A 57,671-nucleotide genomic window follows, 5' to 3' on the forward strand; every position below is an offset into this window, starting at 1 on the left:
AGCCTCTGAACCGGGAACACATCACGTGTTCCTGGTGAATAGGCTCGGTTCCTGAACCCGGCTTTTCGATTCCCCCTAGCGGATACCAGCGCTAGCCCTCCGCGCTCCCAGGGAGATACAAAAGAACCCGGCCGCCCGGAGCGTCCCCGGGAAGCCACAAAAGATCCCGGCCATAAGGAGCATCCCCGGATACGGCCGCAGTCCCCAGCCCGAAACGGCGGGCATACGAAGTCCCGGGTAAGAGCCCTAAGCCAGTTCCACCCTCTGTCACAGATCGGCCAGTTTCTGTCTGTACATGTGGCGAAACATCAGCAAAGCCATGAGTATAGAGGCGATCTCAGAGATAGGAAATGCAAACCATACCGCGTCAAGGCCGATCATTTTTGCAAACAGGTAAGCCACCGGCAGGATAATGACCAGCTGGCGGACGATGGAAATAATCAGGCTGTAGATCCCGTTCCCCAGCGCCTGAAACACGGATACAACCGTGATGCTTACGCCCGCAAAGACAAAGCTCAGGCTGATAATGCGGAGGGCCGGCACGCCGATCTGCATCATCTGCTCCGACGCGTTAAACAGCTTCAGCAGCTGTTCCGGAAAAACCTCGAAGATAAAAACGCCCACCAGCATAATCCCCACAGCCAGAATGGTGCTCAATTTCACCGTATCCATGATCCTTTTTTTGTTCCTGGCCCCGTAGTTATAAGCCACAATCGGAACCATTCCATTGTTCAGTCCAAAGATCGGCATAAAAATAAAGCTCTGCAGTTTAAAATAAACTCCAAATACGGAAACCGCCGTGGAGGAAAACATCAGCAGGATTTTATTTACCCCAAACGTCATCACCGAAGATATGGACTGCATAATAATGGACGGAAATCCCACCGCATAAATATTCCGGATCGTCTTCGCATTGGGCCGAAATTCCCGGACTCTCAGCTTGATCTCCACATTTTTCTTTTCATTAAAATAAAAGCTCATCAGCATGGACACGGTCTGTCCAATGACAGTTGCCGCCGCAGCCCCGGCCACTCCCATTTTCGGGAAGCCCAAAAGCCCGAAGATCAGAATCGGGTCCAGCACAATATTAATCACAGCACCGGTACCCTGGGTGATCATATTATAGATCGTTCGTCCGGTGGACTGCATCAGCCTTTCAAACGTTATCTGCATAAAAATGCCCAGTGAAAAAATAGTACAGATCATGAGATATTCTGTTCCATACTGGATAATCTGTGCGTCATTGGTCTGTGTCTCGAAGAATATCCGGGAAAAGAAAATGCCGAACAGGGCGAACGCAAGGTAGCTCAAAATCCCCAGAAAAACCCCGTTATTCGCTGCGCGGTTCGCCTCTTTAAAGTTCTTTTCTCCCAGACTTCTGCTCAACAGCGCATTGATCCCGACGCCGGTACCCGTAGACACCGCGATCATCAGGCTCTGGATCGGAAAGGCCAGCGAAACCGCGGTCAGCGCGTCCTCCCCGATCATAGCCACAAACATACTGTCCACTACATTATATAAAGCCTGCACCAGCATGGATATCACCATCGGCAGGGACATCGTAATCAATAATCTGTTGATCGGCATAACGCCCATCTTATTTTCCTGTTGTACTTCTTCCATAGTCTTCCTCCTGTTTTGTGGTTCTGCTGCTTCATTTTACGAAAGGGCTTAAGGGCCAAAGGGCCGGGGCGGGCTTGGGCAGGAAGGGGCTCCGGGAACGGGGGCAGCCGAAAAGGGGACCGAATCGCATCGGCCCGGCCTAAGAACGGGTAAGCAGACGGGGACCGAACCTCCTATTAGCAGGACCCGGGGCAAACTCGCCAAAAAACGGCTCAAACAGTGCCCCGGGTCCTGCGAGGTTCTGACCCCGTCTGCATAACCCGTTCTAAGGCCCGGCCTCAAGCAATTCGGTCCCCTTTTCGGCTGCCCCCGTCCCCGGAGCCCCTTCCTGCCCAAGCCCGCCCCTACTTTGGTGATGGTTTAAAGTTTCATGTGCTGTTACCTGGTCCTTATCTGGCCGGACAGGGGTGCGCGGTCACGCTTAGAAGCTCCAGTTCTTTGGTTATATAGGTGTCTTTCATTTCTTGCGGTTCGGAGTAGTCTGTTGAGAGATATTTTTTATTGTCGTCTGCGAAGGTGGTGACGAATACGCTGTCCTGTCCCAGCTGTTCCTGCTTCATCACACAGCCGATGAAGTTCGCGCCGGATGACACGCCGACGCCTAAGCCCAGCCGCTCGGAAAGCATTCTGGCCATGATGATGGAATCGCCGTCATCTACGGAGACTACCTCGTCTAATTCCGGAAGCTTCAGCAGATCCGGTATGAATTCGTCTGAGATTCCCTGGATTCTATGTTTTCCCACTTTGTATCCGGTGGAAAGGGTAGGGGAGTTTAAGGGTTCTAACGGATACGCTTTGCAGGCAGGATTACTGTCCTTGAGCGCGCGGCCGACTCCCATAACGGTTCCGCCTGTTCCCACGCCGGCCACAAAGCCGTCCGCCTTCAGCCCCAGTTCCGCAAGCTGAGCTGCGATCTCCGGGCCGGTTGTCTCATAATGCGCCTTCGTGTTATCCTCATTGGAGAATTGGCGGGGCAAAAACACATTCCCTTTCTCCGCCAGCTCCTCGGTCATCCGGATCGAACCCAGGAAGCCGCCCTCTTCCCTGGAGACCAGACGTACATTGGCCCCATAGCTCTTCATCAGATTCACCCGCTCGCTGCTCATCCAGTCCGGCATATAAATTATGACCTCATGCCCCAGATAACTGCCCAAAGCAGAAAAAGCGATACCCGTATTCCCGCTGGTCGCCTCCACGATCTTATCCTGCGGATGGATACTCCCCTCCTGATAGGCTTTCTTCATTATATAAAAGGCCACCCGGTCCTTTATGTTTCCAGTAAGGTTATAAGATTCCATTTTCGCAAAAATGCGTCTTTTCGTCCCCTTAAATTTAAACTGAATCTCCAACAACGGCGTCCCGCCAATCATCGGTTCTATCCGATCAAACAATTTCATTTTTTCCAAATCCATCTGCAATACGCTCCTTATCAAATTTCACTTTTTTCATCATAACCCTTTCGTTTTCCCCTGTCAATGTACAGATTCTCCCCTCTTCAAACGCCCTCCCACCACCATCACGGATTTGCCCCCTCCCCTCCGGCCAGAATTAAGGCAGGGGCTGACGGGGCCGGGGTGCCCGGGGACTGTCCGGCTGACGGCTCAACCTTCCCGCGCCGCCGGGCCGGATACCTTATGGCGGAAAAAAGCATGGCCGAATAGTGGAGGGAGACTCAAGGGAGAATGGCGGCCCCCTGCCGTCATTCTCCCTGCTTTCAGAGGCTCCCGGAACTGCTTATGAGGTTGCTTTTATCCGTCATAAGGTATCCGGTCCGGCGGCGCGGGAAGGTTGAGCCGTCAGCCGGACAGTCCCCGGGCATCCCGGTCCCGTCAGCCCCGGTCCCCAACCTCCCCAGGCCGGCAAATCCCGCCCACGGTTTTCTTGACAAAGGAGCTCGTCTCGCACTATAATGAAATGATCTCTATTATTATATGTTAAAGGATGATTTTATTGAATATTACGGTTCAGAATATTCGCACCAATTATACGGTATCCGGCGAGGGGGAGGACGTCCTGATCCTGCACGGATGGGGCTCGAATCTTACTGTGCACAATCAGATGGCGGCTTATCTGGCCCCGCATTATAGAGTCTACGCTTTGGATATGCCTGGGTTTGGGGAGACGCCGGAACCACCGGCTGCCTGGGATGTAGATCATTATGTGGATTTTGTACTGGAATTTATCCGGGAAATGGGAATCCGTTCTGTCATCCTGATCGGGCATTCCTTCGGGGGCAGAGTGATTATTAAAATGGTAACGCGCCAAAATCTGTCTGTCACGTTTCCCAAGCTGATCCTGATTGACAGCGCCGGGATTCTTCCGAAAAAAACTTTGAAACAAAAATGTAAAATACGAATATATAAATTAGGAAAGAAGATATTGAATATTAGCATCGTGAAAAAACTGTATCCCGATGCTCTGGAGAAGATGCGCGCCAAGAGCGGATCTGCGGATTACAATGCAGCCTCCCCGCTGATGCGGCAGGTGCTGGTTAAGGTGGTAAATGAGGATCTGACTCCGTATCTTGCTTCGATCCCTTCGCCCACCCTGCTGATTTGGGGGGAATTGGATACGGCCACGCCGCTGGCTGACGGCCAGCTTATGGAAAAATTGATCCCGGGCGCCGGACTGGTGACGGTCAAAGGGGCCGGTCATTTCTCTTTCCTGGAATCCAGCTATCTGGTTCACAAAGTTATCGGTTCATTTTTGAATATTAAGGAGTAATCTATGAATAATCTTATATTGGGTCTCTATGCGGTATCCTTTGCGGCTGCTTTTGTGGTGCTGTCCATTTATCACATGCACATGTTTCAGCTGAACTCCTACAAGCCCGGTCCTCATGTACACTGGCTTAAGGAGCATCTGGGCAGTATGACCGGCCGGGTTCTGGCGCTGCCGGTCAGTATGGTTCTGCTGCTGATTCCGCATCCGGTCTGCCAGGTGCTGGCTATCGTCTGTAATCTGCTTACCCTTGCGGGGAACCGTCCGAAAAAAGCGAAGAAGCCGCTGGTTTATACCAAACGGGTTATCCGCATGTTCGTGACGGAAGGGATCTTATTCCTGGTGTTAAGCGCCGGCGGCATTTTACTGTGCCGGTTTCTGCATCCGGCCTTTTTACTGTCGCTACCGGTCATCGGTATCCTGGCTCCATTTCTCATTTTGCTGGCCAACTTCATCAACCGGCCTGTTGAGAAATCCGTGAACCGGCACTTTATCCGGGAGGCGGAGGATATCCTGAAAGATATGCCGAACCTGACCATTGTGGGTGTGACCGGAAGCTATGGGAAAACCAGCGTAAAGTTTTATCTGGGCAAGCTGTTGTCCGCCAAATATAATGTTCTGGTCACTCCTGGTAATTTTAATACGACCCTGGGTGTGGTAAAGACTGTCCGGGAGCATTTAAATGCTACCCATGAGGTCTTTGTCTGTGAGATGGGCGCTAAGACCGTCGGGGAAATCAAGGAGATCTGTGATCTGGTGCATCCGGATTATGGTGTGATTACTTCGATCGGGCCGCAGCATCTGGAGAGTTTTCTCTCGATTGACAATGTGATTAAAACAAAATTTGAGCTGGCGGATGCAGTACCTCCTGCCGGAAAAGTATTTCTGAATTACGACAATGAATATATCCGCCAGAAACAGCTGGATAAAACGGTGGTCACTTACGGGGCCGGGAATCCGGACTGTGATTTCCATCCGTATGATATTACGGTGTCCCGGAAGGGTTCCTCCTTTAAGCTGGACGCTCCGGACGGCCAGACTTATGAATTTTCCACTAAACTGATCGGTATCCACAATGTGGTAAATATCGCAGGGGCCATAGCGGTGGCCTGGGAGCTGGGCGTCCCCATGCGGGATATCGTAACCCAGGTGCGTAAGCTTGAAGGGGTGCCCCATCGGCTGCAGCTGATTCCCGGTCCCACCAGGCTGATTATCGATGACGCTTATAATTCTAACCCCAGCGGAGCCAAGGCGGCCTTAGATACCCTGGACCAGTTCGAAGGCCTGAAGATCCTGGTCACTCCGGGAATGGTGGAGCTGGGCGACCAGCAGTACCAATGCAATAAAACGTTCGGGCTGCAGGCGGCCGCCGTCTGTGACTATGTAGTCCTGGTGGGTCCCAAACAGACAAAACCGATCCAGGACGGCCTGGCGGAAGCGGATTATCCCTCCGGGCAGCTCTTTGTGGTCAACGATCTCCAGGAAGGTTTGCAGAAGGTGGACGGTATCAACGCCCACGGCGCTATGAAGGTGGTTCTGTTGGAAAATGACCTTCCGGATAATTATTAGAATTACAAAACCAATCCCTTTACATGAACTTTGCAGTCCCGCATATTTTCTATCCATATCTGAATCAAAATAAAGGAGTCCGTATTATGAAAATTAAAGTTGGCGTTATGTTTGGCGGTATGAGTGTAGAGCATGAAGTCTCCGTGATCACCGGAATCCAGGCCTGTTATGCCTTCGACCGGAACAAATATGAGGTGGTCCCCATTTACATTACCAAAGATAATCAGATGTATACCGGAGAATATGCCGGGGTGATCGAAGAATACCGCAACATCCCCGAACTGTTAAAGAAGAGCCAGCGGGTGATCCCGGTGAAAGAGGGGAATAAGCTGTGCCTGATGAAATATCCGATGAAAAAGTTCGGAAATAACGTATACGACTATATTGATGTTGCGTTTCCCGCTGTCCACGGCACGAATGTGGAGGACGGCACGCTGGCCGGTTATCTCCATTTTCTGAATGTTCCGTATGTGGGCTGCGATGTTCTCTCCTCCGCGGTGGGAATGGATAAATATGTCATGAAAGCAGTGTTAAAGGACCATCAGATTCCGGTGCTGGACTGCGTCGTTTTGAATATCCGGGAATACAATGCGGATACGGAACAGCATCTGGCCCGGGTGGAAGCCCGCCTCTCCTACCCTGTGATCGTAAAACCCATCAATCTGGGTTCCAGCGTCGGCATACGGATTGCCCACGACCACGATGAGTTACTGGACGCACTGGATTACGCTTTTGAATTTTCCTCCAAGGTTCTGGTGGAAAAAGCCATCACGAATCTGAAGGAAATCAACTGCTCCGTCTTAGGGGATTATGAATCGGCGGAAGCTTCCGAGTGCGAGGAGCCGGTCAATTCCGACGAGATCTTAAGCTATGAAGATAAATACATGTCCGGAGGCGGCTCCAAGTCAGGATCGAAAACCGGTTCTTCCGGCGGCGCCAAAGGCGGTATGTCCAGCCTGAAACGGAAACTGCCCGCCGAGATCAACGGGGAAGTCCGGGAGCTGATCCGCAGTATGGCTGTGGATGCGTTTAAGGCGCTGGGCTGCAGCGGCGTTGCCCGTATTGATTTTATGATCGACCAGGATAACGACCAGGTCTATGTAAATGAGATCAACACGATACCCGGATCTCTCTCCTTCTATCTGTGGGAACCGCTGGGCGTCCCGTATTCCGAACTGTTGGACCGCATGGTCCGGCTGGCTCTGAAACGGGAACGGGAAAGTGAAGAACTGCATTTTTCCTTTGATACGAATCTTCTGGCCGGGGTTACCCTCGGGGGAAGCAAGGGTTCCAAGCGCTGAGGCGCCGGAACCCTTTTATAATTCTATTAGAAAATTCTAAAATGAATCCATTTTCATCGGAGAGTTTCCTCCACTGCCCCGTAGGCGGATTTTAACTGTTCGTAGGACACGGCACAGTTGGCCGGACTTGTGGAGGGAAGCGGAACGGCCGGAATACGCGTTTGAGGATAGCAATAACGCTTATAGAGGGCGGCCGCTTTGGTTCCGGTCGTGAAGATCGTGCGGATAGGGGCGGCGGCCAGGATCGGGAGCAAATCGTTTGGGACCGGGTTTCGGATACTGCTGTCGTCGGCTCTGTGAATCTCGCAGGAAGCCAGGACATCCCATAACGCGATGTGATTCCGATGGAGGAAACAGGTTTTGGCCTCATTTGTCTCCGGAAGGGGCTGGGACAGCACGTCTGCCAGCACCTTCCAGAAACGGTTGCGGGGATGCCCGTAGTAAAAGCCGTTTTCACGGGATTTCGGGGAGGGCATGGTGCCCAGAATTAAGACACGGGATTCCGTATCGTATATGGGCTGAAAGGCATGGGTAATATGTTCGGGCATGGTCAGTACCTCTATTTTTTATGTTTTCTTCTATTCAGGAGCAGCCTTACCGATGAATAGACGGGTTCGGATGATAGGGGATTGGCGTCGGATTTTTTACATAGAAGGCTCCGATCGCATCGTTTACCAGATCGTAAAGCTCATCCTGGGTGCAGGCCAGTTCCCCGTGATATTTGGTTTCCAGTTCCTCGTCTGTAATCTGGCCGTTTTTATACCGCAGGGCAGTCTGCCCCGCCGCTTTCATTTTATGCAGCGCGTCCTGCACCTGGGCCTTTTCCTGCCGGGACAGAGCATCGCTTGAACAGAGCGCCCGGGTCAGGAAATCACAGAAATATTCGAAATCTTCATCCCAGTTTCTGTTGCCATTGTTCTGCGCTTCATAACGAAGCTTTTCGATCTGGCGCAGCATTTCTCCCTGGAGAACATTTGACTGGCCTTTCGCGGGTACATAGTTTTTCCAAATATATTGGCACTCTTTGAAATATTTCACGGAATCTCCCTTTCTTGTGTACGGACTTTGTTTCATGGAATCTTCTGCTATTATAGTTTGTTATGATTCGGTTGTAAAGTTGTTCTGTTCCGCAAAGTTTATTTTCCATGTTCCAGCCGGTACAGGCTGCTGTTTGAATACCGGACGGTTTGATAGAGTATCAGGACATCCGTGATATCATTTTCCCGTATATAGGCCGGTATGTCCGGCCACAGATAGCGCAGATCCATGACGTGGGTCTCGTTGAAATGATTCACCAGAAACGGAATCATGCAGTTGGCATAGGAATCTTTTATAACCAAAAGATTTCCGGCGGTATCATTTGTCTGCATACCGGCGCCTGCTGCCGCTTCCCCCTTAGATCGCGTAATTTTCACCAACGGCTGGTTTCCATTTAGAAACACTTCATATCCATCCCGGGTTCCCAGCTTATCGTACGCATACAGGCTGCCGGTGATCCGCTCGCCGCCGTTATAATTTACCTCATAGGATATCTCTTCCGCGGGAATATAGATCTGTATCCGGTCCGGCGGCACCTTCACATGGACTTTGGAATAGACCGTTCCATAAAAATCATAATCCGGCTCTTCCACATGCCACGCCTCTGCCGGCCAGGCGGGAATTCCTGTTTCTTGCGCCCATGCCTGGTAGCCGTACCAGGCCCCAAGCGTGGTCCAGTGATGGTCGGTTCGGTAATAGATCTCCTCCTCCCTGTGTTTTCGAAGTATGGACGCGGCATCCACATATTGATCCGGCAGCGCCTGACGCACCCGGCTCATTAATTCCGATTGATCCAGCCCCACCGCGAATGCGGGCAGTTTGTCGGTCAGAATGCTGTCCGCGGAAGGAATCAGCATGATTTTTACCTTTCCTTTTCCGGTGATCTCTTCCGCCTGCTTTACGAAACGGGCGGTGCGCTCTATATTTTCCCGGAATACCGTTTCGTCCATATCTTCCCGGGTATGACGCTCGATCAGATATCCGTCGTCAGCCAGATAGACCCCGTTGCTCTCTTTCTTACCCAGAACACGCTCAGCGGCGGTTCTCAGAGAAATCCAGGCATCCCGGAAGGGGAATTGATCGGTAAGATAGACCTCGTAATCCCCGGTAAAGTCCCCGGAGAGTATATCGGATATCTTCCATTGGGGTTTCTGGGCCAGGAAGCGCCGCTCATGTTCCGAATAATAAACCGGAGGCTTCAGCAGGCTCACGAGACTGATGCCGGCAATCACGGCAAATACGGCTACGACCGTCCAAGGGTACCTTTTCATTGCTAGTTCCTTTCTAGAAGCGGAAATACAAAAATGGATTGTAGGAAGCGTTAACCAGATATGCAATGGATAGCAGCAGGATACCTACCGTACCGATACAGACGATACAATAGATTCCAATGCACCGGATACCGTTGTGAACGGCATCGCTTTGGACATCACCGGCGGCTGTGCCGCAGCATCCCGAAGCCAGATTTCTAAGCCGGCGGAAAGGGAGGCTGGTGCAGCCCAAAGCCAGCAGAATCAGAAGAAGGCCGTATTCGGACAGCAGGTACAGGCTTTCCCTGTCTGCGGCCGGAAGCCCGCTGGTTCCGAACAGGGCGGACAGATAACGGATTCCATCTTGAAAATGGTCGAACGCGAAGATTACCCAGCCTATCATAATAAAGAACAGCGCATAGAGATGCCGGACAGCCGCGCGGCATTTTTCCAGCGCTTTTAGCAGCCAGAGTTTTTCATTAATCAGTAGCACGGCAAAATACAGGCCCCAAATCAAAAAATTCAGAGACGCTCCATGCCAGATACCGGTAAGCCCCCATACGATCAGCAGATTTCGTATCTGCACGCCTTTCCCTTTCCGGCTTCCTCCCAGAGGAAAGTAGACGTATTCCTTAAACCAGGTGCCCAAAGTGATGTGCCACCGCCTCCAGAAATCCGTGATGCTGTCAGCCATATAGGGATAACGGAAGTTTTCGGGATAAACGAATCCGAACAGATAGCCAAGGCCGATCGCCATGTCCGAATAGCCGGAAAAATCAAAGTAGATCTGAAACGCGAATGCCGCTATCCCAAGCCACGCTTTTAACAGGGTCATTTCATCCATGGGAATCGCCGCGACGGTCTGCCAAAGGACCCCTATATTATTGGCCAGAAGCACTTTTTTCCCAAGCCCCGTGACCAGGCGCAGGGTGCCCCGGACTATTTTTTCCCGGTTGATTTCCCGTTTTCTCAGCTGCAGGTCCGTAGTCTCGTAGCGGACTATGGGCCCGGCCACCAGCTGGGGAAACAGCGCCACAAAAGCTCCGAAGTCTATGATATTCCTGGCCGGTCTGGCCTCCCTCCGGTAAATATCGATGGTGTAGGACATGGTCTGGAAGGTGTAAAAGGATATGCCCACAGGCAGCGGCAGCTCCGGCAAAGGGATCTGTGTGTGCGCTGCCAGGTTAATCCCCTGGATCAGTAAATCGGAGTATTTAAAGATGCCTAACAAAAGGACGTTGATGATAACAGAAGAGGCGACTGCGCATTTCGCCGCCAGCCGCCGGTTCTGGTTGAGAAAGGAATCCACCAGGTTCCCATGAATATAATCCGTCACCGTGGAAAAAATCATAAGTCCCACATAGAGAGGCTCCCCCCATGCGTAAAATATCAGGCTGGCCAGAAAAAGCGCCAGGTTCTTGTAAATCCGGGGAACCAGAAAATACACCAGCAGGACAGCCGGAAGAAAACGGAACAAAAATACAAAGCTGCTGAATACCATAGCGTCTACTCGTACAGCATCTCTTCCACGACATCCACGGCCTTTTTATTCTCCGCCTTCGCCGCCTCAAGAGCCGCCTGATCTCCCCGGTCCATATCTTCCATGGATAGTTCGCCCAGCATCAGGAAGAACACGTAATTTCCATACCGGACCACCTGGGAGGCCTGGATCTTAATCTGGTTCATGGGATACTGCATCGTATCCTCCAGCAGGCGTTTCCGGTACGCCAGCAGCGCGTCCTCCACCTCCTGCGCGTGATCCTTTTTCGCTTCTATCCCGACGAAGGTATCCACCTGCGCACTGATCATCGGGCCTTTGGCTATGGCGTTCTCATACCAGTCCTGTTTTACTCCGAATTCGGACTCCAGCGCGCCGGCATCATATTCCGTATTGGGGACATAGTTATCCCCAAATACTGCGGCCACCGCTTTTTCAATATCCGCCAGGGCTACATCCGTAACCGGCGTGTCTCCCTTATTTTCTTCCGGCCGGGAGCATCCCCACAGCGCTGCCGCCATCAAAAGAAGCGTTATTCCCAGGATTCCTGCTTTTTTTCGTTCCATTCCACTCTCACCTTTTACGTCCCTTCCTAATCGGTCCTGTTTCTTATCTTATCCTGAATACAGATTTTATTTCTGGTAAGGCGCCAGTTCCAGGCGGATAAAATATCCCTGATCATGGCTGCACACCGGGCATACCGCGGGCGCCTGCGTCCCGGTATAAATATAGCCGCAATTCAGGCACATCCAGCCTGTCTTTACATCGGATACAAACAGCTTATCCTGTTCCATCATTTCCGCAAATTTTCCAAACCGGTCGCCATGGGTCTTCTCAATTTCAGCGATCATATGAAAAGAGCTGGCTACCTTGTGAAATCCTTCTTCTTTCGCGATATCTCCGAACTTCTTGTAGACATCCTGCCATTCCTCATATTCATTATGCTGGGCGAATTTCAGCAGGTCCACTACCCGGCTGCTGATATCCACCGGATAACCTCCGTCCACATGGATGGTCTCTCCTGCCAGTTCCGTCAGGTGGTTATAATAAATCTCCGCGTGCTCCTTCTCCTGATCCGCCGTAAACTGGAAGATACTCTGGATCACATACAGGTTCTGGCTTTTCGCCTGAGACGCCGCAAATGTATAGCGGTTTCTGGCCTGGGATTCCCCGGCAAAGGCTCTCATCAAGTTATCTTTCGTCTGGCTGTTTTTGAATTCTACTGACATTTGGAATTCCTCCTGTTTTCTTCTTATTTTTTAAATTTCTACTACAACAACGGATTCTCCGCTCTCGCTTTCAGTCTTTCCCAGCGGCGGTCTGTCTCATTTTGTATATTTTCCACGACGGAGGCGTATTCCGCCTTACTCAGATGCCTGGTTCTGCCCATCATGGCCAGCCAATCCAGTACCGGTATTTTCTTATTCCCCTTTTCCGGATTATAGTTAATATTTGTCACGCCCTGCTCGATCTCATACAGCGGGAAGTAGCAGCAGTCCACGCCTGCGGCGATTACTTTTCGCTCCGTATCGGGGCGGTCGCTCCAGTTCAGCGGACAGGCGGACAGAGTTTTGACATAGGCCATGCCGTAACGGTTCGCATAATACTGAGCTTTGGCAGCCTTTTTGATAAAGTCCGCCGGATTCGATTCCGCCACCGTCGCCACGTAGGGAATGTGTGACGCCGCCATAATCATAGGGGTATCCTTGTGGAAAAATGTCTTGCCGTATTGCTGCGCACCCACATGGGACGTAGAGCTCTTGGCCCCCATCGGCGTGGAGTATGACAGCTGGTACCCGGTATTCATATAGCCGCCGTTGTCGTATTCAAAGAGAATCAGCTTATTGTTTCTCAGAGCTGCCCCCAGGGCGGAACCCAGGCCAATGTCCATGCCGCCGTCGCCGCTGACCATAATAAACGTAATCTCTTCGTCGGGATATTCTCCTCTCTTCTGGCGCTGGTGGTACATCTCCAGAATTCCGGTCAGGGTGGCAGGTCCGTTTTGAAACAGGTTGTGCACATAGGGTACCTTAAAAGCAGTTTTCGGATAGTTGGTGGTCACCACCATGCCGCAGCCCGTATGGAACAGCAGAACCACATTTCCCTCGATTCCCCGCAGCAGCAGATTTACATTTACCGGAATACCGCAGCCCGGGCAGGCTCCGTGTCCGGGCGCCAGTCTCTTCGGCATCGCGGTGGTATCTCCGACCTTTGCCCCTTTTACGGTCAGCTTATTGGTCTTCTCATCCTTTTCGCAGACCGTCAGGCCGAGGGACGCCTCCTTGGCGGTAATGGGATTAAAATACTGTGCGCCGTCATAGGCCTTTGTTCCCGGATACTTTCCATAGTAATCGAAGCGTACGGGATCATCCGTCACGCACTCTTTAAAGAGCTTAAGCGCGTCCTCCACATAAAAATCCCGGCCGCCCAGGCCATAGATCCTGCTCAGCACGTGAGCCGTCTTCTCATGCTCCTGGAGCATCGCCTTGATTTCCAGCGTCATATTGCCTCCGCGGGCCCCGTAGCTGTCCTGCCGGTCGCAGACCAGTATCACTTTGGCGTTCCTGCAGTGCTCATATAATTCCTCCGCCGGGAACGGACGCAGGACATTGGCGGTAAATACGCCTGCCCGGCAGCCATGTTCCCGCATCTCATCCACCGCCAGTTTCGCAGTATGGTAACTGGAACCCAGCAGGAAGAGCAGAAACTCGGCATCCTCCGTGCGATACCCTTCCGTTTCCGTATATTTTCTTCCGGAAAGCTGCTCATACCCGTCAAAGATCTCGGGGATCACCTCCCTGGCCTCTTCCATGGCCAGATGCAGCTGGTATTTATTATTAATCGTATCCGGCTCATTCATATAGGACCCGATGGAAACAGGATGTTCCAGATCCAGGCAGGAATAATCCGCATCATATTTCCCCAGAAACTCCTGCACGGTACGGTCCTCCTCAAACACCATGCACCGTCTTTTCTGATGGCTGGTAAAGAAACCGTCAAACGCCACAATAACCGGAAGCTTCACCCGCTCCGCGATCTTCAGCGCGCACAGGTTCATGTCGTAGACCGCCTGTGGTGTATTCGCATATAAAATGATCCAGCCGGTATTCAGCGTATACATAATATCGCTGTGATCGCCTTTGATGGAGAGCGGTCCCGATACGGTACGGCAGGCCACATTCATTACCATAGGAAATCTGGTGCCGGACTGTACCGGCAGCTGTTCCAGCGCATACAAAAGCCCGTTGGCGCTGGTCGCGTTAAACACACGACCTCCCGCCGTGGAAGCTCCGTAGCAAATCCCCGCCGCGCTGTGCTCTCCCTCGGCAGCGATCAGGGAAATATCATGTTCCCCTTCCGATTTCATCAAATCCAAAAACTCCGCGATCTGCGTAGACGGCGTGATCGGATAATACCCCATCACATGATAATTAATCTGTTTGGCCGCGTAGGCCGCCAGTTCATTACCGCTTTCAAAGAGCACTTTTTGTTTTTCCATCACACCAGACCTCCGTCCACTCGTTTTTCATCCAGATAGGCTTCGCTGGTCACCCAGGAATTCGCGCCCACATCCTCGAATTCCAGATGATCCACAATCAGATCCTTATTCCTTACAAACCACTTCGGTTCCGGATGTTCTCTCTCCAGTCCCCGCACCAGGGCGTTGGTCGGACACACGTCCACGCAGCGCAGGCACCCCTTACAGTGGTGGTAATCCAACCCCGCGTTGACCATCATTTTTCTACCCTTATACTCGCCGGGCCGGAACTGGAACACCATATCCGGACAGGTGCTGTCGCACAGCCCGCAGTTGATACATTTATCCTGCAAAAAAAGCGGTATATAACCTTCCCGGGAAGCCGACAGATCATTGGACACCGTACTCCCGAATCTGGGATTCACGCCGCCCGCCGGAGCCGTCTCATAACCCCATTCATTCTGTCCCTCCTTATAAGGCACGTAGGAATATTTTTCATCGTCCTCAAACATCATGGACTTCGCCAGTTCATATCCTTTTTGAATCCCGATAATATTATTCTCCAGCAATTTCGGATACTTTTTCCCCACCGTGTCCCTGGCCAGCGCTATCACGGCCTCCACCGGAATAAATCCCGACGCCTTCGCAATTGCTCCCAGCATCACCATGTTGATCCTGCTCTTATTCTCCATAGCGATCTTCAGGGCATCAATACAAAAAATCTCACCGGAGCACAGCTTTAACTTCTCCCGGATCTCCTCCGGCCCCAACGGCGTGTTCATCACTATCTTCGTATTCGCATCCACGCCCGCCGTCACCGGCAGTTTTCCGGCCATAGCCTCATGAAACAACCCCAGAATATGAGGCTTCTCCACCGGGCTGTTCACATAAATATCCCGGTCCGCCTCGCACCACCGGATAAACGCCTTCACCGGTGACCCTCTTTTCTCCGACCCGTAACTTGAAAAGCTGGCCGAGTTAAGCCCCAGATAGTTCGCCCCCAGCTCGCCCAGCATCTTCCCGCAAAGATTCGCTCCCAGACCGCCGATACTCTCCAGGCGTATCTCATAATACCCTCTCTCATTGACCACAGGCAATGCAGCACTCTTAGACATGTCCTTTCCTCCTTATCCATAATCAATGGTAGTATGCTGGGAATATTGGTAAAATATGCATCTATAAAGAATTTATTTATCTAAGTGTTATGGCAGAAAATTTTGGCGTGTTACCGAGCCGTGTAAGTACGAGTATAGATAAGAAACATGGATAATTATATTTATTAGATTAAGACACACGATGTGTCTTTTTGATGGATATACAAAACGTAGGACTATCATATTTCGAACATATGTTCTATAATATTTTTAGAACGTATGTTCGGAATTGATTAATAAGGAGGATACATAAATGTCTGATCAAAGCACTTATACACTATTTCTACCCGAAATCGGGGCAAACGGAAACTGGTATATCAACGGTATTGATACAGGTAAACCATCGAAAGGCGAGAATGGTGTTACACCGCATATCGGTGAAGACGGATTCTGGTATATCGGAGATGAGAAAACAACCATATATGCGAAAGGTAAATCGGCCTATGAAATTGCGGTGGATTATGGTTTCCAGGGGAGTATGATTGACTGGATGAACGGCTTGAAAGGAGAGAAAGGTGATCCCGGGGAACAGGGAGCTGCAGGACCGGCTGGCGAGCCAGGTATTGCCGGTCCGGCGGGACCGAAGGGTGATACTGGAGCACAGGGTCCTCAGGGCGAAACTGGTGCGCAGGGTCCCAGAGGCCTGACTGGACCAGAAGGCCCACAGGGCGTGACAGGGCCGAGAGGATTGACCGGACCTGAAGGACCGCAGGGGCCTACCGGTGCAATAGGCCCGAAGGGAGATGTTGGTCCAAAAGGAGATCCTGGAGTACAGGGACCAAAAGGTGATACAGGCGCGACTGGACCACAGGGCCTAAAAGGCGATAAGGGCGATCCTGGACTCCAAGGTCCCAAAGGCGATAAGGGTGCTGCAGGAGAAGCGGGTCCGATGGGCCCACAGGGGCTAAAAGGAGATAAAGGTGATCAGGGAGTTGCCGGACCTCAGGGACCGAACGAGGCGAACTTGATTTATATGTCAAATAAACAAACTACTATAGAACAGGCAATAAATACTATTAATAATAATATATCGCCTTTACTAAGCAGCAATGTGACAACTATAACGAAAACAGTAAATACAAATGCCGACGGTACCTATGTGGAAGTCTACTCATATACAGCAAGCAAAAGAGTTATGATTACCATAACCGGATATATTGAATTTTCCGGTTCAGTCACAAACGGAGTTCGTTGCTATAGGCTAATTGATACAGGTGTGAATTATCCCTTGACATGTCAGATTATGCCGGTAACCTTAGGTTATTCAACCTATATGCCGATATATTTCTCTAAACAACTCAGCGTTGGAGAGAAAATATTAATTGAAATTAATGCTTATGGGGCACAAACTTCGGTATCAACGGATGTTCGCTTAAACGTTATAACTTAAATAAAAATTATTAGTGATTCATAAATGAAGACCGGTCCTACGGGGCCGGTCTTCATTTATAAACTATAGATAAACTTATAAACCCGAAATCTATCTACACTTATTAATGGTTATTTAAATAACATAGGTGATATTCATATAAGTCCAATATCCAGCTGGTATATCTGATACATATGGAGTAAAAGCAATAACGCCGCTAGCTGTTAATTCAAAATATGCAGTATTTGAATGGAAAAACTTACACCACTCTCTAATATCCGCTTTAGGTCTATATTTAGTCGGAATTGCACCGATAGGGTATCTAGTTAGAACGTTCCACTGTGACGTTGGTTTAATGTTTATGTTTACGTTAACAACATTTCCAGTTTTACGTATTTTAATGGCACCACTACCGCTATTAGTGAATGATGTTAATTGATCAATTTCAACTGTAAACTCGTCTTCAAATTCCGATAAATTATTATTTGTATTATTAATAGCCTGTTCCACAGTAGTTTGACTATTTGACATATAAATCAAGTTCGCCTCATTCGGGCCCTGAGGCCCAGCTACTCCCTGATCACCTTTATCTCCTTTTAAACCCTGCGGTCCCATCGGACCTGCTTCTCCCATATCGCCCTTGTCGCCTTTGGGTCCCTGCGGACCAGGATCTCCTTTCGGACCAACATCTCCCTTCGGCCCCATAACGCCGGTAGGTCCCTGCGGTCCTTCAGGTCCGGTCAATCCTCTCGGCCCCGTCGCGCCTTGTGGCCCTTCCGGCCCTGTCAGTCCCCTGGGACCCTGCGCACCAGTTTCGCCCTGAGGGCCCTGTGCTCCTGTGTCACCTTTAAGCCCCTGCGCACCAATAGCCCCGGTATCGCCTTTATCCCCTTTCAAGCCCTGCGGGCCAGCCGGTCCTGTCTCTCCGAGATCTCCTTTTAATCCCTGAGGACCTCTAGGTCCTATAGGTCCCTGCTCGCCGGGATCACCTTTCTCTCCCTTTAAACCCTGCTCCCCAGTGTCACCTTTCTCTCCTTTCAGGTTGTTCATCCAGTCGACCATACTCCCCTGGAATCCATAATCCACCGCAATTTCATAAGCCGATTTACCTTTCGCGTATACGGTTGTTTTCTCATCTCCAATATACCAGAATCCGTCTTCGCCGATATGCGGTGTAACACCATTCTCGCCTTTCGATGGTTTACCTGTATCAATACCGTTGATATACCAGTTTCCGTTTGCCCCGATTTCGGGAAGAAATAGTGTATAAGTACTTTGATCAGACATCTATGTATCCTCCTTATAAATTATATTAGAACCTTCGTTCTAATATAATTATAGAACATACGTTCGATATTGGATAGTCCCACGTTTTGTATATCCATCAAAAAGTCACGTTTTGTGTCTTATTCTAATAAACAAAATTGTCCATGCAACTTATCTTTATTCATCCAAACATTGATTTTTAAAATAAACTTTTATCCTCAACACAAAAAAAGAAGAACCTCTAATATCTGTCTTCTTCAAAACTCGCCATCAAGCCAAGTCACTCCAACAAGAAAGGTTCCTGATTCTAATTTATAATTAAAGTAGGGCCTGGAGCAGGAAGACGGGCTCGGGATGGGGTATTTGCGGCCCGGAGGCTGTCCCCCAGGGGGCGGGCTGCACACGGGTACGAAAAAGCAGGACGGAGGCGGCAGGATTGGCCGTGGTCCGGGGCATTGGGCGGCCGAGCTGCTGCTTAACAGAATCAGGACGGCGAATTCGGGATGCATGGCGGCGTACACCGCCGACATGCAAGGGCCTCTGAACCGAGAACGCGTCATGCGTTCTTGGTGAATAGGCCCGGTTCCCGAATTCGCCGTCCTGATTCTGTTTAGCAGCTGTCGGCGCAAGCCCACAGCCCCGGATCACGGCCAATCCTGCCGCCTCCGTCCTGCTTTTTCGTACCCGTATGCAGCCCGCCCCCTGGGGGACAGCCTCCGGGCCGCAAACACCCCATCCTGGGCCCGTCTTCCTGCTCCAGGCCCGGCCCCTTCTCACTCATTCAGTCTCAAACAAAATCCCGAGAGTATTAGGACCACAATGGCAGGAAATCGTGCAGCTGGCTCTGGTCACGTAGATATTTTCGAAATCCATAGTCTCCTGAATGGTTCTGCGCACCAGCTCAATATAAGAATCATCGATTCCCGAATGCGTGATAAAAATCCGGTTTCTTCTGATATTATCATAGGCAGCCAGCTTATCCTTCGTATACTTCACCAGAACCTTTTCCAGATTTCCCCGGTATTTCTTACCGACTCCCATAGCGCCGGATCTGTTATCCACCTCAATACAGGGCTTAAGATTCAAAAGATTCGCTCCCAGAGCGGTAACGGAGGAACATCTCCCCCCCGCGTGCATGAATTCCAGGGTATCCAATATAAAGCTGGCATGACAATTTCCTGTTCTGGCTTTCAGCGTATCACTGATCTGTGACGCCTCCATGCCCTGGCTGATCATTTCCGCCGCATCCAACACCAAATGTCCCATACCGGAAGACAGATTACAGGAATCCACCGGATAAATACCGCCCAGCTCTTTTGCCGCCAGACAACAGTTCTGATAGGAACTGGAAAGGGCGCTGCCCAGATTCAGATGTACCACCTCATATCCTTCGCTGATCCAAGGCTTAAAATACTGTTTATACTCTTCCACATTAATCGCAGCAGTCTTCGGCAGGATTTTCTTCGTCCAATAAGCCTCATAGATAACATCCGGAGCGATATCCACATTATCCATATAATCCTTTCCATCCAGAATAATATGATAAGGATAATAATTGACCTGATACCGTTCCTTCAGCTCTTGTCCCAGATCACAGGTACTGTCCGCGCTCAATATTACTTTCTTCATGTTAGACCCCCAAATCTTTTCATCTCTTATATATAAATCAAACCAGAACATATAATATCACAATTTCCCGATTTCGAACAGCCCTTTCCCAAACTCCGGCTTCCAACTCCAGCTTACCGCGGGTGCGTTTCGCCCGGCAAATTTCTCTCACCCGCCGCCCTCATCTCTGGTTCAGCATACGGTCATAAATCCCTTTTGTCTTCTGATCGAAAAGCACAAACAGAACCAAATCCAGCTGGGCCGGCTGTGTCCGTAAAAACTCCGCCACCGTATCCACGGCTATGCGGGCTGCTTCTTCGACCGGGTAGTTGTAGATCCCGGTGGAAATAGCGGGAAACGCGATCGAATGCAGGTCATGCTGAACAGCCAGATGAAGCGAGTTCCGATAACAGGAAGCCAGAAGCTGCGCTTCGTTCCGGTGTCCTCCCCGCCAGATCGGACCGGCTGTGTGGATAATATACCGGCAGGGCAGCAGGTAGCCCTGGGTTATCTTCGCTTCTCCCGTATCACAGCCATGCAGCAGGCGGCATTCTTCCAGGAGTTTCGGTCCGGCGGCCCGGTGAATCGCTCCGTCCACGCCTCCCCCGCCCAGCAGCGACGTGTTCGCGGCATTTACGATCGCATCCGCCCTTATTTTTGTGATATCCCCGATTACAGTCTGTATCATCCCCATATCCCCTCACTGTTCAATATAGATTTGGCTTTTCTCCAATCCGGATAGAACCGTTCCACATATCCCCAGAACACTGCATTATGTCCTTTTTCCAAAAGATGTACCAGCTCATGTACAATGACGTATTCCAGGCATTGCATCGGATACTTTACAAGGTGCAGATTCAGGCTGATCCTCCGGTCTCTTACATTGCAGGAGCCCCAGCGCGTCTTCATTTTCCGTAACGTGCAGCGGGTGACCGACACCCCGATTTCAGCCTGCCATTTCTCCAGAAGCGGTTCTGCTTCGTTTTGAAGCTGTTCCGCATACCATCGGTACAGGATACTCTCCGCCTCCTCGATTGTCTGCCCTTCCCAACAGGGAATCAGCAGCTTCCGTCCGTCAAATGTCACCGCGTCACCCCTGCGGCCTCGGACACTTTGAACCGGATATTTCCTCCCAAAATAAAAAACCTGGTCGCCTGATTTATAATTATGTACCGGCTCTGCCGCCCTTTGGAGCATGCTGCTTCTGTGCGTCATGATCCACGTAAGCCGTTTTTCAATCGCGTCTTTGATTAACCGGTCGGACATACGTCTGGGCGCCGATATCCGCACCACTCCATCCGGCGGAACGATCCTGATATACAGATTTTTAATATTCTTCCGATTCAGCTCTATCGGAAATGAATATTCATCCAGATAGTTCATGCTGCCGCCTCCGCTGTAAGGATTTTCATAACAGATCACAATACTGGAACTTCGTGCGCTTATTTTTGAAAAAAACCGGATAGCGCAGCTCGTAGTTTCCCCATACCGTACACGGAAACCTGGTAAAATAAAAGGTTGAAAAAAGGATCTCTCTAGCCGTAATATCCGACAAAAACCGGATCATGGGACGGGTCAGGGGATAATAAACTTCCTCTTTTCGAACATGGATGTTCATCAGTATAGTCAATTGCTCCTCCGACAGGCTCTGGCGGAACCCTCTCTGCTCTTCTCTCGACAGCCGTCCATAATAAAAATCGCAGTAAGCCTCCGTCCTCCCGTTAATCTGGAGCATCACTTCCAGCATATGGCGGTATTCCGGCTCAGTCCGCTCCAGGACCACATGTTCGTATCTGGAGAAGCCCTCTTCTATTTCCGGAAATAGCAACGCTCCCTTTTCCCTCAATATCCTCTCCGGCACCGGATAGATCCCTCCCATACATATCCTTCCCTTCTCTCACACACACCGTTTCCACTCTCATCTGCTCTGTCTCTATTATAAATAATTTTCATCCTCGAATCAATAATCCTGCTTTGGTTAAATGTACGAAATTATCTGGGGGGGCCGGAGGGGTCAGGAGCCAGGGGAGGCTTTGGGATGGGGGCCGGGCGGCACGGGAGCCGTATCGCTTCGGCCGCGCCTAAGAACGGGTAACTCCGAAGAGGACGAAACCTCTGATTAGCAGGACCCGGGGCAAACTCGCCAAAATGCGGCTCAAACAGTGCCCCGGGTCCTGCAAGGTTTCGACCTCTTCTGCGTAACCCGTTCTAAGGCGCGGCCTCAAGCGATTCGGCTCCCGTGCCGCCCGGCCCCCATCCCAAAGCCTCCCCTGGCTCCTGCCCCCTCCTACTCTGGTGATAGCATAGTAACATTTTCCTTACAGTCTTTGTGTATATCAAAGTAGTATAAAAAATTGCCGCACATACAAATCAACAGCCAATACCAAAGCAGGGAAGAGTCCGAGAGGACGGAGCGGGGGACTCCTGGCCCACCGGCCCCGTGCGAATAAACTCGGAAAAAAATAAATTTCTATTGACATTCGTCCTGTTTCCGCGGTACAATAGGAAAGGTTTCCACATAGTACGTACCCGTAGCTCAGCTGGATAGAGCGTTGGACTCCGACTCCAAAGGCCGTGCGTTCGAATCGCATCGGGTACATAGAGTAAAGATTCCATGTGTTTGCGCATATGGAATCTTTTTTTGTTCTTTTTAGGTCGGATTTATTTTTTAGCTTTTCTGCCTCTTCGTTCCCACTTCCCGGGTCATATTGTCCCTTTGTTTTACATAAAATATTTCAGACAGGACTTGAATTTAAATTACATTGTAGAACTTTGTCTGGTCGGTAAACTGCGTTTTGGGATGTTCGCGCGTTTTGCGGGTCAAATTTGAATGGTATAGGATTGAGGGGACCGTATGAAAAAATATAAGAAAAGAATTCAAAGAAGTATCTATTGTGAATTGATCCTCCTGTTTTTGTTCGTCTGCATCTTTTCCTATCAGAAAGCGACGGGAGATACGGTTTACACTGCCTCCGAAGCCACGAAAGAATCCACAGACAACGCCGCAGATCCGGCCGGCACGACAGATACCAAGGCACAGGAAGCGCAGAAGGATTTTATTAAATGGGTGGATTTCAAAGCCTCCTACGAAGCCCTTGACGCCGCCTACCATTATGACGTGGATACCCAGTCCGCGCCCGTGCACCTGAACTGGATCGAACTGCTTGCCTATACGGCGGCAAAAAACGGAGGGGATTTTCCCAAAAGCGCGCTAAAAGATATGTCCGCTCTGGCCGATAAACTGCAAAACAAAGAGATTACCATGGCGGAAGCCACCAAGGATATGAAATATTATTCTTATTATCTGGAAGCCTATACGGCCATATTGGGCGGTTTTGTAGGTGAGTACGATATTCAGCAGCCTTCCGAATCAGACCCTTCCCAATTGGAATGGGTAAAAAAGTACGGCCTAAAAGCCTTTCACCCGATTGCGAAAGGCTTTGAATACAGCGATTATGATGATTTTGGGGTGTCCCGCTCTTACGGCTATAAACGGCAGCATCTGGGACACGATATGATGGGACAGACCGGAACTCCCATCATCGCCGTGGAGTCCGGCTACGTGGAGGCCATCGGCTGGAACCAGTACGGGGGCTGGCGCCTGGGCATCCGCAGCTTTGATCAGAAGCGGTATTACTATTACGCGCATCTGCGCCAGAACTTTCCCTACGTCAAAACTTTAAAGGAAGGCAGCATCGTACAGGCCGGAGATGTCATCGGCTATATGGGCCATACCGGCTACAGCACCACGGAGAATGTCAATAATATCGACACTACCCACCTGCATTTCGGTCTTCAGCTGATCTTCGACGAATCCCAGAAAGAAGGCGCCTCCGAGATCTGGGTGGACTGTTACAGCCTGGTCCGCTTCCTTTATAAAAACCGTTCGGAGACGGCCAAAGATGAGTCAACCAAAGAATGGTTCCGGATCTACGAGATCAAAGATCCCTCCGTTCAGGAATATGCCTCCACGCACCATCCCAACGCCTCCGATTCCGCGAAAACAACATCCGGTCAATAATTTTTAAAGATAAATACCGGAATCGGCGGATGATTCGGTTTGTTGATAAATTCGTTCTTAATTACGGTGTAATCCTTAGAATCCAACGCTTCCAGAAACGATAGCACAGCGTCCTTCTCGTCGAACCCGCTGTCTTTGCCGCTATAGACACTTACTGACATCACGCCGTCCGGCTTCAGCAGCGTCAGCCCCTTTTTTATGGCGGCGATCGTCGTCTCCGCGCTGGTGCATATGGAATGATCCCCGCCGGGCAGATACCCCAGATTGAACACGATCCCATCCACTGAGTCCGGCTCTGCGTAAGCATCCATGTTGACATGAGAATCCAGGTAAACCTCCGCGATCTCATCCAGGCCGAACATCTCCAGAAGGCTTCTGGTCGTATTCACCGCGTCCTCCTGAATATCAAAAGCGATCACTTTGCCCTCGCTGCCGACCAGCCCGCACAGAAACTCGGTATCATTTCCATTTCCGGCTGTGGCATCGATGCAGATATTCCCTTCCCCGATATACTTCCTCAAAAAATCATGTGTGTACTCTACAATCGTATGACGTTTCATCCTAATTTTCCCTGCATATGTATTCGTTATTTTTCAGTATATCCAATATGTCCATAATTTTCAAGCAGATTTACCATATACATCTGCTCAAATTCAGCCAGCGGCACCGGTTTATTCAGGTAATATCCCTGAATATAGCCGCATCCCAGTTCCCGCAGAATGTCCAGCTGTTCTGCGGACTCCACGCCCTCCGCCACGCTTTGGATGCCCAGCTCTTTGCACAGATTGAGGAAATGTTTTACCACTATCCTGGTATTGTCGCTGGAAAACAGGCCGTGGATCAGGCTTTTATCCAGCTTTAATTCGTGTAACGGCAGCACCGACAGGATAGCGATATTACTGTACTGGGCTCCAAAGTCATCCAGAGACAGCCGGAAACCGTGTTCTATGATCCGCTGCCCGATCTGTACCAGAGTCTCCCGTTCCATCTCGCCGAAGCTTTCCGTTATCTCGATCTCTATGTATTCCTTCGGCACCTGGTATTTTTCCCAGATCTCCTCTACCTGCTCGGTCAGGTTCTCCTCCAAAAGTGTAGAACGGGAGAAATTGACCGAGATCATAAGAAGCGGTCTTCCCTGATCCATCCAGCTTTTCAGGGTTTCGCAGACCCGCCCGAACATGTACAGATCTACCGCATAGATCATGCCTTCCCGCTCCAGCTGCGGGATAAATTTATCCGGCCCGATGATACCCAGCCGTTCGTCCTCAAAGCGCACCAGAGCTTCCGCGCCGCTGACGCGTCCGCTTGAGATCTCCGCTTTTGGCTGCAGATACATTTTGAAGAGTCCCTGTTGGATAACTTTCTTCAATCCTTCCATTCGGTGGGGATTGTATCTGCCGCTTTCCCGCTCTTCCCTTTTATAGAAATTCTGCTTCGCAATCACCATGCGCTCATCCGCGTGGGCAACCAGACGGTCCAGACGGATCTCCGTATCCGCCCAGGCGTAGCCGATGGAAACACCCATGGCATAGCTTTCCGCCACTTTCATGCGCACTAACTCGATGCGCTCCCGAAATACCTCTCTTGTAAGGTTTTCCGACACCACCATGAATTCATCGCCCGCGAACCGAAAGACTTGGCTGTCATAAAATTGGTTTTTTAGAATATCCGCCGTCTGTTTCACCAGACGGTCGCCCGCGTCATGTCCATAGGCAATATTGACTTTCTTGAGCCCGTTGATATCCGCAGACAGCACGCCCAGAGAGATCAGCGTATCTTCTTTCAGGGAAGTGCTGTATTGGATATAACTGTTCCGGTTCAAAAGATTGGTCAGCACATCGTGGTATCCCAGATATTCCTGGTCTTGCTGCATATTCCGCTTGACCATCTCGTTGATCACAAAATGTTTTACGGAATCCAGCAGATCAAAGTCCATCCGATTCTTTCCCGGATTCTCAATTCCAAGGCAGCCCGTAATCTCGTTATCTGCCTGCAGCACCACCGCCTGAATGGAATGGACTCCGTTTTCCTTCAGCCGCCTATATTCGTCGGGAAAATTTTCTTTGAGTTCTTCGATATTCTCGCAGGCCAGTTTATTATTGCTTATAAACCACTTGTGCCAGGTCCCCGCTCTGTCCGGGGGCAGCTGTTTCTTTCTTGTTCTCTTGCGGTCGGAGGGGAACATATAGAACTGTTTCCATTCCTCCGCGCCTGATTCAAATTCCACCAGGAAGGCGCAGTCCGCGCCGTAATAGCCGGCAAGCTGCCTTAATACGCTGTCAATCGCCCGCTCAAAATCCTTGGAGGTCATCAGCGAGAACGCGCACCTTAACAGCACTTCCTGCATATCTTTGTTTTCATAAAAGGTAACCCGGCTGTCCTCCCAGTCCTTTGCCGGTTTTAACTTCCAATTTTTCTCTGACAGCTTTTCCGAATAAATCAGGCATCTGGAATCCTCTTTTTCCGCTGCTTCCAGGGCAATTCTGGCTCTTAGATACAGGTTTTGAAGGTCTGTATAAGCTCCGTATGTATAGGCGATTCCGGTGGTTACAACGGCGTCAATGGGTATTTTGGCAAACAGATAGGGCGTCTTGATCGTCTTTCGGACCTCCCTGACCATATCCATGATTTCCCGCTCCGGCTTGTCACCGGCCAGCAGGATATCCAGCTCATCCATACCGAATCTTCCCATGACCTGGGGTGCGCCAAATACCAGCTTTAATTGACCGCTTAACTCTTTCATCACGTCGTCTGCCATGAGGTAACCGCCTCTTCCGGCAAGTTCTTCATAGGTGTCCAGCCGAAAGACCAGCAGCTGCTGCCGCTCTTGATCTTCCGCTCCTTTGCGGATGGCCTCTTTCATCATACTCATAGCGGTTTCTTTATTATAAACCCCTGTATCCGGATCTTTCTGGGCCTTTTTATTTAGAGACAGCTCCATATTTTTCTGAGCGTCTATATCTCGCACCATGCCGTAAGCATACAGGTCTCTGGTAATCGCATCCGGCACCAGTTTTACATGGTAATTTACCCAGTACATTCTGCCCTTGGAATTTTTAAAACGGTAATCCATCGATACCGTGGTGTGGCCGCTGGCGTAGGAGGTTCTTAACGCCCCTCTGGACATAGAACCTAAGAACCGTTTCCGGTCGTCCGGATTTACAATCTCTTCCGAAACCATCTGCAGCATTTCCTCATAGGTCATATCTCCCTGACATATATAATCAGGATACTGCTCACTTTTCAGATCTTCCACCCGGTTCTCTGTCAGGTTGACCTGGCTGACCCAGACCACTCCGTCCGATAAGATATGCATCGCCCGAAGTTCTTCCTGGTATTTGATCTCCGCTTCCTTGATCTGCGTTATATTTTCGCCGACGCCAATCGCCCGAACAGGCCGTCCCACTTCATCGAATATGGTAAGATACCGGATTCTCACCCACTGCCATTGGGAATCCCCGTCCGCGCGGGCCCTGATCTCCTGCTGTACCGCCCTTTTTCCATCTTTTAGCTCGGCATACAGTTTCCGAACCGTTTCCACACTCTCCGGATGAACCAGCCCCATATCGATCAAAGATTCCGGTATCCGCTCCAGACAGCGCTGGCTGTCATTCTTTCCTCTGGTGCTTTTGGCCAGGACCAGCACATCTTTTTGCAGATCATATTCCCACACGCTCAGCTTTATCTGCTGCGGGACGGCCATATAACGCATGTCACTGTTGCGTTCAGATTCTTTTTTCTCCTTGTATCTGGTAATGTCGTAGCTGTTGACCAGGCATACCTTCCTGCCGTCCGCCCACTGTATATAAGACGCCGTGGTTTCCGTCCACTTTTTCACGTTCGGATGGTACAGCTCTTTTGTCACGAACTGCTGGTCCTGGCGAAGCTCCGCCATGGGACAATCCTGACACGGCCGTTCCATCCCCCTTATGGACCGGTAACACAGCTCCCCTACCTTAAGCCCTTTCATAGCGCAGCGCATATTGCTGTTGACAAATACCAGTTGATATTTCACTTATTTTAGGAAATTTAATAACTGTTATATTTGATTATCAAATTCCTCACAAACCCTTGAAAATACTAAGTTTGTAGCAAGTGAACTTTCCCTTACTCTTTCCCTTGTATTATATTCTCTCATTGGTTTTCATGAACCTTAATATGGGAAAAATTAAGGGAAAGAAAAATTCGTACATAGTATAACATATAACAATAACGACATGGTGAACTGAATGAAATGTTTTCGATATTTAACCCTGTAAATGATTATTAAAAAATGGAGATAAGATACAATGAGAACAATTTATGCAGAATACAACATAAACCACGATAGTATTGATGTTTACACAAGTGCCGGATATATGCTTCGCATTAATTGTTGGGAAGCTGAAAAAAATTTAAAAACCACATATGGATCAGAATGTGCGCTTACTTCATTGGCTGTGGATGAGCCTTTGGAATATGCAAGATTATATCTTGATGGCAATTTACAGATGTGGGTGGATGCAGAAGATTCACTTGAATTATAGGCAATTTAAACAAAAGTTTATATCTGATTTTCGATTATCCATATGAACACTTTACTTTCAAGCATTTTGAGAAATATAGAAAAACGCTAATTTTACCACTAATAAATGAGCCTTGATATGACACTAAAAACAATATGGGAGATAGCACAATATCTGTGTATCTCCCGTTTTTCATTTTTGTAATATAATTACTTCACTCTAATTTTTATATTTTCTTATTTTTCAATAATCATAGGACTTATTTCTAAATCTGCCATAGACTGCTTTGTTTGGTATGGCTTTCGGGATATGATTACACACATCATAGTGTGGATAGTAATAGTGAATATTCCGGTCTTGGTGTCCATGCTGTCCGGTGGTTAGGAAACCGATTGGCAATTATCCAGAATACAAGAAATCTCACCAATATAAAGCCGGCTAACGCCCCGCAAAGCGGCTTTGGGCTTGACATAGGCTCAATTTCTTATGAATGGTAGTTAAGCCAATCAAAGGTGGTTTCCGTATCCGGAATATAGGTTTCCACTGCACCGGAATCACGGTTTCTTGACGCAAGAATATTCAATAGAGCATAAAACATGTAGAGTAAGGTTGCTACAACTCATATTGCCATATATAATATCTAATGACATCGAAAATTAAAGAAATTGATTAGAAATAGATTTTTGTTTGATAATCTTAAATCAGATATTCACAATGGAGGCATATTTATGGCGCAGAGTATTTTAATTGTAGACGATGAAAAAGAAATTGTATCAATGCTGTATTGCTATTTCAGCAAACTTGGATATACGGTATATACTGCAACAGCAGGAAATGCTGCATTAAAAGAAGTAGAAAAAAAACCTGACATTATTTTGTTAGATGTCAATATGCCAGATATAGATGGATTTACTGTTTGCGAAAGGATACGGGATTATGTTTCATGCCCTATAATTTTTTTAACAGCACGCATTGAAGATAGTGATAAAATAAAAGGATTTTCTATTGGCGCAGACGACTATGTAATAAAACCATTTTCTGTTGATGAATTAGAAGCTCGCATTGCAGCACATCTTCGCAGAGAAAAAAGACACAATATATCTTCAAAGGTGCAATTTGATGAAGATATGGTTATAGATTATTCCTCACGTATTGTGTTTTATCATAATAAGGATATGGCTTTTACCAAAAAGGAATTTGATATAATATCTTTCCTTTCGCAAAACAAAGGAATTGTTTTTGACCGGGAAACTATTTATGAAAAAGTTTGGGGATTAGACGGCATTGGTGATAATACAGTTGTTACAGAACATATCAGACGTATTAGGGCAAAATTTTTATCTTTAGGCGATAGACCTTACATTGAAACTGTTTGGGGGTGCGGATATAGATGGAAAAATTAAAGAGAAGCAGATTGTTCAATCGGTTAAATAGCATGAGTATTAGAATGTCCTTTGTTCTTTATGCTTTGTTTTCGTTGTTGATTGGAATAATTATTTGTATACTTTTAATTTCAATGGTTGACAGATACAGAATAAATTTAAACTATAAGTATGAAAATCTGTCAACGAGGTATGATATACCGGAAAATGGCTCATTTACCGCCACTTATAGTAATGACCAAACAAAATACACAATATTTGACACAAAAGGAAACGAGATATGCAAGTTCAATGTTGATTATCAAAAAGAACGCCCAGTACACGAATATGTCTATCCGAACCATGTTTCATATATCGAAGTTTTACCTAATTTTACAAACCGGGATAGGCTTATTGACAGTGCTTTAGGTTCATTAAATATTGCAATTATTCCTATCGTATTATCTATTAGTATGATATGTTGTGTAACATTTTTTTATAAAAAAAAATTATCAAAACCCATTAAGCTATTAACTAATGCGTATCATAAAATTGAAGCAAATGACTTAGATTTTACGTTATCATATCCATTAAATGATGAAATGGGGAAACTTTGTCATGCCTTTGAAAAAATGAAAGACTGTTTGTCGAAAAATAATGAAACTATGTTTCGACAATTTGCTGAACAGCGCCGTCTAAATGCTGCTTTTTCGCATGACTTACGCACTCCTTTGACTTTACTAAAGGGTCATGCTACTATGCTGCTTTCCTTTATTCCCAAAGGCTTAGTATCACAACAAGAAATATTAGATGAAATATCAGTAATGTCAAAAAATATTTCACGTCTTGAAGAATATGTAAATGCTATGACGAACTTATACAGGTTAGAGGATATTGATATTCCACGACAACAGATTACATTTCATTCACTTATTGATAATTTTAATAACACAGCGGAAGCACTTTGTTATGACAAACATTTTTCAATTACTGCAAGCGGTGATAATATAACCTTGTTTATCAATTTAGATACAGTCATGCAGATTTATGAAAATTTACTCTCTAATAGTATTAGATATGCAAAAAGTGATATTGCTATTAGCGTAGTAATAGAGAATAATAATTTGGTTATATCTGTTTCAGACGATGGTTGCGGGTTTAAAAATATTGAGATTGAAAAAGCAACATTACCATTTTATAAATCATCGAAAGATATATCTACTGAACATTTGGGGTTAGGGCTGAATATTAGTAAGATTTTAAGTGAAAGACATGGCGGAAATATCCAAATTGCTAATAATAAAGCAGGGGGAGCATGTGTTACAGTGAAAATAAATTGCAATGAAAGTTGATTGAAAATAGACATTTTATTGCTATTATAAATTTAAAAGAAAGGAGATAATGACAAATGAAAAAAATAATATGTATGTTTCTAACTTTATTGCTATTGGTGTGTATTGTTGGGTGTAGTCAAACAAAGGACAGTGATAATCATGTAGTACAAGATTATTCCGAAGAATATGAGGTTTCTCCTTATGGAAGTGAAGAAGCACTTGACACTTTGGACGATTTGAAAATTTCAATGAGTGCAGAAAAGGATTTAGACTTAAAGCACCTTACATTTCTAATAGAAAATACTTCTGATAAAGAATACCTATATTCACCAAATTATTTTGAAATAGAAACTGAACAATCCGGCACTTGGTATCAACTTGAACAGCTTGATGACCCTTCAAAGAGCAATGAAAAGGATTGTTTTATTAAGCCTAACGAACGATTAACATTAGAAATTGATGTTAAAAGTTTTTATGGAGAATTGCCTGCTGGACACTATCGTTTGATTAAACAATTTGCGTTCTTTGAAAGTGAAAGAGATTGGGATTACGATACATATAATTTATCTTGCGAATTTACGATAAGGTAAAAATTCTCTACTTCATAAGCATGAAAAAAAACCGCTTATGAAGTAGAAAGTTCTCATGCCGTTTTCTTTTGTAAAAATGAGAATACGGAGGGTGTGTTAAAGTCACCCTTTTTCAAGGATACGGTGGTATCAAGGAGGTATTGCCATGTCCTTTTTTATGTACCATGTGGAGCATATTTATGTCTAGGAAGAAATACAGTAAAGCATTCAAACTAAGGCTTTAAAAAAAGCATAATGAAACAGGCATATCCTACTAGAAATTGGAAAAGGATAATATAAAAGCAGGGGACGATGTGTGTTTTTATCCCCTGCTTTTATACGTTTTTTATCATATTTTGATCAATATAGCTTGGTATTTAACTGATTTTTCAAATAACATCTAAGTCCAACATATACTCCTTGCGAAAGTACAAAAAGCAATAGAAGATTTACTGACAGTGTTTTTTTGATGGATTCTCCAAAATAAATGATGACAGCAGCACTTGTCAGTATCATCAGTAGAGTAATAAAATCCCAACAGTTTTTCTTATATAATTCTATAACCTTTATTTCTATCAGTATCACCAGTATCCCTGTTCCTGCTACGCATATTCCGACAACCAATATCAGCAATAACCAATATATGATTCCGGCTATAAACGCATTTGGAATTTTGGTACTAATCTGTGCCGCAGAATGTCCGGCAGCAATCGTCCATCCGATAAAAGTTTGTATGAATGACGCTGCATCATGGAAGAATGATTTACAATCGGAAAGGAACACATCTGACTGTACTGCCTGAAAAAGAGTGGTTGTCAGCGAATACCATGCAAGAAGGAACAAGGTTGTTTGGAATATTACCGTTTTTGCTTTATACTGTCCTGCAAGTCGCTCTTTTTGTGTTTCGTATTTCGCTTTTTCATTCTGATAGGCTGTCCGGTCACAGGCTTCACATTTTTCATAGAGTACCGGCTTTTCTACCGGTATCTCTACGATTTTCTGATGTGTCCGGGCATAATCCCGTTGTTGTGTTAAGCATCGTATTTTATCTTGACATTCCCCTATCGTGACGTTTGCGCTTCGCAGCTTCTCTTTCTCGATCTGCAATGCTCTGTCTGCCAGCTTCAAGTCGTTCTTTAATGCTTGAATATTCCCGGCTCTGTTCTCTTTGTTTAATTTCTCGTTCAAGGTCAGAGATTCGCTGAGCTGCGTCTTCAGTTTCACGATAAGCTGGTCTTTCTGTTCCAGTTCTTCTTGTATCTCCTCGGTCAAGAGCAGAAGTTCTTCCAACTGTTCGGCGTTCTTTGATTCTCTGGATTCGTTCATCTATATCACGTCCTTTCCTTATTTGCTGTTCCAGTTCAGCAATTCGGTGTTCTGTTTCAGCAATAAACTGTTTTCGCTGTTCAGATTCTGTGCCAATTTCTGCCATTGCTGATTTTCGTTTTCCAAAAGTTCTATCTTCGTTTTCTGTTCTTCCATCTTGGAAAGCAGTTCCTCGGTATTTGGCAAAATGTTGAGCAGCTCGGATAACTCGCTGTTTAATTTTTGCAATTTCTGATTCTGTTCCTGCATAAGAGAGAGTTGGGTGTCCCGCTTCTGCATTTCCAGAATCATTTCTGTCATTAAGGTCTGCTGTTCTTCGATTTGCCCAATCATGGACTCCATTAAGGGTATAATTTCCCGGCTTTCTTCTAATGTCATTTAATCGCTCCTTCCATAATGATAATGCACCCGATACTTTTCCAAAGGTGTCCAGTATCTTTTGCAATAACGTGTTTTGTTGTTTTATGATTTGATTTTCCGCTACTTTCCACGAACCTTTTATTTCCTGCCCGACAAGAAACCTTTGTTCAATCTTTCTTGCGTCAGCACCTTCATGGATGGTAGGAATCTGGAGTTTTCCCTGTTTTTCATAAGAACGGTGATCGACCTGATTATGCAAAGAAAGATGTTCATTACACACCTTTGCCCACTCACTCCGCCATAGTTCACAATTTTTTGGATTGTTCCATCCAGTAGCATCGGTCAGCACCCGTTTCCATTGCAGGCGGTTTCTTGCACCAATCTTCTGAATTCCGTTTTCGTCTAATACAGGGATACGGATTCCATGACGGTCAGCGTTTTTCTTATCCTGCCACCAGTTCGGATGGGATTCATCAATCACGATATTTCCGTTTTTATCTCTGACAAAATCCCAATCCTTGACTTCTTTCTTTCCCCAAGAATGATCCGGGTTAAAAGGACGCATAGTCAAAAGCAGATGGACATGGGGGTTGCCAACCCCTTTATCGTGGATACTCCAATCAGCGCACATTCCTCTATCTACAAAAGTTTTTTGGATATAGTCAGTTGTATATTGAATTTGTTCCTGTCTGTTCCATTCTTTGGGAAGGGCAAATTCAAATGACCTGCCAAGTTGGGCATCCGCACTTTTTTCAATCTTCAATACCTCATTCCATAACCTCTGTTTCTGAAATGTGATTTTAAATTTTTCTAAAGCAGCTTCTTTATCTGCTGACCTTTTGTATCGGACAGATTTTTGAAAGCGTTTTATATTTTCTTCTGGTACTATCTGCCATTCAGGAGGTGCGTTTTCACACATCATCAGCCGGGTGTAGACCACTTCTTTTTTAGAAGTGTAATAACTGATTCTCCCGGTTTCTTCGTTTTTCATCACATCCCCATTGAGATATGCGGAAGCGGAGATAACAGATTTCCCTTTACTTCGTCCGACTATTTTGATTGTGTAATGAAAAATCGCCATGTCTGGATTCCTCCTTTCTGCACATCCGGCATAGATTTCCGGCAACATTGCTTTCAGTTTTAGAAAAAGCAGTATTGCCGGAACGCCCTCTGCGTAAGGGTGCCCTGCGCATAGCAGCCTGCATGGAATGTGCCCCTCTGGCGAAGAGTGCCTCCTGCGGCATGAGCAGGTCTGGCTGAAAGCCCCGCCGACGGAACGAGCCCGGCAAGCGTGAGCGCAGACCGGTTGCCACTTGTGGCAAACTTATTGGGACGACCTCTGGTTGTCCATAAGTGCGCCCTTCATGAAAAAGCAATGAAGGGAATGAAAAACTCATCCCCTCCGCCATTACACTTCCTCCATATCGGTATTTGTTTCTTTCTGCATTGCCTTTGAGAAAAATTTCCCATTGGCTTCCTGCTTTTTCAGAAAACCAATCAGCTTTGGGATATCTTCCTCCTCAATAGGCGCACCAAGAACGGATTCCACCGCACCGCCAACCTGACAGAGCCTATGGGTTCGTTTTTTACTTTCTTCGGCTTTCTTTCGTTTTAGAAGTTCTTTCTTCTGTGCTGCATATCGTTTTGCTTTTTCAAGGCTTTCCTGTTCCTTCTTTTCCATTTCAAGCATTCGTTCTTCATAACTTTTTGTCGATTTTGCCATTATTACATTCCCCTTTCTTTTGCAAACATAAGTTCTCGGTTGCGTATCAGAAGAAGCACATGGTATAATCTTCTTGCGTGTAGGTATATCATGGCTTCGGTCTGATAGAACCTTTGGCGGTTTCTTCGGAAGCCGCCTTTTTAATTTGCCGCAGTTCTTGTTACGGCTTTTACATTTCCTCTATCCCTCAAATCACGACCTTCATTCGCTTCCATAAACATTTCCAGAATATCGGTTTTAATCAGGACTTTGCGACCAACCTTTAATACTGGAAGTTTCTTCCATTCGACAAGCTGTCTTAAGGTGTTTCTGCCGATTCCCGTATAGTCGGCAGCTTCTTCGATGGATAATGCAATTTTTCTTTGCGTCATATAATCACCTCCTTATAAATTGCATTATGCAATTATTGTGATGTAAGTATATCTTTTTTACATCTTTTTGTCAAGCGTTACGAAATATTAAAAATAATCTCTGCATTGCATATTGCAATTATAGAGAAACAATGCTATAATTCATACATACCGAAAAAGGAGGCAGTCAGCATGAAAGATAAAGAACTACGCAAGTTGATAGGCAGCAGAATAAAACAGCGCCGTCTGGAATTGAATCTGACACAGCCTTATGTCGCAGAGAAGATGGGAGTTACCGCTTCTACAATCCTGCGTTATGAGAATGGTTCGATTGACAATACGAAAAAAATGGTGCTGGAAGGTCTTTCGGAAGCACTTCATGTATCTGTGGAATGGCTCAAAGGGGAAACAGATGAATATGAAACCGACATTACGGATAAGAGAGAGTTACAGATTCGTGATGCGATGGGAGATATTCTGGAACAGTTACCACTTGCCCTTACAAAAGAAGAAGATGCTTTTTCAAAAGATTTATTACTGCTGATGTTAAAACAATATGGTCTGTTTTTGGATTCCTTTCAGTTCGCCTGCAAAAACTTCAAGGGAAATGCTGGTCAGACGGATATTGCCAAAACAATAGGGTTTGAATCGAATGAGGAATATAATGAGATTATGTTCTTAAGGGAAATCACTCCTACCATCAATGCTCTTAATGAGATGGCAGACGTTGTAAGGCTCTATTCCAAGAAACCAAAAACAGCAGAACAAAGGCTTGCAAATCTTTTATCAGAAGTCTTATACGAAGATTCCGAATCGGTATAGTAAGACAACCGGAGTTATGATATACTTACACGCACGAAGCATTTCATCAGTTCCGATTGTCTAATATCGAAAGGAGACATACGATTATGGCAAAAGGATCTGTAAGAAAAAAAGGAAAGAAATGGTACTACCGCTTCTATGTAGAGGACGCAAGCGGCAATCTTGTCCAGAAAGAATGCGTTGGAACAGAAAGCAAAAGTGAAACTGAAAAGCTGCTCCGTCAGGCAATGGATGATTATGAGAAAAAGAAATTTGTTGCCAAAGCGGAAAATCTCACAGTCGGACAACTTCTGGATGTGTGGGCAGAGGAGGAATTAAAAACAGGTACGCTCAGCAATGGTACGGTGGAGAATTACCTCGGAACAATCCGAAATATTAAGAAACACCCATTGGCAGAACGGAAATTAAAAAATGTAACCTCTGAGCATTTGCAATCCTTCTTTGATTTGCTTTCCTTTGGGGGAGTTCATCCCGATGGAAAAGAGAGAAAGGGTTACAGCAAAGATTACATCCATTCTTTTTCCGCAGTCATGCAGCAGTCCTTCCGCTTTGCAGTATTTCCAAAACAGTATATTACGTTCAATCCCATGCAGTATATTAAACTGCGGTATCAGACGGACGAAGTTGATTTGTTTTCGGATGAGGACATGGACGGAAATATCCAACCAATTTCACGAGAAGATTATGAAAGACTGCTTGCGTATCTTCAAAAAAAGAACCCAGCCGCAATACTTCCAATCCAGATAGCCTATTATGCAGGGCTTCGTATTGGAGAAGCCTGTGGTTTGGCATGGCAGGACGTAAATCTGGAAGAACAATGCCTTACCATAAGACGCAGCATCCGATATGATGGCTCAAAGCGCAAATATATCATCGGACCAACCAAGCGGAAAAAAGTGAGGATTGTTGATTTTGGAGATACGCTGGTAGAGATTTTCCGCAATGCCCGGAAAGAGCAGTTAAAAAATCGAATGCAGTACGGAGAACTTTATCACACGAACTACTACAAAGAGGTCAAAGAGAAAAACAGAGTGTACTACGAATATTATTGCTTAGACAGAACAGAGGAAGTCCCAGCAGATTATAAAGAAATTTCTTTCGTCTGTTTAAGACCAGATGGTTGTCTGGAACTTCCAACTACTTTGGGGACTGTTTGCAGAAAAGTGGCAAAAACATTAGAGGGATTTGAAGGCTTTCATTTCCACCAGTTACGTCACACCTATACAAGCAACCTTTTAGCAAATGGAGCTGCCCCAAAAGATGTGCAGGAACTGTTGGGACACTCAGATGTCAGTACCACAATGAACGTCTATGCTCACTCCACAAGAGATGCGAAACGAAAATCGGTTCGGCTTCTTGATAAAGTGGTGGGCAATGACTAAAAAATTTCCCTTATTTCCCTTGTGATTATCTCATAAGGGCAAAAATAAGGGAAACTACATATCATTTCACTAATGGACAGGCGGGAAAGCCTATAAAATGGGGAAAGTTAGAGGAATAATTATATAAATTCCAGTTTATAGGTTTCCGGATCTATACTGTAGATGCAGGTGGTCACCCTCTTGAGAAGCCGTTCGGAAAATGTCTGCTGCCTTCGGATCTCCTCCTGCCGTCTGGCCCGCATCAGAAACAGGCTGATCGTCTGTGAAATCAGTGACAGCGCATCCTTCTCTTCCAGAGAAGCCCGTCTCTTCTTCCGGCAGTCCTCGAATCCGATCACTGCCACCACGCGGTGGTTCTCAATCAGCCTGCAGATCAGCGTCGACACCACTCCCCGTCTGACCAGCCAGTCTTTAAACTCACCTTCCGGTAAAATCTCCACATCCTCACAGGAATATATCTGATTCTGATCGAACTCCATCGGCCTCTGCACATATTCAAACACATCCTGTTCGTCTTTCATAGATGGTATCCCGGTATTGCACCACTCGAACGTATTCCGCGCCATACCCGGGCCGTCTGTGATTTCCAGAATGTACAGCCGGCTCTCATCGAAAATTTTGCCGATCAGATCCAGCAGCACCGGCAGACCTTTATCCACGTCCTCATTTTCATAGAAAATACGGAATACATACTCGATGATATTATCGCGGAAATTCTTCTGAATCCCCGGCCTCTCCTCATCCGGTTCCTCTTTCCTGTGTATCGGAAGCTCCAGGGCCTTTTGTTCATTGTAAACGGACAGCTGGTTTTTTCCGCTGTGTTTGGCATAGTACATAGCCGTATCGGCCCTGGAAAACAGGCTTAGGTAATCCTGCCCGTCCTTCGGATAAAACGCGATCCCGATACTTCCCGTTATCTCATACTGGATATGGGCCTCCCCGATAGACCGGTGAAAGATCCTCCCGATCCGCCGCGCCACATGAAGCGCAGTCTCCTCATCGGGAATCTTGGTCAGGAATACCACAAATTCATCCCCGCCTACCCGGCCGATGATATCACCGGATCTGGACATTTTCTTCAGGTGATAACCCATATCGCCCAGCACGGCGTCTCCGTACACATGTCCCAGAGTATCATTGACGCCTTTAAAATTATCCACGTCTATCACCAGGAACGCCGCCAGCCCGTCATAATCATTCAGATAATCATTGATCAGGCTCTCCGTGGCTCCCCGGTTATATAAGCCGGTCAGAGTATCCCGCATGGCCTGTTCCTGCGCGAAGAAAACTTTCCGCTTCTGCTCGTCGATATCGGAGATCATCCCGATCACCTTTTGCAGCTTCTCATTTTCATCTCTTATCGCAGACGCCGTAATCCTGCACCAGATAAAACTTTCATCCGCTTTCCTGATCCGGTATTCGCCAACCGCCTCCGGAAATCCGTCCTCGATCTTCCGGAAATGGCTGCGGAACAGTTCTTCGTCGTCGGGATAGATAATCCCCATCTCCAGCACCTTATACGGAAAATTGTCCGCCGGGGGGATATACCCGAACTTTTTTTCAAAAGTAGGAGCATAAAAAATCTCCCGGGTCTCATAGTTCCATTCATAGATAACGTCCTGAGTCATAGACAGAATGAGATCATAGCGCCTTTCACTGATTTCCATTCTGGACTGGGCTTGTTTCTGCCGGGTAATGTCATGAAACATGCAATAAAAATACGGCTCCTCACCCTCCCGGGTAACGAACTCACAACTGATCCAGATCCATTTTACCTCACCGCTTTTACAGACCAGCCGATTTTCATTTTCAACCACATTTCCCTTTTTTAGCTGTTCACTCGCGGTTCTGCACAGCGGTTCCAGATCTTCCGGATAAATCACGCACGCCAGCTGATTGTCAAACAGCTCCCGGAACTCCTCCCTTGTGTATTCCAGAAACTGAAACAATCCGTCATTCGCATATATTACGGTCCAGCCAGGATCATTTTTACACTGAAAAATCCCACCAGGAGTTATCCTGAAATTTGTCCTGTCCTGATCCTTCAAATTACTTCCTCCTTAGTCCGGCATTCCGACAATGCCGCCGCTCTCCCGTCCTTTTTCTTCTCTGTTTTATTGTATAACATCGACCGGTAAATGTATAGAATCTTTTGTCTTTTTGACAGAGGGGCGGGGGGAGCGGCTGCGGAGGAGCTACCGCGGCAGGTTCAGGACCTGATGAATGACCCGGCGGATTTCCCTGATCCGGTACTTAAGGAAATCCGGATTGTCACGAAACCATTTGATGTTCAGCGGGGAGGGATGTGGGAGAACATAGGCCGGTTTTCCCCTCAGTGTAAGATTCTCAAATACCAGACCGGTAAATCCCCTGTTCGGGAAAAAGAATTTAGCCGCCGCGCCTCCGACTAACAGGTAAATTTCATTGTTTACCAGCCCCACCTCCCGGTCCAGCCAGGTTTTGGCGCATAGGGCCGGAGGCATACGGTCGCCTCCCGAGGCGTTTTTTCCGGGATAGCAGTGCCCCACGGACACGATATAAAAATTATGGACATCGTAAAACTCTTCATCCGTAATCTCATACCACTCTCTTCTTAACTTCTGCCCGCTCAGATCATGGAAGGGAATCCCGGTCTCATGCACGCTTTTGCTTGGGGCCTGGCTGATCTGCATGATTTTAGAATCCGCACTTCCCCAGACGATAGGATTCGGCTCGAATCCAAAACGCTCCCGGCATAAACGGCAGCTTCTGATCTCATCCCGCAGCAGTCCCCAGTCTCCCTCATCGCTATCCCGTTTTTCCATCAACGCATTCTCTCTTTTCATTTTAACAACTCCATACTCTCTGTTATCTGTTAGTAATCCCCAAAATTCCAAGCCATATTCTTATCGGAATTCCGGGAAGATGCCGTTTAAGTACACCGGTCCGGCGCTTAAGAAGGCTTTCCGGGTCTTTCTCAGGTTTGGGTATGCCCGCTGCGCAGGGCCCGGAGCATCCCGGGATACCGATGCGCACTCGGGCCCTGCGCAGCGGGCATACCCCAACCCGAGGAAGAACCACTTTCCGGCCGTTACCAGGTCCGCACCCCGGCTATATGTAGGAACCGGGCTCTGTCATATGTGTAGCTGCTCAGCGGCCGCATATAGGCGTCATAGCTGTGAGCGGCTACAAAGATATCTTCAGCTGTTACCGCCACGATGACCGGGCTGTGATAGAAGGTGCCGTCCGCCCTCCCCAACTGTACGATATCCCCTGGATTCACCCGGTTCCTGTCAGTCTCGGACGCATAAGGCCCCACCCCTTTATTCTTTGTAAGAAAATCGTAGAGATATCTTACGCCGGTCCAGGATGGGGTCCGATTATTGGCGGAATAGTAGTACCATCCGAAAGTTTTCGCAGGATTCATAGTTTTACATCCGGCATAGAGGCATTGGGACGCATAGTTGGTGCAGTCGCCTCCCAGCTTCTCAAAATCCAGGTAGGCCGGATTTCTCTTAAATGCCCAGGTCCGCGCATATTCTACCGCGGCTTCCCGATCGTAAGATTTTTCTTTCATTCTGAACTCATTCCCTGATATCCATTTGTAGTATTCTATGCGGATGCCAGGGAATCCAATACCATATCCAGATATTCCCCTATTAAATGTTCCGTCTGTTCCCCGGACGGCTGTTCCGTGACGATTCTGCTGATCAGGCCGTATGCCCCGCTCCAGATAACCTGAGCCCGAAGCTCGATCTTTACATCCCGGAAGCATCCGCTTTCCACCCCTTCCCGCAAAGTGGCGCACAGGGAACCGATGCTCTCTTTTTTATCGCCGGTTCCCGTGGAGAGTATATTGACCCTCTCTTGTATGGCGGTATCTTTGCTCTGCATCAGCAGCAGGAAAATATCCCGTTTCTGTATCATGAGCCGCAGGTAACCGGTCAAGCCGTTTCTCAGGCGGACGGCCGGATCAGTATCCTTAGCTGTTTCGCGGATCACCGCCAGGATCTCCTGATACCCTCTTTCGACAATGGCTGCCAGAACCGCTTCCTTATCTTTGAAATAGTGATATAAAATACCCGGTGTCTGGTTCAGTCTGGCTGCTATTTTTCGAACGGAAAGGTTTTCTATCCCTTCCTCTGTTATAATTGTCTCCGCAATGTCCAGAATTTGTTTTTTCTTTGCCTCTATCTGCTTTTCATCTTTGATCTTCATGGTAAATACTCCTGTAGGGACTCTCTGCCTTGTAATCGATCCCCCGCCGCTTCATATCCCTTATCATAGAACGGTTCATAGAAAACGCCATCGCTTTTAAAACCGGTGCCGGTATTTTGATCTCTGCCGCCTCGTAGATCTTCGGATCTGCATAAATTCCTTTTTCCACACAGGCCGCAAATATCTCCAGCTGTGTTATCACTTTTTTGCCGTTTGGCAGGTGTTCCGGCGGCCGGCCGTCTAACATAGCGCCAAGCCCCATGACAAAGCCTCCCATATATTGCGCGTTACACTGGCCTGCAAACAGTTTCAGGCTTTCCAGGCCGTGTTCATGAGTATGCAGCGTCGGCATGCCCCCCTGGATGATCCCGTATATCTTCTTACCGGCCATACAGGCATGTCTTTTCAACAGATCAAACACAAACAGCGCATCTGCCGGATATGTCATGATATAGCAGGGGCCTGAGAATACAAGAACATCATATCCGCTCAGCCACTCCTCCCGCTCATCATCATCCGCCTGCAGAAGATCCGGGTAATGATAAACAGTTCCGGGGTGGCTTAGCATACGGCCGGTCATTTCGGCCAGCATCGCGCTTGTGCCCGCTTTCCGGGGACTTAAATTTATCCATGCCGTCTTCATAATAATTCCTCCACTTTCTTCAATATTTCGGAATCACTTCCGGCTGTATAGCCGCATCCGGTCAGCTGTGTGAGCTGATACATTTCATTTACCAGCCGGAGGAATATCGCTCTCTGCCCGGTATCCGGTATCGTCTGATAGCCGATTACGTAATAATGTTTCAGATCCGGCGCTTTGCTCCAGCCGCCCCCTTTTTTCAATTTCCCGTGGTCCACCCGATAGAACCGCGACCCGGCCAGGCCGAATTTATCCAACACCCGCTTTACCGCAAATGAATAACTCCCGTAGCTGATCCCGGTAAGAATCAGTACCGTATCGCTGTTTAAAATTGCCGGATAAAGCCGTCCGGTATCATCTCTTTGCACACACGCGCCGGGCGTTATGTATACGCAGCCGTTGCATCCGGCACATTCCTCAATCTGATAGTCCTCTACATTGTAGTAGGCAAATGGTATCTTCCGGCTTTTCAGAAGCTGCGGTACGGACTCATCCAGTTCCCTTCTATCTGATAATATGGTAATCATTTTTTTATCCCTTCTATGTTTGTTTATAAATTAAACATTGTTTAATTTATATTAGTATATTATCATAGGGATATTCGGATTGCAAGAATATTTGGTCTTTTGCTGTTATTTGGTCTTTTGCTGTTTTTCGGTCTTTTGCCAGCTTGATTACATTCTTAGCTGCATAATCAGGATTCTCTTTTTCATCTCCGGGCGGATACACATCCCGTTGGGGTAAGAAACCTGTGCGGCGCCCCTGATTTTCTGTTCCTGATTTTCTGCTCTTCTTTTTCTGCGATTGCATTGGAAAATTATTACTGCTATACTGATGAAAATGGCTTTTACACTACATACTATTATCGTAAGTAACCAGTAATCCTAAAGTTACCAGTATCCTAAAGTTACCAGCATCCTAAATCACCAATATCCTAAATCACCAATATTCTAAATCACCAGTATCCTAGTAAATACAGCAGCTAGTCGTTCAGAATAACACCATGGAGGGAGTACAAAATGAAAAACAAACGGACAGGCCGGAGGCAAATATGTATCATCTTTCTTTTCTCAGTCCTCTTATGCAGCGGATGCGGGCAAAAAACAGGAAACGGAATTCCCGAAGCCCCCTCAGGGATAAAAGATGTATCCCAGGCCGCTTCCTCTCCCTCGCCCCAGACTCCGGTTCCTTCTGTTTCCCCTGCACCGGCATCCGGTTCCGCGGATGCTAACGTTGCGGAACCGAATGCGGACGCGCCGTTTGACGGTTCCACAGTATGCATTGTCAAATCTAACAAAGAACTGGCTTCTGAGATCACCGCTGAAGAGATCGAAGATATGGTGCGCTCCGTCACCCCGGATCTGGATACCATCGTCCGCAACGGGCAGACCGTAGTACTGAAACCCAATCTGGTGCAGATGAAAGTAGACTCCACCGGGGACTTGCTGGGTCGGGAAGTAAATGGAATTACTACAGACTGGCGGGTTGCCAACGCCATCGTGAAGCGGGTCCGGGAGTTAAACCCGGACGGTAAAGTATATATTATGGAGGGCTCCGCCTCCGGCCCTACCAGCCAGGTAATGGAATACTACCACTATACCCCGGAATATATAAAAGGCGTGGATGATTTCATCAGTCTGGAAGAAGACTGCGGCGAATGGCAGGACTTTGACGCTCCTGAAGTAATCAAGGTTGATTTACCGGAAGGCCTGCTGCACCAGACCTATTATTTCAACCGGATCCTATACGAAGCCGATGTCCTGATCAGCATCCCCTGTCTGAAGACCTCTTCCGGCGTGGTAGTCACAGCCGGAATTAAAAATGTAAGCCTGGGTACACCGCCGGGGAATCTGTACGGCGCAGCCCCCGACAATCCCAGCAAAGTGAAAATGGTTTCTCACAAAATCGTCGACGGGGAGCTGGATCAATGGATCTATGACTATTATTGTGCAAAACCCATCGATTACGTCATCGTGGACGGCCTGCAGGGATTCCAAAGCGGCCCCGTTCCTATGTCTCAGGAAAGAAAAGAAACCGACAAGATGAACATGGGCGTTATCCTCGGGGGCAGCGACGCCGTCGCCGTAGATAACATCTGCGCCCTCTGTGTCGGCTGGGATCCGCAAAGTGTGGGGTATTTGAACCTCTTCCGCGAAAACAAGGGCCTGGGCTATCTGGAAAATATAAGGGTAAAGGGGACCTTTGTAGACGATCTGCGCAAATACTTCACGATCAAAAGACCGGAACTGGGCGGAGTCCAGATCACTGACGATCAGGGGCCCGCACTCTCTGCCGAAATTATAAGCCAGGACGACAGCAGGCTGGAGCTTTCCTGCCATACGGACCAGGATGCCTATAAACTGGAGCTCTATGTGGATGATTATTTCAACAGTTCCTCCCTCGCAGAACAGGACAATACCATCACCTTAGATATCAGCGGCTTTTCATCCGGTTCCCACACGCTGCGGGTGATCATGTATGATCGTTTTCTGAATCGCACCGAACAGAGCCTTGTACTGGTCATAAATTAAGCTTTTTGCATTTCCCAGGGGAGCGCAATCGCCCGGGTGCGCATAGGGCGGGTGCGCATCCTCTTAGTAAAATCGAAAAGACGGTTCAAATCGGAAAGCCGGGTTCAGGATGACCGGCGGACTTCACGTCCGACGGGCAAGAGCCATTCACCGGGAACACATGAAGTGTTTCTGGTGAACAGGCTCGGTTCCTGAACCCGGCTTTTTAATTTCACTTAGCAGAGAACTTCATCATTACAGGCTTCTTATGAACTCCGCCACCTGTTTATCCCAGACCTGGATGTGGTTCAGAAGCCAGTCAACGACATTTTTCTTTACCGCCGCTACGAAAGCGTCGCTTGGCCCTTCTTCTTCCTCCAGCATCTCACGCAGTGAATCCACAGCCCCCGCGAAATGTTCATGCTGCTTTTTATGCGCATCCAGAAGAGGATAGCTGTTCTCCTCCTGGAGCTTTTCCTCCGCGGAAAAATGGAAATCCACATAATCCATCAGGAAATCCAGCGTCCGGATCGCGGAATTCTTCTCTTTTCCGGCAGCGCAATCCTCGGTAAGCTTATTGACCCTTTCAATCAGCTCCCGGTGCTGTGTATCGATTAATTCGTTTCCCGTTATCAGGCTCTCGTTAAATTCTATATTCATGCTTTACAACCTCCTTGATTACATATTGTTTTTATTTATATCAGCTTGGGAATACCGCGTCTTTTCCCATTTACGGAATCTATGATATCTCTTTATCCTCGCTTTTTATGAAACTGTGGCACACAGCGCATTGGAAGCTTTTGGTCATGACTCTGCGAATAGCGCCGTCCGCCGTTTCCTCTACGTTCTCCGTCTCGCTGAACTCTACGTCCTGCATCGCCTGGCAGTGGGGACACCACTCTTTCAACGGCTGAACCCCGTCCCCGTATCTTGGATATTTATCTCTGTCCGCCTCTGTGATCTCGCGTACCGGTCTGCATGGATTTCCCACCGCGATTACGCCGGACGGAATATCTTTCGTTACTACACTTCCCGCGCCGATGATTGTATTATCCCCGATGGTCACCCCCGGCAGAACGGATACATTGGCTCCGATCCATACGTTATTTCCCACCGTAATCGGATAAGCGATCTCCAGTCCCCGGTTTCTCTGCTCCACATCCAGCGCGTGGCCCGCCGTGGTGAAACAGCAGTTCGGAGCGATAAACACATTATCCCCAAAGATAACCTTGGCCCCGTCGAGAATGATGCAGTTGTAATTGGCGTAAAAGTTATCCCCAATCTCCACATTATATCCCAAATCACAGTGGAATGGAGCTACGATGCAGAAACGGTCTGTTGTTCTTCCCAGGATTTTCTTGATGATCTTTTTTTGCTCTTCTACCTGTGAGGGACGCAGCTGGTTATACTCGTAGCACATATCCATACAGACCGTGCGGGATTCGATAATCTCTTGGTCATAGTTGGCATCGTACAGATAGCCGGCCGCCGCTTTTTCTTTTTCCGTCATATCTTACCTCCTTTACGTCTTATTCTTCAGGCTGTTATGCCTGTTTTCTGATTTTCAGTGCTTATATTTTAGTGTATAACACTATGGCTTGATTATATGACGTGTTACTCTTACATGCAACCCTAATATACAGTTTCTTTTATTGTGGAAAATTTCTGCTTATAACTGCCTGTTTTGCTAAAGACATGCTGAATAATCCGGCGGAACATGCTATACTTCTTATCAGATAGATGATAATCGGCCGGAGGTAAATAGCGTATGTTCACGGATAAAGTAGTTGTAATAACAGGCGGCGCGCACGGGATCGGGAAAACAACCGGCGACGAATTCAGAAAGAATGGTGCTCATGTATGTGTGATAGATAAAAGTGAAAATGATTATTTTACCGGAGATATCGCAGAGGAACAGACTCTTTGTACCTTTTCTAAAAAAGTAATTACTGAGTTCGGCCGGATCGATTACTTGATCAATAATGCTCTGCCTATCATGAAAGGCATTGATTCCTGCTCGTATGATGAATTTAATTATGCATTGAGAGTTGGTGTGACCGCGCCTTTCTATTTGTCGAAGCTGTTTCTTCCATATTTTTCAAAAGATGGGGCGATCGTCAATATTTCCTCCTCCAGAGACCGCATGAGCCAGCCCTATACGGAGAGCTATACGGCTGCCAAAGGCGGGATCTCCGCCCTGACTCACGCGCTGGCAGTCAGCCTGGCCGGCAGGGTGCGGGTCAATTCGATTTCCCCGGGCTGGATCGATACGGATTTTACGGAATATACAGGAGCAGATGCTGTACAGCAGCCGGTTCACCGTGTTGGCACCCCTATTGATATTGCTAACATGGTTTTATTCCTTTGTTCGGATAAGGCTGGTTTTATAACCGGGGAGAATATTTGTATTGACGGTGGGATGACGAAGCAGATGATTTATAGCGGGGATTATGGGTGGTCGCTGGATTGTTCGGATTAGGGAGCTTCTCATTAATGAAGTCAAAACTAAATCATTTCTTGCAAAATCTTTCAACGTTACCTCCCACTTTGTTCATAATCTTATCATCATCTCGGCAGCCTGCACATGGCTTCTTATGATATCAATGCTTGTAACACACCAGATAATTCATTCCACATGATGATAACATAGTAGGCTATTTTTCCGGTATCTTCATATTTCCTTCACTCCTCCATTAAACGACTATTCTCATCTGTCTTTAATCTCCTGTAATCCTTCATAATATACAACTGAAACTCGGGAGAAATCCAAGTTGCAAAAGACATAGCAATATCGCTATGGGCATACGTTCCGCCATAACGCCCCGATTTTGAAACAATACCAACAGCATCTGTCGCCTCTATCCATTTCTTAGGCGACATTGTAAATGCGTTTGCTCCTGCCTGCTTTTTAACCCCCTCGAATTCGAGGGGGTTAAAATCTGGATTGTGCAACCTTTCCCAGAGTCCCTGAAACTCTATCACATCACGATTTCTCATCCAGTTTTGAATAACTGCTGCCGGGTCATCACTCTTATACCTAGCAATATCTGTCAAAGAAATAAATTCATTTTCAAAATCCTGCGTATAAATCCCAATTTCTAATCCATTTGCATGAATTGTATCTTTAATTATTTTCCCCATTGCTCCTCCATATCATAATCTTATTGAAAAACCTTATCTTCCTTCTCCTTAAGAAATTTCTGCTGAATAACTATTCAGTCCACATTTCCCGATACGTCTCAACATAAAATTGGATACACCTCGGATATACATATAAATATCTTCGACACACTCGCTTGTACAACTCCAATACCTTTTCATCACAGGCAAAGTCCAGTAAATAATCTAACAAATGCGACAATTCATCTTCTGACACTATTCTACCGCATGCATTATCCACTAATGGAAGACAAACTTCGTAAGCTTTTTGATTCAGTTGGACAATCTGCTCCGCAATCTGAAATATTCCTTCATCCATTAAATCACCTCAAAATACTTAAGAGCATCCTTTATCGTTTTTATCTTTTCCACATTGAATATTTTCTCGGTTGCTCCAAATCCTCTACCGCTTTAGGTGCATCGTGCATTGTTAAACCTAAAGACCGCTTTACTTCAACAATATACGCTGTATGTACTTAGAATCCGTATTTCTTTTCAACATACTCCTGTATCATTTTATGTGATTTTCGGTTTCGGCTGATATTTCTTTGCCTGTTCTGCAATAGCATCCAATGGCACCTTCCCCTCACCATCCCTAGCTCAATCTTCACCTTTATATGACTATATGGTGATTAGTGGGACAAAAGCACGATACTTTCAACTTGATTATCGTTGTCCAAACTCAGTTCCATATCATCTCCAGCGATTGAAAGTTTGAATAGAACAAAATTTAACAAATTCAGCTTACTTAATAAACTTAAATCTTTGAGGCTATCTTCATTTTAAGATTAATGTGTCATAAAATGGCTATTTCTCACCAGTCTCCCCTGTTTCCCTGACTTTTCTTATATTTGTAAATCACCCTCTTAATATTTCATCAATTTGTTCAGATTCAATTTGCTTTTTCAAACAATCAATTTTTGTTTCAATATAATTTTTATGCTTTATCCATTTTAAACCTATACAGCTTGGAAGCAATGCTTCAAGGAACTCAATCCAAGCAGAATACATAGGTACTGCACTACCTGACCAACTGTAAGAAGTAGGCGTTAATGGTATTCTTTCAAAATCTTCAAATAGCGGATTATTCTCGAGGAATAGCAAAATATATTCCTTTTTTCTTTCGGTTTCTAATTTTGATATAACTGAAAATAGACAACACATTTTTGTTTCATCGTTGGAAAACCTCTGAATGCATTGCCGAATCCACTCATCTTGTCTTTCCAACAAATTTTGTTCATTTTTAATTGGTACTAATAAAGACTCCAAAAAATATGGTACTAATATCTTGGGAAATTGACACGTCTTTATTATCTCTTCAAAAATCTTATTATATATTTCTATAAAATCATCCAATTCAAAAAAACAACTATTCCTTTTTTGATAATCCCTAAAAGAACCATTATTTTTATTTACTAAACAACTTATATACTTGTCCAGTATAGAAGGTCTAGCCAAATATATTTCTCTCAGGAATTGTCCATCATAATCCTGATAATTATCATTTGACAGCATAGCACAATACATTTCTTCAAGCAATTCCAGATTACAATTAAATTTGGAAATTACTTCCTTTGGTGTATTATGATAGATATTAAATAACAAATCAAAATAAATATGCACTATAAAGGGGGAATACTCCATCTTAGCTAAAATAATTTTACATCCCTTTATCAAAGCTCGTTCATCTATTATATTGTACTTCTCCAAAAAATCCACATCACGCATTGATGATGAAGTAATATCTTTGTCAGAAGTATCTTTTAAAAAGTTATATAGCCCACGTAGATGATTTTCGGTAATTAAATCTAACGGTAATTCATGATAATATGCATACAGCCACGCATTTTTCTGCTTATAATCTTCTTCAATAATAATCTGATATACTTCTGAATCAGACAATAAGGAAAATAGAACGTCCAACAAGTGATATGGGTGTAAATTATTTGGCGTATCCTTTTCTATGTAATATTTAATTGCATCAACATAGCAATCTTTTTTAGGAGAAATAGCATCAAAAGCAATTTTTAATCCTTCTCCAACCTCCCAAGAGTGACCATCAAGCTCTGGGATATCATTGCAAACATCAATTAACCCTTTGAACATTTCTAAATTGCAATTTGAAACGTATTGCTCAATCAATTGCCGTTTTAGTTTTTCATGTTCTTCATAATCAACTTCTGCTTTGTAATCTGCTCCTTTAAGAAGAAGATATAGTTGAAGATATTCTCCTTCAAAATACTCAGCAAATAATGATTCACAATAGATGTTCATACTATTGAAAACTTGCACTATTCTGTTCACTAAAAGACAGTTTTCTAATTCATCAGGTGAAAAATTTGACTTCAAAATTGAATTAATATACTTTAAATCAAATTGTAAAACTGGAATACTTATATCCTCAACAGTGCCACCATAAGAACTGAGGATTTTTCTAACTTTTACCCTATACTTTTCAGTCTCACATAAGAAGGATAAAGATTCCCAAATTAGCTTTCGGTATTTTTCAACGCCTTCAGATATGGCTAATGGGATTTGATATATAGTAATTGTATTCTTTCGCCCTTCCTCCGCTGGGGAAAAATGCAATTTCAAAAAATTTTCTGCTATTTCTAAAAAGAGAATAACAACGGATTCTTGTTTCCAGTCATCTGAATATTCTATTATCTTCTCCAAAAAAGTTATTTGTGTGCAAAAATCATAGCGTATAGAATCTTTATTAATACCAAAATATAGATTAACTGCGTGGTAAAATTCCATATATAAATCTAGCCGCTTAAAATAATATTGGAAAAACAAATCACACGCGGTTGGCAAATCAGTCATATATGCAAAACCACCAAGAATTTTGAGGATGTCATTTGTAACATTCTGATAATTTTTCCCTTTCTCAGTATCAATATTATGCCATTCACAAATCACACCTTTTTCGGTTTCAATTTTGTTTTGCAAAATCAGAAGTGTTTCTGTAGGATTAATACGAAAAAACACTTTGACAAATTCAAAAAAAACTGGGGATTCTTCTGTTGATAATTCATCCCACAATATTTTTATTTCTTTCTTAACAAAATCGAAAAGAGCTTCATTTCTGAATATATTAAGTAATGTATTAACAGAAGATACCGTTCGCTCTCTATAACTTTGAAAACAAACTTTAATCATCTCCGACAGACTGAGTAGTTTTTTATCAAAGAAAACATATTTTAGCAAATAATTAGATAGGCATTGCTCAGAAAAATGAACTGCTTTATCATTGCAAATATCGACAATTTCCTGCTCGTGAAGCATGCGAATATTTTCAATAAACTCATCTCGATTTAATCCTTTTTCCTGCAAAATCGGCAAAAATGCATCAATGTGTTCTAAATGGATTGCCTCTAAAAAAGCAACTATACCAGCAGCTATGCATATATGATTGTTGACAAGCAATTGATTGTCCTCTAAGGAATATCCATAATAATCTTCATATAATTGTGACACATCATTAATAGAATCCAAACGGTTTAAATTACATGCTACTTTCCCCGCAAGTATGGCAATACGAGCATTTCCCTCTGCAATTCTTATGATTCTTTCATGATAGTCTTGATTTAGAATACCCAATGAAGTTTTAAGCAATTTTTTAATCTCATCATCCGTAAATACATTTATTTTAATAGTTTCATATGAAGTAATTTCTCGAACATCATTTATCACTTTTTGAAGTGCATAATCCCTCACTGTAATAAGTATCTTTACGTTATACCCCTCTGGTTTCATCGTGACATAACGGATAATATGCTGTAATCCTGACAATTGATTTGCATCATCAATAAAAAGGAAATAGTTTCCAGGGTCGTCTATAAAAAGCTTTAAGTCCTCGTATATTGGTAAAGCATTACTGTGAATACAGTAGACCTTTTCATTGTTAGTATCTGGGTGATTTTTCACATAATGCAAAGCTAAGCGAGTTTTTCCCGTACCCGCTGAACCGTTGAGTATAACAACATCCGCTTTCAGAAAAGCGTCGCCAATATTTCTAAATTCTTTTTCTCTAAATAAGAATTTAGTATCAATTGGAGCCGCCATTCTATTCGAATTATAACGATTAATAAAATCGTCACACGATTGAATTTGATCAGTACTTATTGATATCCCCAAAAAATCACGAGAAAGATTATGATGGAAAAGATATATGTCTTCTGCAAGTTTATCAATTCCAATAACCGTAAGTTTGATTCCAACATCTTCACATAAAGCTTTTACCTCACTATCTTGAACGGGTGTAAGATTTGATGAAGTATGGCAATAAATAATTTCAGAAATTTTATCATGCGGAACGCCTGTCTTTGATGTATTAAGACATTTTTCAAGGTCGTTCTTGATTTTTACAAATAGGCTTGCCTTTTGAGTCGTGTATTCTACAAAAACATACTTTCCATTTGATGCAACAAAATAAGTATCTGGTGTTCCTAGGGTGGTCTTTCGTGTACCTGCTTCTCCACCAAGAGATACTATATTAGGATAGCCGATTTTATATAAATAAGAATCACAAAGATTTTGAAATGACCCTGCATCCAATTGGAGAATTTTTTGTTTGATACTTTCAATATTAGCGATAATCAACACCTCTATTATTTGAAATCATTTTAACTTACTAAAATTATCTTAAAATATTTTAATGCATCCTCAATTGCCTGTTCCTTTTCTAACGGCACTTGTGGAACTTTTGATTTCCCTTCACCTGAATTATAATTGATTCGTTCTATCAGTCCATATTTTCTCGATCAGTTATTACCATTTTTCTTCATTGTGCTGTGAATACTTTTAATAGTTTGCAAATACTCCTCTTCAACTGGCGACAAGTTCTGTGCCTGATATTTTCTATACTCTTTTGTTGCTTTTTCAATTGCCTGTGCATGACTAATCGTTCCAGCTCCCTGTAATACCTTTTCCCCTGTGGTTTTTAAAACATTATCAAGATGTTCTACATAATTTGCCATATACATAGGATTATGACGCATAGCTTGAATTTCCGCAAAATCAAAGTAACCTGAAACGATATTGTTTAAAATTTTTAGTTCTTCGTCATTAAGATAATTCTTTGCAATACTAATATCTTTTAATACTGGAAAATCACCAGAAAAACTTTTTAATCCCATAAAAGGCTGTTCTGCATCTGCACGCTCATATATAACTTCCGCTGCTGTATGTCCATGTGCTGCATAATGTAATTTGTTTTGCACCATTTTAAAAAATGCAATGGATTCACTACTCTTGGGATTATAATCAACACTTGTCGCATACAAATCGAGCACTTGACGATACATAACCTTTTCAGACGAACGGATGTCTCGTATGCGGTCTAGCAGCTCTTTCCAGTAGTTTCCACCACCCAGCTTTTTTAACCTTTCGTCGTCCATCGTAAAGCCTTTTATCATATATTCTTTTAGGCGCTCGGTAGCCCATCGCCGGAAATTTGTGGCGATTTTAGATTTCACTCTATATCCAAGAGAAATAATCATATCAAGATTATAATGTATTGTATTATAGCTTTTTCCATCAGATGCAGTTGTTCGGAATTTCCGAACAACTGATTTTTCATCTAATTCTTCATCTTCAAAAATATGCTTAATATGCTCACTGATGTTAGATTTACTGGTTTGATAAAGCTCGCATAATTGTGCCTGCGTGAGCCAAACGGTCTCGTCTTCAAATTTAACATCTATTTTTGTCTGTCCATCATCCGTTTGATATATGATGATTTCACTGCCAGCAATATTAGAGTTATTTTTCATCTTCAATCCTCCTTTTAGCATAGGATTATTTTTTTATAATATATCTTCCTCTCCAAGCATATCAAAATCATCTGCAACTCCATATTCCGCAAGCACATTCTTCAGGCACTCTATATCGGGAGTCAAAGAATCATCTGATTCATCTTCAACAATATTGGTATGTGGGCACACGGTGCACAATGGATTATTCTCATTATTCCGTCTACCATAACCACCCGCATTTTTAATCTCTTTTACAATCTTTCCATTTATAATTTCAAAATGCAAAGAAGTTTCATCTGCATAGCCTGTTTTCGGAATAAATCGTTCCGTAAAAGCAAAATACTTAACGGTATGTCCTTCTAAAAACTTATCAAAATAATCTTTACGAATAAATACTGTTCCCCCAATAGGGTCTCTATAGTACGAATTCTTATTGTTGTTACATATTATTATTTTTTCTTTATCCGAAGTTTCCCATGAAAAGTCTGAAACATTCAATCTAAGATTAAAAAAACTAATTATTTCTGATGGTGGTAAAACCAACGAGGTTCCCTCGAAAACTTCTGACTGATTATTGATATTCTTTACGTCCTTGCATAGCCAAGGTTTTAAGGAATTGTCTGAATATGATTTCAAGTCACCGACATATTCTTCTAGTTCAATAGTTAAATAGCGCGCACTCCCATCTTCATTTATAGTCTCATTTTCCGAAGTACAACACCACAGATCATATGTATCTTTCCATCTCGTGTCATATTTATTTTCCTCATGTAACGATACCCTGCAAGCCAACAGTATCCACTCTTGCTTTCTTAATTCTATTTTTTCGAGAAGATGTAACACATTTTTTCGTGTCAGTTCAACATTTCGCACCCAATGAATGTCACGTACTTCCGGAACTTCTAAGGAGTTTATTACATGATCTCCCAGTCTTTCTATAAAATCCTGATATGTTGGTATAGGTGCTGTAATAACAACATTTTCCCCATATTCTAAAGGATCATATACCTCATACCCAATACTATTTTGATTATTATTATAAGTTACAAATCTATTCGTATAGTAATTACACATCAAACTACCATAATATATACCTGTCGCAATATCTACACACTTCATATATAGAGAATGGCGGAAATCTTCTTCTCGCATATTTACCGTTTTTCTATCTGTCGAAACACTAAAATATTCAAACACATACCTAAAAACAGCTTCAAAACTTTCCATAAAGGAATTCATATCCATTGTTTCAATCTCTGCCATCGGTTTTATCTCAGGCATAATTCTATTTTCAAATGACATTAATCCACTGCATTCTCCTCCACAAACACAAGAATACTTTTCAGAAAGATAGTCGTTTACCTTTTTTATATTTTCTTTATCGTTTACCAGAAAGCGTGTGTACATATCTAGGTGATCTTTTCCCCAATATCTAAACGGCAAAAAATCTTTATTCATAAGATCAACCCTGAATAATATATCGTTTAAATAATCTGAAATAGCAGCTTCTTTACTATACGCAAAAAGATTCTTGCGATTCCACATAATATAGGAATATGGTTTTCCAAAATAGGTTGCTATTCTACGAATACTTTTTGCCGTTAAATCATCCTGTTGACTTATGATTCTATTAAAAAAGTTTATTATTCTCTCGTTATCTCTTCTTATTTGGCTCAGAACATAAATGGTAGCTTCTTGTATATAAAAATCAAATATTCTATCATATTCAAAAATAACTCTGTCAACGTATTCCTCATTCTTTGAAACAACTTCATATAACAATTTCATTGCCAAACATCTGATATCTTTATTAGGTGCCGCACAACAGAGCAGCGCAAAATAAAACGCCTCCTCGTCTCTTCTGTCAGTTCTATCATTTAATGTTGTAAAGTACAATACATTCTTTAATCTATTCTTTATACGGCTTTGGAAATGATAGCCTGCCAATGCGTTCGATAAATCATATAACCTCTCACGACTTGCACAATAATAATCAAATAGGTAATTGCTACAATTAAATGGTTTGTCGGTATATCCTCCCACAGCCTGTAGTAAATCACTGTGATCAATAGGTTGAAATAACTCCTGAAAAGTTGCAATCTCTTCTTGCTTAAAATGGATTTTAACCAACGTATTAAAATCAAAACCTTCCATTAAATTTGTATCTATCAATAAATCCTTTATTTTTGTATAGTTAGGAGACATATTATCAAATATCGCTATAATCAAGGCTTCTTCAAGATTATACAAATCTTCCACTTTTGATTTAATAATACCAATCTGTTCTTTGTAGTCTCTCCCACTAATATCTTGAAATAAGGAACGAGCAATTAAAAAATCTGTCAAAGAATCAATGGCAAAGTAATAATACATTTCGTTATTACTTTCATATCCAGCCATGAATCCCATCTGTAACATAACAGGAAGAAAATTTTTTCCTGTTTTTATTGCTAAAAATAAATTCTTTTCATCAATACGTTTTTCTCCATTTTCATACATCCACTGAGAAATGTTTTTCATATCTTTCCAAATGTCTATGCCTTGACAATTCAAATGCCCTTTAAATACCTTCCTTATCGTTCTTTTTATATATTGCTCCAAGATAAAAGTGACAGAAGCTATTCCGTTTTCAGTTTCTACAACAACTTTGTCTGATGATAATACGTCACATAACATACTTAATAATAACGCATTATTTGAATACAAAATATCTTCATACATATACACATCTGGTACAGATAATTTAAGTATTTCGCTCAATGCTGATTCAAATGATACGCCGGGAAACTTATACTCATATTCTGCTATTTGTTGATATTTTTCTAGAATCTCATTATCCATTGAATTCGTTCTATATGTTATTACAATTCGTATTTGAGGATACTTTTTAAGTTTCATTAAAACATCCAACAAATTATTCTGTCCTTCCACCGACATTTCATTAATCGCATCTACAACGAAAACAAATCCATTATTACTTGCTTTTATTATTTCTTCAACGTTGATGTTATTTGTGTTTTTTTCAAACTTTCCGTATATACATAAATGTTCAATATGTTTTTGTTCTAATTGTTCTTCAAAGCATTTTATAAAATAACTCTTACCAATACCACCCTCTCCTAAAATCAAACAAAAACTATGCAGTTTTATATATGTTTCTATTTCATATAAACTTAATCCATACCATGATTCTTTTATATCATGAATATCTGAAATTCTCTTTGCTATTTCATCTACAAAAGATGATTTTTTTGTGAGAAAAGCATTGTATGTTGTCAACAATATTTCTAGTGCTGACACCTCTTGTGCTACTTCTTTATCTTCCTGAAATTTCCTTACTTTCGGAAGTTTCCCCAAAAGGTAATCCATAAATTCCGGCGATTCCCATTCCATAACATACGCATGATCACTAATGACTTGCATTCTATCTTTTTGATTTTTATTTAACACCTTATATTCCATAGGAGCCTCCTTCCCTCAATAAAATATTGTATTTACTCCTACACCATTCTAAAATGTTTCAACGCATCCTCAATCGCCTTTTCCTTCTCCTCTGGACCTTTCGGCTGTCTTGCATTATTTGATTTAGGAAGATTATAATTCTCCCTCTTCTCTAAACCCATGCTTGTCCTTCACCTGAGCGATATACAAGCTACTTACCTTCAACCCACTATGCTCCAACACATAATCCTTGATTTCCTCATAAGTCGCTTTACTCTCCGCCGCAGTCAAATCAAGCTCATCCATTTTCAATTCCACTTCAATATGCTTGCTCGAT

The 57,671-nt window shown here is 44.9% G+C and carries 46 protein-coding genes, 1 tRNA gene and 3 pseudogenes (1 of these 50 running past the window's edge); 14 read left to right on the plus strand and 36 right to left on the minus strand.

Features of this window, described 5'->3' with window-relative positions:
* Positions 1-267 precede the first annotated feature (267 nt).
* Together KTH89_RS05890 and KTH89_RS05895 are read right to left on the minus strand one after the other, a co-directional pair.
* Positions 268-1,623 carry an MATE family efflux transporter gene (locus tag KTH89_RS05890; RefSeq protein ID WP_158341858.1) on the minus strand — a complete coding sequence of 452 codons (1,356 nt, stop codon included), beginning with the start codon at positions 1,621-1,623 and terminating at the stop codon, positions 268-270.
* A gap of 389 nt (positions 1,624-2,012) precedes the next feature.
* Complete coding sequence (locus tag KTH89_RS05895; RefSeq protein ID WP_158341860.1) at positions 2,013-3,035, minus strand: PLP-dependent cysteine synthase family protein; 1,023 nt, start codon at positions 3,033-3,035, stop codon at positions 2,013-2,015.
* Between the two features lie 538 nt (positions 3,036-3,573).
* Between KTH89_RS05895 and KTH89_RS05900 the strand changes: the two genes are divergently transcribed.
* The 3 genes from KTH89_RS05900 (at position 3,574) to KTH89_RS05910 (ending at position 7,214) form a co-directional block, all read left to right on the plus strand.
* On the plus strand, positions 3,574-4,347 hold the full coding sequence (locus KTH89_RS05900; protein ID WP_238721028.1) for an alpha/beta fold hydrolase: 774 nt from the start codon (positions 3,574-3,576) through the stop codon (positions 4,345-4,347).
* Between the two features lie 3 nt (positions 4,348-4,350).
* Entirely contained in the window at positions 4,351-5,913 is a 1,563-nt protein-coding gene (locus KTH89_RS05905) for a UDP-N-acetylmuramoyl-tripeptide--D-alanyl-D-alanine ligase (RefSeq protein WP_238721029.1), read from the plus strand.
* A gap of 86 nt (positions 5,914-5,999) precedes the next feature.
* Positions 6,000-7,214 (plus strand): D-alanine--D-alanine ligase family protein, encoded by a 1,215-nt coding sequence (locus KTH89_RS05910; protein WP_158341866.1) that lies wholly within the window; start codon positions 6,000-6,002, stop codon positions 7,212-7,214.
* Between the two features lie 53 nt (positions 7,215-7,267).
* On the opposite strand, the gene KTH89_RS05915 is transcribed toward KTH89_RS05910, so the two are convergent.
* From KTH89_RS05915 to KTH89_RS05950, 8 genes are all read right to left on the minus strand, one after another.
* Entirely contained in the window at positions 7,268-7,762 is a 495-nt protein-coding gene (locus KTH89_RS05915; RefSeq protein WP_238721030.1) for a DNA-deoxyinosine glycosylase, read from the minus strand.
* Between the two features lie 46 nt (positions 7,763-7,808).
* Positions 7,809-8,288, minus strand: a complete 480-nt coding sequence (locus KTH89_RS05920; RefSeq protein ID WP_238721031.1) for a hypothetical protein — start codon at positions 8,286-8,288, stop codon at positions 7,809-7,811.
* A 62-nt stretch (positions 8,289-8,350) separates the two neighbouring features.
* A complete protein-coding gene (locus tag KTH89_RS05925; protein ID WP_238721032.1) occupies positions 8,351-9,523 on the minus strand; it encodes a DHHW family protein in 1,173 nt (390 codons plus the stop codon).
* Between the two features lie 13 nt (positions 9,524-9,536).
* Positions 9,537-11,003, minus strand: a complete 1,467-nt coding sequence (locus tag KTH89_RS05930) for an MBOAT family O-acyltransferase (protein ID WP_238721033.1) — start codon at positions 11,001-11,003, stop codon at positions 9,537-9,539.
* 5 nt (positions 11,004-11,008) lie between these two features.
* Positions 11,009-11,566 (minus strand): DUF4358 domain-containing protein, encoded by a 558-nt coding sequence (locus KTH89_RS05935; protein ID WP_238721034.1) that lies wholly within the window; start codon positions 11,564-11,566, stop codon positions 11,009-11,011.
* Between the two features lie 66 nt (positions 11,567-11,632).
* Positions 11,633-12,229: a rubrerythrin gene (gene rbr / locus KTH89_RS05940; RefSeq protein WP_158341878.1), complete on the minus strand. Its 597-nt coding sequence runs from the start codon at positions 12,227-12,229 to the stop codon at positions 11,633-11,635.
* A gap of 41 nt (positions 12,230-12,270) precedes the next feature.
* Positions 12,271-14,499, minus strand: coding sequence for a thiamine pyrophosphate-dependent enzyme (locus KTH89_RS05945; RefSeq protein ID WP_238721035.1), 2,229 nt, complete (start codon positions 14,497-14,499; stop codon positions 12,271-12,273).
* Entirely contained in the window at positions 14,499-15,593 is a 1,095-nt protein-coding gene (locus KTH89_RS05950) for a 2-oxoacid:acceptor oxidoreductase family protein (protein WP_158341882.1), read from the minus strand. The genes KTH89_RS05945 and KTH89_RS05950 overlap by 1 nt, the downstream gene beginning before the upstream one ends.
* A gap of 292 nt (positions 15,594-15,885) precedes the next feature.
* Between KTH89_RS05950 and KTH89_RS24880 the strand changes: the two genes are divergently transcribed.
* Entirely contained in the window at positions 15,886-17,022 is a 1,137-nt protein-coding gene (locus tag KTH89_RS24880; protein WP_275061755.1) for a collagen-like domain-containing protein, read from the plus strand.
* Between the two features lie 114 nt (positions 17,023-17,136).
* On the opposite strand, the gene KTH89_RS05960 is transcribed toward KTH89_RS24880, so the two are convergent.
* From KTH89_RS05960 to KTH89_RS05980, 5 genes are all read right to left on the minus strand, one after another.
* Positions 17,137-18,288 carry a collagen-like domain-containing protein gene (locus KTH89_RS05960; protein WP_238721036.1) on the minus strand — a complete coding sequence of 384 codons (1,152 nt, stop codon included), beginning with the start codon at positions 18,286-18,288 and terminating at the stop codon, positions 17,137-17,139.
* 756 nt (positions 18,289-19,044) lie between these two features.
* Entirely contained in the window at positions 19,045-19,896 is an 852-nt protein-coding gene (locus KTH89_RS05965; RefSeq protein ID WP_238721037.1) for a DegV family protein, read from the minus strand.
* Positions 19,897-20,056: 160 nt separating this feature from the next.
* On the minus strand, positions 20,057-20,569 hold the full coding sequence (locus KTH89_RS05970) for an O-acetyl-ADP-ribose deacetylase (RefSeq protein WP_158341890.1): 513 nt from the start codon (positions 20,567-20,569) through the stop codon (positions 20,057-20,059).
* On the minus strand, positions 20,560-21,258 hold the full coding sequence (locus tag KTH89_RS05975) for a M48 family metallopeptidase (protein ID WP_238721038.1): 699 nt from the start codon (positions 21,256-21,258) through the stop codon (positions 20,560-20,562). Before KTH89_RS05975 ends, KTH89_RS05970 begins: the two co-directional genes overlap by 10 nt.
* Before the next feature lie 25 nt (positions 21,259-21,283).
* Positions 21,284-21,754 (minus strand): hypothetical protein, encoded by a 471-nt coding sequence (locus tag KTH89_RS05980; RefSeq protein WP_238721039.1) that lies wholly within the window; start codon positions 21,752-21,754, stop codon positions 21,284-21,286.
* 646 nt (positions 21,755-22,400) lie between these two features.
* Between KTH89_RS05980 and KTH89_RS05985 the strand changes: the two genes are divergently transcribed.
* A tRNA-Arg gene (locus KTH89_RS05985) sits at positions 22,401-22,474 on the plus strand.
* Between the two features lie 255 nt (positions 22,475-22,729).
* Complete coding sequence (locus KTH89_RS05990; protein ID WP_238721040.1) at positions 22,730-23,896, plus strand: M23 family metallopeptidase; 1,167 nt, start codon at positions 22,730-22,732, stop codon at positions 23,894-23,896.
* On the opposite strand, the gene KTH89_RS05995 is transcribed toward KTH89_RS05990, so the two are convergent.
* Positions 23,890-24,456 carry a tRNA (mnm(5)s(2)U34)-methyltransferase gene (locus KTH89_RS05995; RefSeq protein WP_158341898.1) on the minus strand — a complete coding sequence of 189 codons (567 nt, stop codon included), beginning with the start codon at positions 24,454-24,456 and terminating at the stop codon, positions 23,890-23,892. The two genes, KTH89_RS05990 and KTH89_RS05995, sit on opposite strands and share 7 nt — an antisense overlap.
* A 26-nt stretch (positions 24,457-24,482) precedes the next feature.
* Positions 24,483-27,866 (minus strand): EAL domain-containing protein, encoded by a 3,384-nt coding sequence (locus KTH89_RS06000; protein WP_238721041.1) that lies wholly within the window; start codon positions 27,864-27,866, stop codon positions 24,483-24,485.
* A gap of 319 nt (positions 27,867-28,185) precedes the next feature.
* Between KTH89_RS06000 and KTH89_RS06005 the strand changes: the two genes are divergently transcribed.
* The 4 genes from KTH89_RS06005 to KTH89_RS06020 all read left to right on the plus strand — a co-directional run bounded on the left by KTH89_RS06005 (position 28,186) and on the right by KTH89_RS06020 (position 31,686).
* Positions 28,186-28,422: a DUF6061 family protein gene (locus tag KTH89_RS06005; RefSeq protein ID WP_008400163.1), complete on the plus strand. Its 237-nt coding sequence runs from the start codon at positions 28,186-28,188 to the stop codon at positions 28,420-28,422.
* 707 nt (positions 28,423-29,129) lie between these two features.
* A complete protein-coding gene (locus KTH89_RS06010) occupies positions 29,130-29,804 on the plus strand; it encodes a response regulator transcription factor (protein WP_044944580.1) in 675 nt (224 codons plus the stop codon).
* Positions 29,792-31,114 (plus strand): HAMP domain-containing sensor histidine kinase, encoded by a 1,323-nt coding sequence (locus KTH89_RS06015; protein WP_238721042.1) that lies wholly within the window; start codon positions 29,792-29,794, stop codon positions 31,112-31,114. Before KTH89_RS06010 ends, KTH89_RS06015 begins: the two co-directional genes overlap by 13 nt.
* Positions 31,115-31,170: 56 nt before the next feature.
* A complete protein-coding gene (locus KTH89_RS06020; protein WP_238721043.1) occupies positions 31,171-31,686 on the plus strand; it encodes an immunoglobulin-like domain-containing protein in 516 nt (171 codons plus the stop codon).
* Between the two features lie 339 nt (positions 31,687-32,025).
* Here the strand turns inward: KTH89_RS06020 and KTH89_RS06025 are convergent, their stop codons facing one another.
* From KTH89_RS06025 to KTH89_RS06040, 4 genes are all read right to left on the minus strand, one after another.
* Entirely contained in the window at positions 32,026-32,772 is a 747-nt protein-coding gene (locus tag KTH89_RS06025) for a DUF6040 family protein (RefSeq protein WP_055156872.1), read from the minus strand.
* The gene (locus tag KTH89_RS06030) at positions 32,711-34,432 is read right to left on the minus strand and encodes a MobA/MobL family protein (RefSeq protein ID WP_238721044.1); all 1,722 of its coding nucleotides are present in this window, start codon (positions 34,430-34,432) and stop codon (positions 32,711-32,713) included. Before KTH89_RS06030 ends, KTH89_RS06025 begins: the two co-directional genes overlap by 62 nt.
* 327 nt (positions 34,433-34,759) lie before the next feature.
* Complete coding sequence (locus tag KTH89_RS06035; protein WP_006859028.1) at positions 34,760-35,074, minus strand: hypothetical protein; 315 nt, start codon at positions 35,072-35,074, stop codon at positions 34,760-34,762.
* Between the two features lie 140 nt (positions 35,075-35,214).
* Complete coding sequence (locus KTH89_RS06040; RefSeq protein ID WP_004843519.1) at positions 35,215-35,445, minus strand: helix-turn-helix domain-containing protein; 231 nt, start codon at positions 35,443-35,445, stop codon at positions 35,215-35,217.
* Positions 35,446-35,616: 171 nt separating this feature from the next.
* Here KTH89_RS06040 and KTH89_RS06045 point away from each other — a divergent pair, with 171 nt between their 5' ends.
* Complete coding sequence (locus KTH89_RS06045; RefSeq protein WP_118280429.1) at positions 35,617-36,246, plus strand: helix-turn-helix domain-containing protein; 630 nt, start codon at positions 35,617-35,619, stop codon at positions 36,244-36,246.
* Between the two features lie 86 nt (positions 36,247-36,332).
* A complete protein-coding gene (locus tag KTH89_RS06050; RefSeq protein WP_008400148.1) occupies positions 36,333-37,628 on the plus strand; it encodes a tyrosine-type recombinase/integrase in 1,296 nt (431 codons plus the stop codon).
* A gap of 119 nt (positions 37,629-37,747) precedes the next feature.
* Here the strand turns inward: KTH89_RS06050 and KTH89_RS06055 are convergent, their stop codons facing one another.
* From KTH89_RS06055 to KTH89_RS06085, 7 genes are all read right to left on the minus strand, one after another.
* The gene (locus KTH89_RS06055) at positions 37,748-39,676 is read right to left on the minus strand and encodes a sensor domain-containing diguanylate cyclase (RefSeq protein WP_238721045.1); all 1,929 of its coding nucleotides are present in this window, start codon (positions 39,674-39,676) and stop codon (positions 37,748-37,750) included.
* Between the two features lie 147 nt (positions 39,677-39,823).
* The gene (locus tag KTH89_RS06060) at positions 39,824-40,453 is read right to left on the minus strand and encodes a uracil-DNA glycosylase family protein (protein WP_238721046.1); all 630 of its coding nucleotides are present in this window, start codon (positions 40,451-40,453) and stop codon (positions 39,824-39,826) included.
* A gap of 245 nt (positions 40,454-40,698) precedes the next feature.
* On the minus strand, positions 40,699-41,184 hold the full coding sequence (locus tag KTH89_RS06065; protein ID WP_238721047.1) for an amidase domain-containing protein: 486 nt from the start codon (positions 41,182-41,184) through the stop codon (positions 40,699-40,701).
* Between the two features lie 35 nt (positions 41,185-41,219).
* Positions 41,220-41,825, minus strand: coding sequence for a TetR/AcrR family transcriptional regulator (locus KTH89_RS06070; RefSeq protein ID WP_238721048.1), 606 nt, complete (start codon positions 41,823-41,825; stop codon positions 41,220-41,222).
* Positions 41,809-42,468, minus strand: a complete 660-nt coding sequence (locus tag KTH89_RS06075; RefSeq protein WP_238721049.1) for a hypothetical protein — start codon at positions 42,466-42,468, stop codon at positions 41,809-41,811. The genes KTH89_RS06070 and KTH89_RS06075 overlap by 17 nt, the downstream gene beginning before the upstream one ends.
* On the minus strand, positions 42,465-42,992 hold the full coding sequence (locus KTH89_RS06080) for a hypothetical protein (protein ID WP_238721050.1): 528 nt from the start codon (positions 42,990-42,992) through the stop codon (positions 42,465-42,467). Before KTH89_RS06080 ends, KTH89_RS06075 begins: the two co-directional genes overlap by 4 nt.
* 46 nt (positions 42,993-43,038) lie before the next feature.
* Positions 43,039-43,275 (minus strand): hypothetical protein, encoded by a 237-nt coding sequence (locus KTH89_RS06085; RefSeq protein WP_238721051.1) that lies wholly within the window; start codon positions 43,273-43,275, stop codon positions 43,039-43,041.
* A gap of 209 nt (positions 43,276-43,484) precedes the next feature.
* On the opposite strand from KTH89_RS06085, the gene KTH89_RS06090 reads away from it, so the two are divergent.
* Positions 43,485-44,996 carry a DUF362 domain-containing protein gene (locus tag KTH89_RS06090; protein WP_238721052.1) on the plus strand — a complete coding sequence of 504 codons (1,512 nt, stop codon included), beginning with the start codon at positions 43,485-43,487 and terminating at the stop codon, positions 44,994-44,996.
* 234 nt (positions 44,997-45,230) lie between these two features.
* Here KTH89_RS06090 and KTH89_RS06095 read toward each other — a convergent pair whose 3' ends face one another.
* Together KTH89_RS06095 and KTH89_RS06100 are read right to left on the minus strand one after the other, a co-directional pair.
* Positions 45,231-45,635, minus strand: a complete 405-nt coding sequence (locus KTH89_RS06095) for a bacteriohemerythrin (RefSeq protein ID WP_158341917.1) — start codon at positions 45,633-45,635, stop codon at positions 45,231-45,233.
* A 319-nt stretch (positions 45,636-45,954) separates the two neighbouring features.
* A pseudogene (locus KTH89_RS06100) lies at positions 45,955-46,485 on the minus strand (sugar O-acetyltransferase); the annotation flags it as partial.
* Positions 46,486-46,743: 258 nt separating this feature from the next.
* Between KTH89_RS06100 and KTH89_RS06105 the strand changes: the two are divergent.
* A complete protein-coding gene (locus KTH89_RS06105; protein WP_238721053.1) occupies positions 46,744-47,454 on the plus strand; it encodes an SDR family oxidoreductase in 711 nt (236 codons plus the stop codon).
* A gap of 215 nt (positions 47,455-47,669) precedes the next feature.
* Here the strand turns inward: KTH89_RS06105 and KTH89_RS06110 are convergent.
* From KTH89_RS06110 to rlmD, 6 genes and pseudogenes are all read right to left on the minus strand, one after another.
* Positions 47,670-48,116, minus strand: a pseudogene (locus KTH89_RS06110) (KilA-N domain-containing protein); the annotation flags it as partial.
* 336 nt (positions 48,117-48,452) lie between these two features.
* Positions 48,453-48,796, minus strand: a pseudogene (locus tag KTH89_RS25185) (hypothetical protein); the annotation flags it as partial.
* A 196-nt stretch (positions 48,797-48,992) separates the two neighbouring features.
* Complete coding sequence (locus tag KTH89_RS06120) at positions 48,993-52,739, minus strand: nSTAND3 domain-containing NTPase (RefSeq protein WP_238721055.1); 3,747 nt, start codon at positions 52,737-52,739, stop codon at positions 48,993-48,995.
* 161 nt (positions 52,740-52,900) lie between these two features.
* On the minus strand, positions 52,901-53,911 hold the full coding sequence (locus tag KTH89_RS06125; protein ID WP_238721056.1) for a virulence RhuM family protein: 1,011 nt from the start codon (positions 53,909-53,911) through the stop codon (positions 52,901-52,903).
* Positions 53,912-53,944: 33 nt separating this feature from the next.
* Complete coding sequence (locus KTH89_RS06130; RefSeq protein ID WP_238721057.1) at positions 53,945-57,355, minus strand: NACHT domain-containing protein; 3,411 nt, start codon at positions 57,353-57,355, stop codon at positions 53,945-53,947.
* 132 nt (positions 57,356-57,487) lie between these two features.
* Positions 57,488-57,671, minus strand: partial view of a 23S rRNA (uracil(1939)-C(5))-methyltransferase RlmD gene (gene rlmD, locus KTH89_RS06135; protein ID WP_330656655.1) — the end only. The gene runs 1,358 nt beyond the window's last position; 184 of the gene's 1,542 nt are visible here — the last part of the coding sequence; its start codon lies beyond the right edge, outside the window; its stop codon occupies positions 57,488-57,490.

The organism is Diplocloster agilis (genome assembly GCF_019042275.1).
Classification (GTDB): domain Bacteria; phylum Bacillota; class Clostridia; order Lachnospirales; family Lachnospiraceae; genus Diplocloster; species Diplocloster agilis.

What these genes read in the sequence shown, in the direction of transcription:
- KTH89_RS05890 (WP_158341858.1), bottom strand. Translation starts at nt 1,623, where the DNA reads ATGGAAGAAGTACAACAGGAAAATAAGATGGGCGTTATGCCGATCAAC.
- KTH89_RS05895 (WP_158341860.1), bottom strand. Translation starts at nt 3,035, where the DNA reads ATGGATTTGGAAAAAATGAAATTGTTTGATCGGATAGAACCGATGATT.
- KTH89_RS05905 (WP_238721029.1), top strand. Translation starts at nt 4,351, where the DNA reads ATGAATAATCTTATATTGGGTCTCTATGCGGTATCCTTTGCGGCTGCT.
- KTH89_RS05910 (WP_158341866.1), top strand. Translation starts at nt 6,000, where the DNA reads ATGAAAATTAAAGTTGGCGTTATGTTTGGCGGTATGAGTGTAGAGCAT.
- KTH89_RS05915 (WP_238721030.1), bottom strand. Translation starts at nt 7,762, where the DNA reads ATGCCCGAACATATTACCCATGCCTTTCAGCCCATATACGATACGGAA.
- KTH89_RS05920 (WP_238721031.1), bottom strand. Translation starts at nt 8,288, where the DNA reads ATGAAACAAAGTCCGTACACAAGAAAGGGAGATTCCGTGAAATATTTC.
- KTH89_RS05925 (WP_238721032.1), bottom strand. Translation starts at nt 9,523, where the DNA reads ATGAAAAGGTACCCTTGGACGGTCGTAGCCGTATTTGCCGTGATTGCC.
- KTH89_RS05930 (WP_238721033.1), bottom strand. Translation starts at nt 11,003, where the DNA reads ATGGTATTCAGCAGCTTTGTATTTTTGTTCCGTTTTCTTCCGGCTGTC.
- KTH89_RS05935 (WP_238721034.1), bottom strand. Translation starts at nt 11,566, where the DNA reads ATGGAACGAAAAAAAGCAGGAATCCTGGGAATAACGCTTCTTTTGATG.
- rbr (WP_158341878.1), bottom strand. Translation starts at nt 12,229, where the DNA reads ATGTCAGTAGAATTCAAAAACAGCCAGACGAAAGATAACTTGATGAGA.
- KTH89_RS05945 (WP_238721035.1), bottom strand. Translation starts at nt 14,499, where the DNA reads ATGGAAAAACAAAAAGTGCTCTTTGAAAGCGGTAATGAACTGGCGGCC.
- KTH89_RS05950 (WP_158341882.1), bottom strand. Translation starts at nt 15,593, where the DNA reads ATGTCTAAGAGTGCTGCATTGCCTGTGGTCAATGAGAGAGGGTATTAT.
- KTH89_RS24880 (WP_275061755.1), top strand. Translation starts at nt 15,886, where the DNA reads ATGTCTGATCAAAGCACTTATACACTATTTCTACCCGAAATCGGGGCA.
- KTH89_RS05960 (WP_238721036.1), bottom strand. Translation starts at nt 18,288, where the DNA reads ATGTCTGATCAAAGTACTTATACACTATTTCTTCCCGAAATCGGGGCA.
- KTH89_RS05965 (WP_238721037.1), bottom strand. Translation starts at nt 19,896, where the DNA reads ATGAAGAAAGTAATATTGAGCGCGGACAGTACCTGTGATCTGGGACAA.
- KTH89_RS05970 (WP_158341890.1), bottom strand. Translation starts at nt 20,569, where the DNA reads ATGGGGATGATACAGACTGTAATCGGGGATATCACAAAAATAAGGGCG.
- KTH89_RS05975 (WP_238721038.1), bottom strand. Translation starts at nt 21,258, where the DNA reads ATGAACTATCTGGATGAATATTCATTTCCGATAGAGCTGAATCGGAAG.
- KTH89_RS05980 (WP_238721039.1), bottom strand. Translation starts at nt 21,754, where the DNA reads ATGGGAGGGATCTATCCGGTGCCGGAGAGGATATTGAGGGAAAAGGGA.
- KTH89_RS05990 (WP_238721040.1), top strand. Translation starts at nt 22,730, where the DNA reads ATGAAAAAATATAAGAAAAGAATTCAAAGAAGTATCTATTGTGAATTG.
- KTH89_RS05995 (WP_158341898.1), bottom strand. Translation starts at nt 24,456, where the DNA reads ATGAAACGTCATACGATTGTAGAGTACACACATGATTTTTTGAGGAAG.
- KTH89_RS06000 (WP_238721041.1), bottom strand. Translation starts at nt 27,866, where the DNA reads ATGAAAGGGCTTAAGGTAGGGGAGCTGTGTTACCGGTCCATAAGGGGG.
- KTH89_RS06005 (WP_008400163.1), top strand. Translation starts at nt 28,186, where the DNA reads ATGAGAACAATTTATGCAGAATACAACATAAACCACGATAGTATTGAT.
- KTH89_RS06010 (WP_044944580.1), top strand. Translation starts at nt 29,130, where the DNA reads ATGGCGCAGAGTATTTTAATTGTAGACGATGAAAAAGAAATTGTATCA.
- KTH89_RS06015 (WP_238721042.1), top strand. Translation starts at nt 29,792, where the DNA reads ATGGAAAAATTAAAGAGAAGCAGATTGTTCAATCGGTTAAATAGCATG.
- KTH89_RS06020 (WP_238721043.1), top strand. Translation starts at nt 31,171, where the DNA reads ATGAAAAAAATAATATGTATGTTTCTAACTTTATTGCTATTGGTGTGT.
- KTH89_RS06030 (WP_238721044.1), bottom strand. Translation starts at nt 34,432, where the DNA reads ATGGCGATTTTTCATTACACAATCAAAATAGTCGGACGAAGTAAAGGG.
- KTH89_RS06035 (WP_006859028.1), bottom strand. Translation starts at nt 35,074, where the DNA reads ATGGCAAAATCGACAAAAAGTTATGAAGAACGAATGCTTGAAATGGAA.
- KTH89_RS06040 (WP_004843519.1), bottom strand. Translation starts at nt 35,445, where the DNA reads ATGACGCAAAGAAAAATTGCATTATCCATCGAAGAAGCTGCCGACTAT.
- KTH89_RS06045 (WP_118280429.1), top strand. Translation starts at nt 35,617, where the DNA reads ATGAAAGATAAAGAACTACGCAAGTTGATAGGCAGCAGAATAAAACAG.
- KTH89_RS06050 (WP_008400148.1), top strand. Translation starts at nt 36,333, where the DNA reads ATGGCAAAAGGATCTGTAAGAAAAAAAGGAAAGAAATGGTACTACCGC.
- KTH89_RS06060 (WP_238721046.1), bottom strand. Translation starts at nt 40,453, where the DNA reads ATGAAAAGAGAGAATGCGTTGATGGAAAAACGGGATAGCGATGAGGGA.
- KTH89_RS06065 (WP_238721047.1), bottom strand. Translation starts at nt 41,184, where the DNA reads ATGAAAGAAAAATCTTACGATCGGGAAGCCGCGGTAGAATATGCGCGG.
- KTH89_RS06070 (WP_238721048.1), bottom strand. Translation starts at nt 41,825, where the DNA reads ATGAAGATCAAAGATGAAAAGCAGATAGAGGCAAAGAAAAAACAAATT.
- KTH89_RS06075 (WP_238721049.1), bottom strand. Translation starts at nt 42,468, where the DNA reads ATGAAGACGGCATGGATAAATTTAAGTCCCCGGAAAGCGGGCACAAGC.
- KTH89_RS06080 (WP_238721050.1), bottom strand. Translation starts at nt 42,992, where the DNA reads ATGATTACCATATTATCAGATAGAAGGGAACTGGATGAGTCCGTACCG.
- KTH89_RS06085 (WP_238721051.1), bottom strand. Translation starts at nt 43,275, where the DNA reads ATGCAATCGCAGAAAAAGAAGAGCAGAAAATCAGGAACAGAAAATCAG.
- KTH89_RS06090 (WP_238721052.1), top strand. Translation starts at nt 43,485, where the DNA reads ATGAAAAACAAACGGACAGGCCGGAGGCAAATATGTATCATCTTTCTT.
- KTH89_RS06095 (WP_158341917.1), bottom strand. Translation starts at nt 45,635, where the DNA reads ATGAATATAGAATTTAACGAGAGCCTGATAACGGGAAACGAATTAATC.
- KTH89_RS06105 (WP_238721053.1), top strand. Translation starts at nt 46,744, where the DNA reads ATGTTCACGGATAAAGTAGTTGTAATAACAGGCGGCGCGCACGGGATC.
- KTH89_RS06125 (WP_238721056.1), bottom strand. Translation starts at nt 53,911, where the DNA reads ATGAAAAATAACTCTAATATTGCTGGCAGTGAAATCATCATATATCAA.
- KTH89_RS06130 (WP_238721057.1), bottom strand. Translation starts at nt 57,355, where the DNA reads ATGGAATATAAGGTGTTAAATAAAAATCAAAAAGATAGAATGCAAGTC.